This is a genomic window from Bacillus sp. CGMCC 1.60114, from assembly GCF_042676365.1.
Taxonomy (GTDB): domain Bacteria; phylum Bacillota; class Bacilli; order Bacillales; family Bacillaceae_G; genus Bacillus_A; species Bacillus_A rhizoplanae_A.
Window position 1 is genome coordinate 8,445 of sequence record NZ_JBHTHG010000120.1, and the last position, 46,987, is coordinate 55,431.

General features: G+C 37.9%; 40 protein-coding genes, 3 pseudogenes and 4 other annotated features. Of the genes and pseudogenes, 27 read left to right on the top strand and 16 right to left on the bottom strand.

Annotated elements, in window-relative coordinates; genetic code table 11:
* The coding region (locus ACFQZ1_RS26460) for a beta strand repeat-containing protein (RefSeq protein ID WP_377885177.1) at positions 1–2,413 on the top strand (2,413 nt) is incomplete at its 5' end.
* 562 nt (positions 2,414–2,975) lie between these two features.
* Here the strand turns inward: ACFQZ1_RS26460 and ACFQZ1_RS26740 are convergent.
* Positions 2,976–3,238, bottom strand: a pseudogene (locus ACFQZ1_RS26740) (hypothetical protein); the annotation flags it as partial.
* A 234-nt stretch (positions 3,239–3,472) separates the two neighbouring features.
* On the opposite strand from ACFQZ1_RS26740, the gene ACFQZ1_RS26465 reads away from it, so the two are divergent.
* On the top strand, positions 3,473–4,204 hold the full coding sequence (locus ACFQZ1_RS26465; RefSeq protein ID WP_377885178.1) for a CotO family spore coat protein: 732 nt from the start codon (positions 3,473–3,475) through the stop codon (positions 4,202–4,204).
* A gap of 53 nt (positions 4,205–4,257) precedes the next feature.
* On the opposite strand, the gene ACFQZ1_RS26470 is transcribed toward ACFQZ1_RS26465, so the two are convergent.
* Positions 4,258–4,704, bottom strand: a complete 447-nt coding sequence (locus ACFQZ1_RS26470; RefSeq protein WP_377885180.1) for a CotY/CotZ family spore coat protein — start codon at positions 4,702–4,704, stop codon at positions 4,258–4,260.
* A 136-nt stretch (positions 4,705–4,840) separates the two neighbouring features.
* Between ACFQZ1_RS26470 and ACFQZ1_RS26475 the strand changes: the two genes are divergently transcribed.
* A complete protein-coding gene (locus ACFQZ1_RS26475; protein WP_377885182.1) occupies positions 4,841–5,200 on the top strand; it encodes a DUF1360 domain-containing protein in 360 nt (119 codons plus the stop codon).
* 64 nt (positions 5,201–5,264) lie between these two features.
* Positions 5,265–5,456: a cytochrome C oxidase subunit III gene (locus tag ACFQZ1_RS26480; RefSeq protein ID WP_377885183.1), complete on the top strand. Its 192-nt coding sequence runs from the start codon at positions 5,265–5,267 to the stop codon at positions 5,454–5,456.
* A gap of 151 nt (positions 5,457–5,607) precedes the next feature.
* Here the strand turns inward: ACFQZ1_RS26480 and ACFQZ1_RS26485 are convergent, their stop codons facing one another.
* The 4 genes from ACFQZ1_RS26485 to ACFQZ1_RS26500 all read right to left on the bottom strand — a co-directional run bounded on the left by ACFQZ1_RS26485 (position 5,608) and on the right by ACFQZ1_RS26500 (position 9,717).
* On the bottom strand, positions 5,608–7,665 hold the full coding sequence (locus ACFQZ1_RS26485; protein WP_377885184.1) for an ATP-dependent helicase: 2,058 nt from the start codon (positions 7,663–7,665) through the stop codon (positions 5,608–5,610).
* A 285-nt stretch (positions 7,666–7,950) separates the two neighbouring features.
* Entirely contained in the window at positions 7,951–8,373 is a 423-nt protein-coding gene (locus ACFQZ1_RS26490; protein WP_377885185.1) for a GNAT family N-acetyltransferase, read from the bottom strand.
* A gap of 1 nt (position 8,374) precedes the next feature.
* On the bottom strand, positions 8,375–8,893 hold the full coding sequence (locus ACFQZ1_RS26495) for a YjcG family protein (protein WP_377885186.1): 519 nt from the start codon (positions 8,891–8,893) through the stop codon (positions 8,375–8,377).
* A gap of 92 nt (positions 8,894–8,985) precedes the next feature.
* Positions 8,986–9,717, bottom strand: a complete 732-nt coding sequence (locus tag ACFQZ1_RS26500; protein WP_377885187.1) for an alpha/beta hydrolase — start codon at positions 9,715–9,717, stop codon at positions 8,986–8,988.
* Between the two features lie 140 nt (positions 9,718–9,857).
* Between ACFQZ1_RS26500 and ACFQZ1_RS26505 the strand changes: the two genes are divergently transcribed.
* Positions 9,858–10,769: a DMT family transporter gene (locus ACFQZ1_RS26505; protein ID WP_377885188.1), complete on the top strand. Its 912-nt coding sequence runs from the start codon at positions 9,858–9,860 to the stop codon at positions 10,767–10,769.
* A 147-nt stretch (positions 10,770–10,916) separates the two neighbouring features.
* Here the strand turns inward: ACFQZ1_RS26505 and ACFQZ1_RS26510 are convergent, their stop codons facing one another.
* Positions 10,917–11,294, bottom strand: coding sequence for an Ig-like domain-containing protein (locus tag ACFQZ1_RS26510; protein WP_377885189.1), 378 nt, complete (start codon positions 11,292–11,294; stop codon positions 10,917–10,919).
* Between the two features lie 173 nt (positions 11,295–11,467).
* Positions 11,468–12,931: a sodium/proline symporter PutP gene (gene putP / locus ACFQZ1_RS26515; RefSeq protein WP_377885190.1), complete on the bottom strand. Its 1,464-nt coding sequence runs from the start codon at positions 12,929–12,931 to the stop codon at positions 11,468–11,470.
* 302 nt (positions 12,932–13,233) lie between these two features.
* Positions 13,234–13,472 (top strand) — a binding site (T-box leader).
* A 42-nt stretch (positions 13,473–13,514) separates the two neighbouring features.
* Positions 13,515–13,749 (top strand) — a binding site (T-box leader).
* 51 nt (positions 13,750–13,800) lie between these two features.
* On the opposite strand from putP, the gene trpE reads away from it, so the two are divergent.
* The 16 genes and pseudogenes from trpE to ACFQZ1_RS26595 all read left to right on the top strand — a co-directional run.
* Positions 13,801–15,219 (top strand): anthranilate synthase component I, encoded by a 1,419-nt coding sequence (gene trpE, locus ACFQZ1_RS26520; RefSeq protein ID WP_377885191.1) that lies wholly within the window; start codon positions 13,801–13,803, stop codon positions 15,217–15,219.
* Complete coding sequence (locus ACFQZ1_RS26525; RefSeq protein ID WP_377885192.1) at positions 15,216–15,803, top strand: anthranilate synthase component II; 588 nt, start codon at positions 15,216–15,218, stop codon at positions 15,801–15,803. Before trpE ends, ACFQZ1_RS26525 begins: the two co-directional genes overlap by 4 nt.
* Positions 15,800–16,825 (top strand): anthranilate phosphoribosyltransferase, encoded by a 1,026-nt coding sequence (trpD, locus tag ACFQZ1_RS26530; RefSeq protein WP_377885193.1) that lies wholly within the window; start codon positions 15,800–15,802, stop codon positions 16,823–16,825. Before ACFQZ1_RS26525 ends, trpD begins: the two co-directional genes overlap by 4 nt.
* Positions 16,826–17,587: an indole-3-glycerol phosphate synthase TrpC gene (gene trpC / locus ACFQZ1_RS26535; RefSeq protein WP_377885194.1), complete on the top strand. Its 762-nt coding sequence runs from the start codon at positions 16,826–16,828 to the stop codon at positions 17,585–17,587.
* Positions 17,584–18,192 (top strand): phosphoribosylanthranilate isomerase, encoded by a 609-nt coding sequence (locus ACFQZ1_RS26540; protein WP_377885195.1) that lies wholly within the window; start codon positions 17,584–17,586, stop codon positions 18,190–18,192. Before trpC ends, ACFQZ1_RS26540 begins: the two co-directional genes overlap by 4 nt.
* Positions 18,189–19,382, top strand: a complete 1,194-nt coding sequence (trpB, locus tag ACFQZ1_RS26545) for a tryptophan synthase subunit beta (protein WP_377885196.1) — start codon at positions 18,189–18,191, stop codon at positions 19,380–19,382. Before ACFQZ1_RS26540 ends, trpB begins: the two co-directional genes overlap by 4 nt.
* Positions 19,383–19,385: 3 nt before the next feature.
* Positions 19,386–20,138, top strand: coding sequence for a tryptophan synthase subunit alpha (gene trpA, locus ACFQZ1_RS26550; protein ID WP_377885197.1), 753 nt, complete (start codon positions 19,386–19,388; stop codon positions 20,136–20,138).
* Between the two features lie 147 nt (positions 20,139–20,285).
* A complete protein-coding gene (locus ACFQZ1_RS26555; RefSeq protein ID WP_377885198.1) occupies positions 20,286–21,782 on the top strand; it encodes an L-lactate permease in 1,497 nt (498 codons plus the stop codon).
* Between the two features lie 84 nt (positions 21,783–21,866).
* A complete protein-coding gene (locus ACFQZ1_RS26560; protein ID WP_377885199.1) occupies positions 21,867–22,004 on the top strand; it encodes a hypothetical protein in 138 nt (45 codons plus the stop codon).
* Between the two features lie 139 nt (positions 22,005–22,143).
* Positions 22,144–22,482: pseudogene (locus ACFQZ1_RS26565) on the top strand (GNAT family N-acetyltransferase); the annotation flags it as partial.
* Between the two features lie 77 nt (positions 22,483–22,559).
* Complete coding sequence (locus ACFQZ1_RS26570) at positions 22,560–23,894, top strand: FAD-dependent oxidoreductase (RefSeq protein ID WP_377885200.1); 1,335 nt, start codon at positions 22,560–22,562, stop codon at positions 23,892–23,894.
* A gap of 591 nt (positions 23,895–24,485) precedes the next feature.
* The gene (locus ACFQZ1_RS26575) at positions 24,486–25,937 is read left to right on the top strand and encodes an RNA-guided endonuclease InsQ/TnpB family protein (RefSeq protein WP_377885217.1); all 1,452 of its coding nucleotides are present in this window, start codon (positions 24,486–24,488) and stop codon (positions 25,935–25,937) included.
* 88 nt (positions 25,938–26,025) lie between these two features.
* Positions 26,026–26,736: a response regulator transcription factor gene (locus ACFQZ1_RS26580; RefSeq protein WP_377885201.1), complete on the top strand. Its 711-nt coding sequence runs from the start codon at positions 26,026–26,028 to the stop codon at positions 26,734–26,736.
* A 4-nt stretch (positions 26,737–26,740) separates the two neighbouring features.
* Entirely contained in the window at positions 26,741–27,811 is a 1,071-nt protein-coding gene (locus tag ACFQZ1_RS26585) for a sensor histidine kinase (protein WP_377885202.1), read from the top strand.
* Between the two features lie 83 nt (positions 27,812–27,894).
* The gene (locus tag ACFQZ1_RS26590; RefSeq protein ID WP_377885203.1) at positions 27,895–28,992 is read left to right on the top strand and encodes a hypothetical protein; all 1,098 of its coding nucleotides are present in this window, start codon (positions 27,895–27,897) and stop codon (positions 28,990–28,992) included.
* Positions 28,993–29,516: 524 nt separating this feature from the next.
* A pseudogene (locus tag ACFQZ1_RS26595) lies at positions 29,517–29,757 on the top strand (IS5/IS1182 family transposase); the annotation flags it as partial.
* Between the two features lie 165 nt (positions 29,758–29,922).
* On the opposite strand, the gene ACFQZ1_RS26600 reads toward ACFQZ1_RS26595, so the two are convergent.
* From ACFQZ1_RS26600 to ACFQZ1_RS26610, 3 genes are all read right to left on the bottom strand, one after another.
* A complete protein-coding gene (locus ACFQZ1_RS26600; RefSeq protein ID WP_377885204.1) occupies positions 29,923–30,741 on the bottom strand; it encodes a hypothetical protein in 819 nt (272 codons plus the stop codon).
* A gap of 145 nt (positions 30,742–30,886) precedes the next feature.
* On the bottom strand, positions 30,887–32,134 hold the full coding sequence (odhB, locus tag ACFQZ1_RS26605) for a 2-oxoglutarate dehydrogenase complex dihydrolipoyllysine-residue succinyltransferase (RefSeq protein ID WP_377885205.1): 1,248 nt from the start codon (positions 32,132–32,134) through the stop codon (positions 30,887–30,889).
* Positions 32,135–32,240: 106 nt separating this feature from the next.
* On the bottom strand, positions 32,241–35,096 hold the full coding sequence (locus tag ACFQZ1_RS26610) for a 2-oxoglutarate dehydrogenase E1 component (RefSeq protein ID WP_377885206.1): 2,856 nt from the start codon (positions 35,094–35,096) through the stop codon (positions 32,241–32,243).
* Between the two features lie 1,034 nt (positions 35,097–36,130).
* On the opposite strand from ACFQZ1_RS26610, the gene ACFQZ1_RS26615 reads away from it, so the two are divergent.
* From ACFQZ1_RS26615 to ACFQZ1_RS26625, 3 genes are all read left to right on the top strand, one after another.
* Entirely contained in the window at positions 36,131–36,763 is a 633-nt protein-coding gene (locus tag ACFQZ1_RS26615) for a VC0807 family protein (RefSeq protein ID WP_377885207.1), read from the top strand.
* A 226-nt stretch (positions 36,764–36,989) separates the two neighbouring features.
* Positions 36,990–37,388, top strand: coding sequence for an IS200/IS605 family transposase (gene tnpA, locus ACFQZ1_RS26620; RefSeq protein ID WP_377885208.1), 399 nt, complete (start codon positions 36,990–36,992; stop codon positions 37,386–37,388).
* Between the two features lie 11 nt (positions 37,389–37,399).
* Positions 37,400–38,512 (top strand): RNA-guided endonuclease TnpB family protein, encoded by a 1,113-nt coding sequence (locus ACFQZ1_RS26625; protein WP_377885209.1) that lies wholly within the window; start codon positions 37,400–37,402, stop codon positions 38,510–38,512.
* A 378-nt stretch (positions 38,513–38,890) separates the two neighbouring features.
* Here ACFQZ1_RS26625 and ACFQZ1_RS26630 read toward each other — a convergent pair whose 3' ends face one another.
* Complete coding sequence (locus tag ACFQZ1_RS26630) at positions 38,891–39,778, bottom strand: DMT family transporter (protein ID WP_377885210.1); 888 nt, start codon at positions 39,776–39,778, stop codon at positions 38,891–38,893.
* Positions 39,779–40,108: 330 nt separating this feature from the next.
* Positions 40,109–40,337, top strand: a binding site (T-box leader).
* Positions 40,338–40,383: 46 nt separating this feature from the next.
* Positions 40,384–40,611, top strand: a binding site (T-box leader).
* Between the two features lie 104 nt (positions 40,612–40,715).
* Between ACFQZ1_RS26630 and ACFQZ1_RS26635 the strand changes: the two genes are divergently transcribed.
* On the top strand, positions 40,716–42,047 hold the full coding sequence (locus ACFQZ1_RS26635) for an amino acid permease (RefSeq protein WP_377885211.1): 1,332 nt from the start codon (positions 40,716–40,718) through the stop codon (positions 42,045–42,047).
* A 321-nt stretch (positions 42,048–42,368) separates the two neighbouring features.
* On the opposite strand, the gene ACFQZ1_RS26640 is transcribed toward ACFQZ1_RS26635, so the two are convergent.
* Positions 42,369–42,914 carry a GNAT family N-acetyltransferase gene (locus ACFQZ1_RS26640; protein ID WP_377885212.1) on the bottom strand — a complete coding sequence of 182 codons (546 nt, stop codon included), beginning with the start codon at positions 42,912–42,914 and terminating at the stop codon, positions 42,369–42,371.
* Positions 42,915–43,517: 603 nt separating this feature from the next.
* Between ACFQZ1_RS26640 and ACFQZ1_RS26645 the strand changes: the two genes are divergently transcribed.
* Positions 43,518–43,787 carry a DUF1292 domain-containing protein gene (locus ACFQZ1_RS26645; protein WP_098309122.1) on the top strand — a complete coding sequence of 90 codons (270 nt, stop codon included), beginning with the start codon at positions 43,518–43,520 and terminating at the stop codon, positions 43,785–43,787.
* A gap of 425 nt (positions 43,788–44,212) precedes the next feature.
* Positions 44,213–44,866 carry a YdeI/OmpD-associated family protein gene (locus ACFQZ1_RS26650; protein WP_377885213.1) on the top strand — a complete coding sequence of 218 codons (654 nt, stop codon included), beginning with the start codon at positions 44,213–44,215 and terminating at the stop codon, positions 44,864–44,866.
* 177 nt (positions 44,867–45,043) lie between these two features.
* Here ACFQZ1_RS26650 and ACFQZ1_RS26655 read toward each other — a convergent pair whose 3' ends face one another.
* From ACFQZ1_RS26655 to ACFQZ1_RS26665, 3 genes are all read right to left on the bottom strand, one after another.
* Positions 45,044–45,481: a DUF1259 domain-containing protein gene (locus ACFQZ1_RS26655; RefSeq protein WP_377885214.1), complete on the bottom strand. Its 438-nt coding sequence runs from the start codon at positions 45,479–45,481 to the stop codon at positions 45,044–45,046.
* 254 nt (positions 45,482–45,735) lie between these two features.
* Complete coding sequence (locus tag ACFQZ1_RS26660) at positions 45,736–46,173, bottom strand: BclA C-terminal domain-containing protein (protein ID WP_377885215.1); 438 nt, start codon at positions 46,171–46,173, stop codon at positions 45,736–45,738.
* A gap of 614 nt (positions 46,174–46,787) precedes the next feature.
* The coding region (locus tag ACFQZ1_RS26665; protein ID WP_377885216.1) for a hypothetical protein at positions 46,788–46,987 on the bottom strand (200 nt) is incomplete at its 5' end.

Genomic DNA, 46,987 nt, shown 5'->3' on the forward strand with positions numbered 1-46,987 from the left:
AGATACAGGAGTAACGGGAATTACAGGAGCAACAGGAATTACAGGAGCAACAGGAGATACTGGTCCAATGGGAGTAACCGGAGCAACAGGATCAACTGGAATTACAGGAGCAACAGGAGATACAGGAGCAACAGGAGATACTGGTCCAATGGGAGTAACAGGAGTAACCGGAGCAACAGGAGCAACTGGAATTACTGGACCAACCGGAGCAACGGGAGCAACCGGAATTACAGGAGTAACGGGAGAGACAGGATCAACCGGAGCAACGGGAGATACTGGAGCGACAGGAGCAACCGGAGTAACAGGGCCAACCGGAATTACAGGAGTAACGGGAGAGACAGGATCAACCGGAGCAACGGGAGCAACAGGAGATACTGGTCCAATGGGAGTAACAGGAGCAACGGGAATTACTGGACCAACCGGAGCAACGGGAGCAACCGGAATTACTGGAGCGACAGGATCAACAGGATCAACAGGAGCAACAGGAGCAACTGGAATTACTGGACCAACCGGATCAACAGGAGAGACGGGAGCAACCGGAATTACTGGTCCAACAGGATCAACGGGAGCAACCGGAATTACTGGTCCAACGGGAGCAACGGGAGCAACGGGAGCAACTGGAATTACTGGACCAACAGGATCAACAGGAGCAACAGGAGCAACAGGAGTAACCGGAGCGACAGGATCAACAGGAGTGACTGGAGTAACAGGAGTAACAGGATCAACCGGAATTACTGGACCAACCGGAGCAACAGGAGCAACGGGAGCAACGGGAGTAACGGGATCAACAGGAGCGACAGGAGTAACAGGAGCAACCGGAATTACTGGACTAACCGGAGCAACAGGAGCAACGGGAGCAACGGGAGTAACAGGATCAACAGGAGCGACAGGATCAACAGGATCAACCGGAATTACTGGACCAACCGGAGCAACAGGAGTAACAGGAGCAACAGGAGAGACGGGAGCAACCGGAGTGACGGGAGCAACGGGATCAACGGGAGCAACTGGAATTACTGGACCAACCGGAGCAACAGGAATTACAGGAGCAACAGGAGTAACCGGAGAGACGGGAGCAACAGGAGAGACGGGAGTAGCCGGAGCAACTGGAATTACTGGACCAACGGGAGCAACGGGAGCAACTGGAATTACTGGACCAACCGGAGCAACAGGAGTAACCGGAGCGACAGGAGCAACCGGAGCAACCGGAGTGACGGGAGCAACTGGAATTACTGGACCAACCGGAGCAACAGGAGCAACGGGAGCAACAGGAGTAACCGGAGCAACCGGAATTACTGGACTAACCGGAGCAACAGGAGCAACGGGAGCAACGGGAGTAACAGGATCAACAGGAGCGACAGGATCAACAGGAGCAACCGGAATTACTGGACCAACCGGAGCAACAGGAGTAACAGGAGCAACAGGAGAGACGGGAGCAACTGGAATTACTGGACCAACCGGAGCAACTGGAATTACAGGAGCAACAGGAATTACAGGAGCAACAGGAGTAACCGGAGCGACAGGAGCAACAGGAGAGACGGGAGTAGCCGGAGCAACTGGAATTACTGGACCAACCGGAGCAACTGGAATTACAGGAGCAACAGGAATTACAGGAGCAACAGGAGCAACTGGAATTACTGGACCAACGGGAGCAACTGGAATTACTGGACCAACCGGAGCAACAGGAGCAACCGGAGCAACAGGAGTAACCGGAGCGACAGGAGCAACCGGAGCAACTGGAATTACTGGACCAACGGGAGCAACTGGAATTACTGGACCAACGGGAGCAACTGGAATTACTGGACCAACGGGAGCAACTGGAATTACTGGACCAACGGGAGCAACCGGAATTACGGGATCAACTGGAGTAACCGGATCAACAGGAGTGACGGGATCAACCGGAATTACGGGATCAACCGGAGTAACCGGATCAACCGGAATTACGGGATCAACTGGAGTAACCGGAGCAACCGGAGCAACTGGTTCTGCTGGATTAGCAGTAACTAACTATCTATATACTTATGATACTACTAATCAATCAGTTGCAGTAGGAAGTGCAATTACCTTCAATGCAAATGGCCCTATAATAGGAACAGCATTGACACACATAGCAGGTACTGCAAATATTGTAATTCATGCAACAGGAACATATGCAGCAGAGTTTAATTTGACATGTATACATGAAAATCAATTTTCTTTTGAACTAAATGGTACACCAATTCCGGGTGGTCGATATGGAACTGCAGTAAGTCACATTCAAAATAGCGGTATTGTTGTCTTTACAGTAACAACTGTTCCATCTACATTAACTTTGGTGAACGATACTTCTACAACTGGAACTGTAACACTTTCGAATGCGGAAGGAGGATCTTTAACAGCCGTATCTGCTAGTGTAAATATCTTTCAGATAGGTTAATCAATCAATTTTTCTTATAAAATCTTAAAATAATATACTAGCTTACAAGTCTATTATATATAAATTCAAGTATTACTTTAGATGTTGTTCAATACTTATTTCTACTTCAATTCATGACAAAGCATAATTAGTATATGCGAAAGAGCCCACACAATGTTGGACTCTTCTTGCGACATTTAAATATTGGAGAACCGGAATATTTTTAATGGATTTATCTTCGGCTTTTTTCTTATAAAAATTTGCTTAGCGTTTTTTTCGAAATGCTGGCGCTGCTTTTTATCCCGCATTAACGGACAGTAAGACCCCCACCTCAAGATGGAGAGAGAAGCAAAGAAGATAGGTGGGGGATAACTGCCCGTAAATGCCCGATTGGTGAGAGCTTTCCATAAGTGGGGGATGAAAAAACCCCCCACTTATGGAAGTTTCACTTTATAAAACAAATGCCTTAATCAATTGGTCCGAAGAATCTAAAAAAGCAACTAGTTTCTTGTATTTTAAGAAGTTGGTTGCTTTTTGACTATATAACTAATCTTAAGATCCATATGGAATTTCCGATAAGGTGTATAGATACTTTAGGATTTGGGGGAATTGTTATATTCAACTGATTTAAAGATTGGTATAAGTCCTTCTGTAGTATTGCGATCATAGACTCTACATCTAAAGATAGTCCTAAATTTTCGTAGCCATATCGTTCTTTAAGGTCTCTTAGTGAGTCTTCATCAGGATTTCTATATCAATTTGCATCTATAACTAACGTAACTTATCACGTAAAGAATGGAGAACAGATATCTCATAGTTTCTCCGATTGACGCGTAATGCTCCTTTTTATATTTACTGGAATTTACTTTACACTTCCTGGCATAGTTACTCCTTCTATCTCTAATTCTACTTAATGAAAAGAATAAGAAGAATGTTATAGACAGACTCCTGATTTTAAAGAAATAGGAAATATACCTTATGTAGATAGATAAATAAAGAATCGATTTTTAACGAAACTTCTCCGCCCTATATGAATATAACTGTAATAACGTACGTTTCAGTAAAAAAGGAGGATTGGGGATGGCGGATAAACAAGTAAAGAAAGAGAAAAATCAACCGTTATTATATATTCAACATTTGGATCTACATAAATTCCAGCACCACGTGCAGCGGACTGTCATTGTGAAACAGACAGAACAAACCGCTGAAACAAAGGAGAACGAAAAAGAGCATGTTGAAAACAGCGAACAGATGGAGCCTATTATAGAAGAGGGAACCGTGGTTGATCAACATAATATGCAAACGGATGTAACAGAAGAGACTGAGCCCGTTATAGAAGAGGGGACCGTGGTTGATCAACATAATATGCAAACGGATGTAACAGAAGAGACTGAGCCCGTTATAGAAGGGGGAACCGTGGTTAATCAATATAATATGCAAACGGATGTAACAGAAGAGACTGAGCCCGTTATAGAAGAGGGAACCGCGGTTGACCAACATAATATGCAAACGGATGTGACGGAAGAGAACCAGCAAAAACAAAATGATGAACAATTTGTAGAATCTTCAAGTAGCACGTGGCAGAATAAATCGTTTAAAGATATGAATAATGAAGAGAAAATTTATTTCTTGTTAAATCGACCACATTATATACCAAAAGTGAAATGTATGGTAAAAACAGAAAAAACTTCTTATGTAGGGGTTATTTCGTCTTATGAAAATGGGATGCTTCAAATGGTGGCACCGAACCAAATTGGGAATTTTAGCTTAGATATGGAAGAGGTCGTATCGATTCGCATAATGGGACTATAATGTCGAAAAGGTGGTAGGAATCCTACCACCTCAATAGTTTTTTGGTTTACACATTATACGCCTGAAACGTGTACGTCACGTAAGCATTGAATTGCACAGTAACAATTTAAATCAACAGTTACAACAGAATTTGTTGCTTGTAGTGTAGCAGTAGGGGTGCTTAAGAAATAAGAAATTGGATTTTGACCATCCGGTACATTTTGTACTTCTAATGCACGTAATACTGCACAGCATTCATCTACGCTTTCTACGCGCAAAATGGAAGAAAAAGTGTCTGCTCCAGTAGTAGCAATATATACCCCGAATGCAGTCCCTTGGCCGTTAAATAAAACAAATGGGCGAGTATTTGCGAGTCTAGAGCCTTGATGTGCACCAAGGAATGGAACATCGCATCCTGTTGGGCATGAGGTTGTTGCGCAGTCTTGTAATTCATTGATGAAGTTTACAACATCACATACGCAATTGATGTTCAAAACCTTTTTGTCATCATTGTTACCCATTCTTTTCACTCCTTATCATAAGTTTTGATTTACACTATTAGAATATTGAATGCGAGGTAAATCGGTTACTGCTCCCAAGTTGTTTTTTTCAAAGGATGAGCCTGTATTTAGATGGTATGAAAAGGGGATGAGGAATTTGCTTTTTGAGAGTTGGCTTGTGTTTTTTATTTTTTCATGTGCAGTATTTCGATTAACGCGCCTTTTGGTCTATGATAAGATTGCCTCTTTTATACGTGCACCTTTTGTTGACGAAATACAGATTACAGAGGAGGATGGTACGGTTTCAACGTATATGAAAATAAAAGAAGCAGGCATACGTAAATTTTTTGGCGAATTGTTAAGCTGCTATTGGTGTACAGGAATATGGGTGAGCGCTATATTACTTTTATGTTATGCATGGATTCCTAAAGTAGCGGAGCCTATTATTTTATTGTCAGCAGTTGCTGGGGTTGCAGCAATTATTGAAACGATTGTGAGTCGATGGCTGAATGATTGAGAAATGAAGGAACGAAATAAAATGGTTGTTCATATAGTAAAAAGAGCGTTAAAAAATAGAGGAGATGTTTGCCATGTCGAAGTATCAGCAACCTAATCCATATAATAATCTTCAATATTGGTATCAAATGCAGCAACAGCAACAAGGACAGCAGCAACAACAAGGACAGCAAGGACAACAGCAACTGGAACAGCAAGGATATGTGAAGAAAAAAGGTTGTAACTGCGGTGGAAATAAAAATAGATATTCTAGATAATGAAACGTGTAAATAATGAGTTCGCTTTTAAACAAAAAGTACCCTGTTTATCCTGTGGGTAAGAAAAAACAGGGTATTTTTTATTTTGAAGGATGACTGTATTTCAGAAAGTTTCATGAAGTGGCTTTTCAAGCAGAAGCCGCTTCATTTGTTATTTTGCTTTTTGTAGGTCAGCTCTCGTCAAAAATAAAAATCTCGAAACATCAAGTTTTTTTCCTCTAAAAAACTGCGGAGAAGAAATGTACAATTCTTCTTTTGCGCGGGTAATAGCAACGTATGCTAAGCGCCGTTCTTCTTCTAATGCTTCTGAGGTATCAGTGACACGATCATTTGCATCTTTTAAGGAAGATGAATGGGGCAGGATACCATCGCTTGCACCGAGTAAGAAAACACATGGAAATTCAAGGCCTTTGGCGTTATGAATAGACATAAGCGAGACAGCATCTTGCTGCGTCCTTGTTTTTAATGTTTCCATTTCTTTTTGATTTTGAATAGCTGTGTTTATAAATTCTAAGTATGCCGGAATATCCGAAAAGCGATTTGCAGATTCAATGAGTTCCTCAAGCATTTCTTCTTGTATTTCTTTTTGCATTGTAAAAGAAGAGCGGTCATTACTTTGCAGATAGTCCAAATATTGCCCTTTTCCTTTAATAATTTCTTTTAATGCTTTTTTCGGTTCGAGCTCTTTAATGAATTTTAGAAAATCAATACGATCATTAATTTTCTTTACTTGGAACGGCTTTAAATTTGGATTAAGTAAAAGAAAATGTAAAAGGGAAGGGAAGCGACCTTCACCGTATTTCCATTGTTCTCGTTCAATAAATGATATACATTCATCGCGCCCAATATACATTGTTGGCAAAATGCTTGCGAGTGACTCTAAGCGAAAAGGTTCAAAGGCTAGCCTCAATTGATCTAATACAGGCTTTATGAGTGAGTGCTCATAAAATGATTGGCTCGCTCCATATTTGATGAACGGAATTTTATGAATTGTAAGCTGATCGAGCAAGGAGCGGCTTACAGAATGTGTCCGATATAGTAAGCAAAAGTCTGAATAATTTCGTTCACCAAGTTCTACTTTCTCTTGAATGAGTTGTAAAATTTGATTTGCTTCATCCAATGTTGTTGCTGGTCTTGAATAAAATGGCTGCACGCCTTCTTCGTGAACGGTATATAATTCTTTGCTAAATCGTTCTTGATTCAGCTTAATGACTTCATTGCCAAGTCCTACAATGTATGGATTGGAGCGATAGTTTGTATTTAAAGTAATAATGGTTGTATCATCAAATTCCTTTGGGAAAGAAAGGATAATTTGATGACTAGCTCCGCGCCAGCCGTAGATCGCTTGGTCATCGTCGCCCGCAATAAACAAGTTGTTTTGCGGTGCTGCTAATAGTTTTATAATTTCATACTGGGCGTATGATGTATCTTGAAATTCATCCACTTCAATATAATGAAAGCGCCCTTGCAGCTGTGTTAATAATGCGGCATTGTTTTCTAGTAAATAGAATGTTTCAAGTAAAATATCATCAAAATCTAAATAACCGTGACTTTGCTTTACGTCTTCATAGCGGCTGTACACTTCTTGAAATTCACGTTCAACAGGTGTTTTTGCTTGTACATCTTTTGGTCTATTTAATTTATTTTTTTCAAGTGAAATCATCGCTAGCATACTTTCCGCATCATAGTCATCTTTTAAACGAAGTTCTTTTAAAATTTTCTTTATGATAATTTGTTTATGTTTTTCGTTTGCTAAAATTTGTTGATTATATCCTTGGCTGCGAAGTAATTTTAAGAAAACAGAGTGAAACGTACCGGCAACAAGATATTGGCTTGCTGCGCGTGTCATACCAGGTAATGTTGCTACGCGGCTTCGGATTTCTTCCGCTGCTTTTTGAGTAAACGTAAGCAATAAAATGTTCCGCGGGTGAACACCTTTTACGTTGACTAAATAGCCAACGCGCGTTGTTAAGACAGATGTTTTCCCACTGCCTGCTCCAGCTAATGTTAGAACGGGTCCCTCTGTTTGACGAACAGCTTCTAATTGCTTTTCATTTAAATATATTCCTTGTTCTTCAAGAGCACGAAAATAGATAGCATCAGCATCATTTTGATTAATTAAATCGGTAGATGTTTTCGGAATATGATAAGTTGCGCGAGGTATATTCGAATGTGTTAATGATTTTTGCGAAAAATTTTCCTTAGTCATAATTTCACCTTCAATAAGTAGCATCAACTTATAACTTTATCGGAAGATAGAGGAAATAGCAATGTAAAAAAGTAGGGCAGTAATGTGGTTCAATTTGAAGTATATAAATACAAATTGAAAAATCTACTTAAAAACCCTTTTCTTTTTAGGAGGGGGAGAGGATCTGGCCAGGCGTAGAAGCTGTCAGGGCCTTTTCTATATAATATCGACTTAGTGATGAGGGCGCGTGCGTAAAGCGCAAGATGTTTGTAGAAATTATAAAAGAAGCGCTAATTAGCGCTTCTTTTATAATTTTTTTATCATTACAACATGTGGAATGTCGGCTTCCATAAATACATCAGAAATCGTTTCGTATCCAAGCTTGTTATAAAAAGGCTCAGCATGTGTTTGAGCATGAAGCTTTAGTTTTGGAAGAGATTCTTCTTTCGCAAGAGCTTCTAATGCATTCATAATGATTTTACCGGCCCCTTTTTCGCGATGAGAGGATAAGACGCAAATGCGTTCCATTTTCCCTAAACCATCGACGATACGGAAACGCCCAGCACCAACTGGAACACCATCATCGTATAAAACAACATGTTTTGCGACATCTTCATATTCATCGTATTCTTCTTCGGCCGAAACATTTTGCTCGTCCACAAAAACCTGTTTACGAACGGAAAATGCATCTTCTAGCTGCTTTTCATTTTGTACGACAATAATTTGCAAATTATTGTTGCTCCTTTCCTAGATGGAATGTTTCATATACTGTCCATGTATCATTTTCTAATTGATATACTAAATGAAAACGATCAATCGGTTGCTCATAATAGAAATCTTTCATTCTTAAGCGACCTAAAATATCAGCATGTTCTGCATCTGATAACTGTTGTCCAATTGTAAGGTGTGGCACAAAAGCATATTCGCGATCTTGTGTGAATATACCTCTATGCATTTCTTCATTTAGAAATGTTAATTCTGGTGTTTTTTCCACTTTAAAGTAAATAACATTATTTACAGGTGCAAACGAGCTCACTTTTCCAACATGTAGTGTAAACGTGTTTGCTTTGCTTGCAATTGTATGCAGCTCTTCTACAATAGCGCTAAGCTGTTCATCCGCTGCTTCAAAAGGTGCCTTTAATGTAATGTGCGGTGGAACTAATGCATAATGTGGATCATAACGCTTACGCAGACCATTTGCTTTATCTTGAATCATTTTTGATGGAAAAATTACAATACCTAGTTTCATCTCTAAATTCCTCCCCTTGTCTGAACGTAAAATGTCTTTATGAAAAAGAACTTCCTTTTATTATATCAGATGATTCTGAAAAATACTGTGTATTATTTCATTGATAACATATGAGAAAATGCATGCGGCAAGTTTTTTTGCCAATATTTCCACGTGTGATTACCATCGAATTCTTCATAATAGGTTGTAAATCCTTTTTCTGTGAGAAGAGCATGTAATTCTCGGTTTGGTGCGACAAAATCAGAAATATTGCCATCAGTTGTTTTTACATTTGTTTCTTCTGTACCGATAATATGGTATAAATCTAACGTTTGCGGCTCCGTAAATGTTTTGGCACGTTCTAACACAGATTCATTAACGAATGGTGATTGCATAATCACTTTACCGAATGTATGCGGATACATTAGAGCTGTCATAAATGAAACTGTACCACCTAAAGAATCCCCAATTAAAACGCGTCCTTTCCCCATTTGATACGTTGGGTACTTCTCATCTATATACGGAACAAGCTCGTGAGCTAAAAAGCGAATGTACATGTCATTTTGCGATCCGTTTGGATGATATTTTTCTTTTCGATCGTGTACATCCTTATATGGAATACCAACAATAATAGTTCGATCAACTTCTTCTGTTTCACGAAGTGTTTCTAAAACGCGATGTGCTTTGCCGAGTTGAAAATAATCTTTTCCATCTTGTGCAATAACAATGGTGTGCTTATGAAGCGGCGTGAAATTTGCTGGTAAATAAACGAGAAGCGAAATTTCCTCTTGCAATGATTTACTGTAAAATGTAAGTTCTTCAATTTTCCCTATTGTTTGTGCCATTTTGTAATCTCCCCTAATTCAAAAGTTACTACAATTTTATTTTAGCATAAGAATGAGAAGAATCTAAAAAATTAGTATTCAGTAATCGAAGAAAGGAGCTATAATGAAATAGGAATTTTGCATAGATAAGGAGATGACATATGAAGCAGCCCAAATCGATTGCCTTGCCGTTAGCGATTTCGATTATTACGATTTCATTTGCGGCTATTTTTGTAAAAATGTCTACAGCACCATCTTCTATTTTAAGTATGTATCGTTTATGGATTGTTGTGCTTATTATGCTTCCTATAGTTTGGAAGAGAAGAGAGGAATTTACGAGGATTCAGAAGAAGGACTGGGGATTTTTAATTGGATCTGGTTTCTTTTTAGCATTGCATTTTCTTCTATGGTTTGCATCGTTAAAATTTACAACCGTTGCAAGTTCTACGATTATTTTAGCACTGCAGCCGCTCGTATCTCTTGTGGGAGGATTTTTCCTATTTAAAGAAAGAACAACACTCGTTGCACTTGTGACAATGGGAATTGCAATTATTGGTGTAGGGTGTATTGGATGGGGAGACTTAGGACTGAGTAGGGAAGCTATCTTAGGTGATATACTATCATTTTTAAGTGTAATTGCAGTGGTTGGATATTTGTTCATTGGGCAAACAACAGTAAAAAAAGTGTCCCACTGGATATATAGTTTTACTGTCTTTACATTTGCAGCTTTATTTTTAAGTGCTTATAACATGATGCTGCAAATTCCATTTACAGGTTATTCATCAGGGGACTGGACTGTATTTTTCTTACTTGCAACTGTACCAACTGTATCTCAAATGATTCATAACTGGCTATTGAATTATGTGAATGCGACGACAATATCTATGAGTATTTTAGGGGAGCCTGTTGGTGCAACAATACTTGCTTTCTTTTTACTAGGTGAAAAACTAAATGTAATGCAAGTGGCAGGAAGTCTTCTTGTATTATGCGGTGTATCTATATTTTTACTGCAACAGCAAAAGAGCGCATATAAAGAGCGAGTAGAAGGTGCAGTATATACGCAAAAGACGTAGTTATTACCATGCAATAAAGTTGAACAGAAATGAAACTCCCGTTATTGGCAGTTTCACTTTATCCCGCATGAACGGACTCAAGATTCAGAGAAAAGTGAAGAAGGTAGGTGGGGGATGAAAAAAACTCCCACTGATGGGAGTTTCACTTTATTTTGGTTGTGTCATATACGGCTGAACGTGGACGGTACATAGGTCACGGAATTTTCCTTCTGCAGTTGTGACAATAATAACAGCTCGTCCAGCTTGTTTTCCTGTTATGATTGCTTTATGTTGTGCAGTGCTAATTTCTACAATATGAGGACTAGTACTCGTCCAAATAACGTCTTGGTTACTTGCCTCGGAAGGAAAGACAGTTGCTGTAAGTTCTGCACATTGTCCAGTTTTTAGCTTTAATTTAGCTTTGTGCAGTTGTACGCCGATGACCGGCACAACAGAAGGAACAATTTTAATATGAGGTGTAGCTGTTTGTGTTTTAGCATATGAAGAAGTTGTAAAGTGTTTTTGTAGGCGAAATGATGATAACATGTGTGTGGTCTCCCTTCTGTATAATGTTCTTAGTTATACTATACATAAAAAATGTTAGGATTAATTTAAGATAACATAAAGAATTTGTTAATTTCCAGAAAATTCAGTATGTAAGCGAGAAAAAATAATCCCTGCTTCTATATAATAGAGGCGGGGATTATTTTTTTCTGAGATTAAGAAGCTATTTTTTCGAATTCTTCAAAGTCTTTTTGAACGTTTTCTGCTGGTTTTGTTAATAAGCTTACAATGATAATAGCAAGTAAGCTAGCAGCGAAACCAGGAATCATTTCATATAACATATCTTTTAAAAATTGAAATTGTGTCCACGTAATAACGGTTGTTGCCCCGGCAATCATACCAGCAAGAGCGCCCCATTTCGTCATTCGCTTCCAGTATAGGCTTAATAAAACAACTGGTCCAAATGAAGAACCAAAACCTGCCCAAGCATAACCAACAAGTGCTAAAATTGTGCCATTTTGTTTAAAGGCAAGTCCACTTGCAATTAAAGCAATTGCTAGAACAGCCATACGTCCTACAAAAACAAGTTCGCGGTCCTTTGCTGAACGGCGGAAAAATGTACGGTATAAATCTTCTGTTACAGCACTTGATGTAACAAGAAGCTGTGAAGAAATTGTACTCATAATGGCTGCTAAAATAGCAGCTAGTAAGAAACCAGTAATAAGTGGATGGAATAAAATATTTCCAAGTTCAATGAAAATCGTTTCTGGATCTGCTAATTTTTTGCCCATGTCAGCATAATATGCAATCCCGATTAGTCCAGTAAGCATAGCGCCGACGATAGAGAAAATCATCCAGCTCATTCCGATGCGGCGAGCACTTTTTAATTCGTTTACAGATGAAATAGCCATAAAGCGAACGATAATATGAGGTTGTCCAACATAACCAAGACCCCAAGCGAATAAGGAAATAATGCCGAGTACAGAAGTACCTTTAAAAATATTTAATAAGTTTGGATCAATAGATTGAATTGTATGAAATGCTGGTCCAAGCCCATTTACATGCATAATTGTTACAATTGGAACTAAGACGAGTGCGACAACCATAATAATCCCTTGCACGAAGTCTGTCCAACTTACAGCTAAGAAACCGCCAAATAACGTATAAGCTACAACAACAGCGGCAACGATGAAAAGTCCTGTGTGATAGTCCATTCCAAATGTATTACGAAATAGAACAGCACCTGAAACTAATCCCGAAGCTACATAAAATGTAAAGAAAATCATAATAACAAGTCCGGAAACAAGGCGTAGCATATGAGATTTATCATGAAAGCGATGTTCTAAAAACTCTGGAATTGTAATTGAGTTGTTTGCAAGTTCAGAGTAGGTACGTAAGCGAGGAGCGACGTATAACCAGTTGGCGTAAGCACCGAGTGTTAAACCAATCGCAATCCAGCTGCTGCTTACACCTGTTGCAAACATAGCACCGGGTAACCCCATTAATAGCCAGCCGCTCATATCAGCAGCGCCTGCACTTAGTGCTGTTACTGCAGGGCCTAATGTACGCCCGCCAAGCATATAGTCTGTTAAGTTTGATGTTCGTTTGTAGGCAATGTAGCCGATTACTAACATCCCGATCATATAGATCGAAATTGAAATTAAAATTTGTGTATTCATGTAAGTCCCCTTTCCTAAGTAGTATCTTTTGATGTAGTGCATAATTATAATTTAACATGATTATATGTAAAATTCCATATACAAATAAGAATTTTCAGAAATGTAAGTGTTTTCTGAGGGTATTTTATTTTTTTGATATAAAATTTTCTGATGATAAACAGCTATTTTTATAGAGTATTTATTATTTTCACATAAAGATAACACGTTTTATCAATATAATATTTAACGTATAGATAAAAAATTTTTTCGGAAAGTATTGACTTCTAAAAAAAGAAAAGCATATAATGAGTTCAAATTTAAAAACGTAAGCGTTGATGAAGAAGAGTACATATTATGGACATGGCAGAGAGCTGATGGTTGGTGCGAATCAGTATGAAAGTAATATGGAATGGGCTTCGGAGCTTCCAAACCGAAACGAAAGAAGTAGGCTTTGGCGAAAAGATCTCATCGTTACAAGAGACACGTATTGTATTTCGATACGGAAAAGTGCGTTACTTTTGTAACGAATTAAGGTGGCACCACGGGAGTACCCGTCCTTTTTATAGGATGAGTACTCCCTTTTTGTATAGAAAAAAAAGAATATGATAAATCGATGAGTAAGAAGAGTACGTACATTGGAGACGTTCCAGAGAGCCGGGGGTAGTTGAGAGCCCGGTGCGGTGCCAAGTACGGAATGGGCTTACGAGAGGTATGCTGAACGATAAGTAGGCAACCCGGGTTCCGCCGTTACAAGGATTGGGTATAATATTGTACCTGAAAAAGCGGGATGCTTTGCATCCAACAAGAGGTGGTACCGCGGTAATTTTATCGTCCTCTGCATATATCCATATGCAGGGGACTTTTTTATTTTAGGCAGAGAGGTGACAGTCATGATAACGAAAGAACAATTTATGATGCGAAAACAACAAGGGAAACCTTTTCTTGTTATTCAGGAGGAAGAAGGCGATAGTTTGACACCGATTGCTTTATATCGCCGTATGAAAGGGGAGAAAAATTTTTTACTCGAAAGCTCGCAGCTTCATCAAGATAAAGGGCGTTATTCCTATTTAGGGTCCAATCCTTACGGTGAAATCAAAAGTATTGGCAAGGAAGTACAGATTACGATAAATGATGTGACGGAAAAGGTAAACGGAAACATATTAAAGGAACTGGAAAGAGTACTTGCACCTAATCAAGTTGAGAGCCCATTTCCGTTTTGCGGAGGAGCAGTTGGCTATATTGGCTATGATGTCATTCGGCAATACGAAGATATTGGAGAAATGTTGTCTGACCCATTAAACATTCCAGAAGTACATGTGCTGCTTTATCGTATGTTTGTTGTATATGATCATCTGCGACAAAAACTATCGTTTGTATATGTGTACCAAGCCGATGATACGGACTCGTATGAAGGAGTTTATGAGCGGCTGCAAGTGTATAAACAGGCATTGTTACATGAATCAGAAGAACATGTGAAAGAGCTGTGTACTTCCTTATCATTTACATCTTCTGTAACAGAAGAAAAGTTTTACGAAATGGTTAAAAAGGCAAAGGAATACATTCATGCTGGTGACATTTTTCAAGTTGTGTTATCACAGCGTTTGCAAAGTGATTTTGCAGGGAATCCATTTGCGTTATATCGCAGGCTTCGCACCGCGAATCCATCTCCTTATATGTTTTATATTGATTTTCAAGATTACGTCGTACTGGGCTCTTCACCGGAAAGCTTGCTTTCTGTACGAGATGAAAAGGTCATGACGAATCCAATCGCAGGAACAAGGCCGCGCGGAAAAACGAAAGAAGAGGATGAAAAGATAGCGAAGGAACTGCTTGCAAACGAGAAGGAGCAAGCGGAACATATGATGCTTGTAGATTTAGGACGTAATGATATTGGACGGGTGAGTGAGATCGGTTCAGTTCAATTAGATAAATATATGAAAATTGAAAAGTATTCGCATGTAATGCATATTGTATCTGAAGTTTCCGGAACATTGCGAAAAAATATGAACTGCTTTGATGCGTTAGCGCATTGCTTACCGGCAGGAACTGTGTCAGGAGCTCCAAAAATTAGGGCAATGGAAATTATAAATGAATTAGAAACAGAAAAACGAAATGTATATGCCGGAGCAGTTGGCTATATTTCCTTCTCGGGGAATATGGACATGGCACTTGCGATACGAACAATGGTTGTAAAAGATGAAAAAGCATATGTACAGGCTGGGGCTGGTATTGTATATGATTCAAATCCTGCATCTGAATATGAAGAAACATTAAATAAAGCAAAAGCGCTCTTGGAGGTAATGAAATGATTGTCCTTATTGATAATTATGATTCATTCACATATAACTTGTATCAATTGTTAGGTGCTTACGCAGAGAACATCGTTGTAATACGTAATGATAAAGTGACGATCAAGGAATTGGAGGGAATGAAGCCGCAAGCAATAATTCTTTCTCCAGGACCAGGAAGACCAGAAGATGCGGGGATTTGTATTGAAGTAATTCAACACTTTTATAAAAGTATTCCGATTCTGGGGATTTGCCTTGGTCATCAAGCTATCGTTACTGCTTTTGGCGGAGAAATTGTGCAAGCAGAACAGATTAAACATGGGAAAACATCACTTGTGAAACATAGCGGTAAATCGATCTTTTCATACGTAAAACAGCCGCTGACAGTGATGCGTTACCATTCACTCGTAGCAAAGTCGCATACGCTTCCTAATTGTTTTGATGTATTAGCTACGGCGATGGATGACGGAGAAATCATGGCAGTTCGTCATAATTATTATCCGCTTTTCGGATTACAGTTTCATCCGGAATCAATTGCAACTGAAGAAGGCGGGAAATTAATACAGGCATTTTTATCTAATGTGAAAGAGGTGGAGAGAGTATGAATCGCTATCTTCGAAAATTAGTAGAGAGGCAAAATTTAACGGAACATGAAATGTATGAAGCGGGTATTGCACTATTAAGCGAGGATATTTTAGAGAGTGAAATTGCTGCTTTTTTAGCAGTGTTAAAAGCAAAGGGAGAAACGGCAGATGAAATATACGGCCTTGTTCGCGCTCTTCGTGAAAAAGCATTGCCATTTTCTAATCATATTGTAGGTGCGATGGACAATTGCGGAACGGGCGGTGATGGGGCGCAAACATTTAATGTGAGTACAACATCAGCCTTCGTCCTTGCTGGTGCCGGCGTAAAGGTTGCGAAACATGGTAACCGTGCCGTTTCTAGTAAAACGGGAAGTGCAGATTTATTAGAGGAGCTCGGTGTGAACATTGCATGTTCGCCGAAGCAAATTGATTATTTGTTAGAGAAAGTCGGGATTGCTTTTCTATTTGCACCGGCGATGCATCCAGCACTGCGCCGCATTATGAAGGTAAGAAAAGAATTAAATGTTCCAACAATCTTTAATTTGATTGGACCACTTACAAATCCAATTCACTTAGAAACACAGTTCGTCGGTATTTACAAACGAGAGATGTTACTTCCAGTAGCAAAGGTACTGCAAAAGCTTGGCAGAAAACAAGCGATTGTTGTAAATGGGAGTGGATTTTTAGATGAAGCATCTTTGCAAGGAGAAAATCACGCCGCAATTTTAAAAGATAACAAAATTATCGAAGTGAGTATTTCCCCAGAAGAGTATGGATTTTCTCGTGTGAAAAATGAAGCGATTAGAGGCGGAAATGCAAAGGAAAATGCCAATATTACATTAAACGTCTTGCGCGGAGAAGAGAGCGTATACCGTGATACAGTGTTATTCAATGCAGGGCTTGCTCTTTTTGCAAACGGAAAAGCAGAAACAATTAAAGATGGTATTCGCTTAGCGGCTCATAGTATCGATTCTGGAAAGGCGTTAGAAAAATTAAATTTATTAGTTGCTGAAAGTAACAAAAAACTAGAGAGGGTGAAGTAAATGGAAACGATTTTAACGAAAATTATCGAGCAAAAAAAGAAAGAAGTAGCCGTGTTATATGAAACGTATATACCAGTAAAGAAAAACTGTAAATCATATTCCCTTGTAGAAGCGCTGCAGCAATTTACTGTGATCGCAGAAATAAAACGTGCTTCACCGTCTAAAGGAGATATCAATTTACATGTTGATGTTGCTAAACAAGCTCAGCTCTATGAAACAAATGGTGCAGGAGCAATTTCCGTTTTAACAGATGGTCAATTTTTTAAAGGCTCTTTTTATGATTTAGAAACGGCAAGAGCACATGTGAATGTACCACTTTTATGTAAAGATTTTATTATTGATAGAATCCAAATTGACCGGGCATATGATGCGGGAGCAAATCTCATTTTACTTATTGTTGCTGCATTAACAAAGGAAAAATTATTCGAACTGTATGAGTATGTAAAGAAGCTCGGCTTAGAGGCGATTGTAGAGATTCACAATGAAGAAGAATTGGAAATAGCACTAGAGCTAAATCCTGACGTCATTGGAGTAAACAACCGAAATTTGAAAACATTTGAAGTTGATTTACGTACAACGGAAAAGCTTGGGAAACGGTTAAATGAACAAAATGTACTTTGGATTAGCGAGAGCGGTATTCATACAAAAGAAGATATTATACGTGTCAAGGAAGCAGGCGCAAAAGGAATTCTTGTCGGAGAAGCATTCATGACAGCACCGTCTGTCGGAGACTTTTTTCAATCGATAAAGGTGACGATATGAAAGTAAAGGTCTGCGGTATTACCGATGTAGAAACAGCAAAAATCGCCTGTGAATACGGTGTTGATGCCATCGGATTTGTATTTGCGAAAAGTAAACGGAAAATCACTCCCGAACAAGCAAAACAAATTATTGGAGAGCTTCCGGAGAATGTAATGAAAGTAGGCGTTTTCGTAAATGAATCAATCGACGTGATCCAGAAAATTGCAACATATTGTGGTTTAACACATGTACAACTGCATGGGGATGAACAAAATCATCATATTGAAAGATTGAATATTCCGTCTATAAAAGCGGTTGGTGTAAGTTCGAGTGAAGATATAAAACGAGCACAAGAATATGAAACTGATTTTATATTATTTGATAGTCCGAAAGACAAGTTTCATGGTGGAAATGGCAAAACTTTTTCATGGGAGTTATTACGGTCAAATACGATTGAAAAAAAATGTATATTAGCTGGTGGATTACACCTTGAAAACATTACAGAAGCGATTGAAATCGTTCAGCCATATATGGTTGACGTGAGCAGCGGTGTAGAAACAGATGGTAAAAAAGATACCGAGAAAATAAAAAAATTTATAACAAAAGCGAAGGAGTGTTACAGATGAAATATGCATATCCAGATGAAAAAGGTCATTACGGGATTTATGGAGGACGTTACGTTCCAGAAACGTTAATGCAGTCTGTTTTAGAGTTAGAAGAAGCATATAAAGAAGCAATGCAAGATGAAGCGTTTAGGAAAGAGTTAGAGCATTATTTACAAACATATGTCGGGAGAGAAACACCTCTTTATTTTGCGGAAAATCTTACGAAGTATTGCGGCGGAGCAAGAATTTATTTAAAGCGAGAAGATTTAAATCATACAGGAGCTCATAAAATTAACAACACAATTGGGCAGGCGCTTCTTGCAGTGCGAATGGGTAAGAAAAAAGTTGTGGCGGAAACTGGGGCTGGTCAGCACGGGGTAGCGACAGCAACTGTATGTGCCTTGCTCGGTTTAGAGTGCGTTATTTTCATGGGAGAAGAGGATGTGAAACGCCAAAAGCTAAATGTTTTTCGGATGGAATTATTAGGTGCGAAAGTTGAAAGCGTCGCAGCAGGAAGCGGGACGTTAAAAGATGCAGTAAATGAGGCACTTCGCTACTGGGTTGCACATGTACATGATACGCACTATGTAATGGGATCTGTCCTTGGGCCGCATCCGTTTCCGCAAATCGTACGTGATTTCCAAAGTGTTATCGGTAAGGAAACGAAGAAGCAATATGCAGCGCTGGAGGGGAAATTACCAGAAGCAGTTGTAGCCTGCATTGGCGGCGGCAGTAATGCGATGGGAATGTTTTATCCATTTGTACAAGATGAAGAAGTTGCTCTTTACGGCGTAGAAGCAGCCGGTAAGGGAATTCATACAGAGAAACATGCTGCAACATTAACGAAAGGAAGCGTTGGCGTTTTGCACGGATCTATGATGTATCTTCTGCAAAACGAAGAAGGACAAATTCAAGAGGCGCATTCGATTTCGGCAGGATTGGATTACCCGGGGGTTGGTCCAGAGCATAGTTTATTAAAAGATATTGGCCGTGTATCTTATCATTCAATAACAGATGAGGAAGCGCTGCATGCTTTTCAGCTATTAACGAAAAAAGAAGGGATTATCCCAGCATTAGAAAGCTCACATGCTGTGGCGTATGCACTTAAATTAGCGCAGGCCATGAAAAGTGATGAGGGACTTGTCATTTGTTTATCAGGACGCGGAGATAAAGATGTTGAAAGTATAAAACGTTATATGGAAGAGGTGTAAATGATGGGAGTAGAAAGAATTACTGCAGCATTTCAAAATGGGAAAAAAGCATTCATTCCGTACGTAATGGGTGGAGATGGCGATTTACAAGAACAAATTCGTTTTTTAGATGAAGCCGGGGCAAGCATTATTGAAATTGGAATTCCTTTTTCTGATCCAGTTGCAGATGGACCAACGATTCAAAGAGCTGGAAAACGAGCGTTAGAAAACGGAACAACGCTTGAAGGCATTTTCCAAGCACTTGCGGAAGTGAGAAGAGAAGTGCAAATTCCATTTGTACTCATGACATATGTAAACCCTATTTTAGCATTTGGAAAAGAACGTTTTGTTGGAAGATGTATTGAGGCAGGTGTCGACGGGATTATTGTTCCGGATCTTCCGTATGAAGAACAAGATATAATTGCACCATTACTACGTGAGGCACATATTGCTCTTATTCCACTTGTAACAGTAACAAGTCCGATTGAGCGCATTCAAAAGATTACAAGCGAATCACAAGGATTTGTATATGCTGTTACAGTAGCTGGTGTAACTGGAGTGCGACGTGATTTCGAGCAAGAATTGCATACTTACTTAGAAAAGGTGAAAGCGAATGTTCAGCTTCCAGTTGTTGCAGGTTTTGGCATATCAACAACGGAGCAAATAGAAGAAATGATTAAAGTATGTGATGGAGTTGTGGTCGGAAGTAAAGTGATTGAGCTGTTAGAAAATGAAAAGCAAGATGAAATTCGTGAGCTTATTGCTGCGGTGGAGTAGAAGGGGGAGGCTGCTTGTTAAGGTGGCCTCTCCTTTCTATTTGAGTCGAGAAATAGATAATTAAAACAACTTCTTAATTGATTGAAAATTCTTTCTTCTATTATATAATAAATACAAATTGTATCTTCAAAGAAATGAGATGATTGTATGGCAGTATTGCTGGCTCTTATTCCAATTATGATGATTTTTATTTGTTTATTTGTATTCAAGCAAACATCACTTAAAGCCTCATTAATTTCTTATGTTGTATGTATTGGAATCGTTTTATTAACACCGGCGTTTCGATTGCAAATTGGTGAGGTTGTCCATGCAACAATTAAAGGCGGTTTAATTTGTTTTATCGTCGGATATGTTTTATTCTTCGGCATTTTTTTATTTCACCTTATGAATAAAATGGGGTATATCGATCAAGTTGCTCGTTTTATGGAACATGTTACACATGATCGTTTATTGCAAATGATGCTTATGTGTTTTGGAATTTGTCCTCTTATTGAATCGGTAAGCGGATTTGGAATTGGCTTTATGGTGGCGGCTCCTATTTTTCTTTCGCTTGGTTATAAGCCGTTTCAAGCAGTTTTACTTTCATTTATTGGTTTATTGGCAAGCTCATGGGGAGCGATGGCAACGGGAACAATTATTGGATCAGGGCTTATTGGTATGCCTTTAGTACAACTTGGATCTGGTACAGCGTTATTAAGTGTCCCGATATTTGCGTATTTTATCATGCTTTCTTTATATATAGTTGGCGGCTGGTCAGCGGTGGTACAAAAATGGAAAGAAGCAACGGGATTTTTTCTGTTATTCTCGTTATCTATTTATTTGTCCAATGCATATGTGAGCGTTGAATTAGCTGGGATTTTAAGTGCAATTGTAACGATAACATTTGGATTTATCATCATTAAAATGACGGCAAGGCAACAGAAGGAAGTGTACTCAGAACATGCAGCTGCCGAGCAGCAAGAAGTTTCTATTGTAAAGATTATTAGCCCGTATTTATTTTTGACAGTCTGTATATTGTTCTCTCGTTTGATTCCATCGTTTCATAGTGCTCTGCAATCACATGTGGTTATGAACCTACCATCTTATTCTTACAAACTTGAATTATTGTATTCACCAGGGTTTTGGCTTGGGATTACGTGTTTATTTACCATTATTTTCTTCCGAGTTCCTTCTATTATAATAAAGCAGTCATTGCAGCAAACAGTGAAACAATGGATCCCATTTGCGATTACAACGACCATGTTTATTGCCATTTCGGAACTAATGGGTGCATCAGGTATGCATATGTTATTAGCAGAAGCAGCCGGTCATACATTTGGAATGATGTTTGTTTTTGTTGCACCATTTATCGGTGGTATTGGCGGTTTTTTAACGGGAAGTAATGCCGGGTCAAACGCGATGTTTATTAAATTACAAATGCAGACAGCGCAAAATGTGGGACTTCCGTGGCAATTTGTCACAACGGTGCAAAATACAAGTTCTTCTTTTGCTACAATTGCTTGTCCATCACGAATTACGCTTGGCGCTTATTTATGTAACATTCCATTTCGTGAAAATGAGTTGTTAAAGAAGACGACGCTTATGATTTTTGGTGCTGTTTTGATTGTGGTAGGGGAGGTTTTGGTGTGGTATTTGATTATGTAAAGAAACGCTTCTCTTATAGGAGAAGTGTTTTTGTTTGTAGAAATATATAATTTTGTAGACTAAAGAAGAGAGAGTGAGCATGGAATGAGTATAAGCTTGCGAGATATTACAAATGAGAATTGGCTAGAGTGTATATTCTTAACTACGAATAAAGAAGATAAACATTTCGTTTGTGAAGAGTTTGTTGCTTCAAATGCACTATCCCGCATTAACGGGCAGTAAGATCCCAAACTCAAGAGGCAGAGGAGAGCGAAGAAGATAGATTGGGGACAACTGCCCGTAAAAGCCCGATTGGTTCAACTAATCCTCAACGAGAGAACCGTTCGTTGAGGAAAGTTTCACTTTATCACTAGCCCAGTCGAAAATTCAAAAAGGGTGGATAACGAAGGCGATATACAACGATGAAACGATGGTTGGATTTACGATGTATGGCTATTGTGAACAACATCATTTTTTTGAAATATGCAGACTCATGATCGATCATAAATATCAAGGAAATGGGTATGGCAAAATGGCGTTATTACAAGTAATCGAAGAGATGAGAACAGGTGCTGATTGTCATAAAATTTTTCTATCTTTTGAATCGAAAAATTTAGTTGCAAAACAACTGTATGAAAGTATTGGATTTGAAGATGCCGGAAGAATGATTGAAGGTGAATGTTTGTATAAACTGCTGTTAAAAAAGGGCTCACAATGTTAATGAAGAATATAAAAAAATGACTGATAAATGAAAAATATGGGAAATGTAAACGATAGATGATGATAAGGAGTGGTATCGTGAAATACGTTATTATAGGTGGAGATGCAGCCGGAATGAGTGCAGCAATGCAAATTGTTCGTAATGACCAAGAAGCAAGTGTAATAACTTTAGAAAAAGGCGACATATATTCGTATGCGCAGTGCGGTCTTCCTTATGCGATTAGCGGAGTGATTGAGTCTACTGAAAAACTAATTGCCAGGGACGTTGATATATTTCGGAACAAGTATCACATTGATGCCAAAGTGTATCATGAAGTTACGCGTATAGATCCAGCAAGTAAAAAAGTGTGCGGCATACATACGCAAACATCACAACCATTCGAATATGAATACGACCGTTTATTAATTGCGACGGGAGTGCATCCGATTATGCCGGACTGGAGGGGGAGTAAGTTACAAGGGGTTCATGTATTAAAAACGATTCCGGATGCAAAGCGAATTATGGAGACACTTCATAATCAGAAAGTTGAACATGTTACGATAATTGGCGGCGGGCCAATCGGTCTCGAAATGGCAGAGACATTTGTTGAACTCGGTAAAAAAGTGCGTATGATTGAACGGAATCAACATGTGGGTACCGTGTTCGATGAGGATATGGCAGCATACATTCATGAAGAAGCGAAAAAGCATAACATTGAGATACTGACAGATGAAAATGTAAAATCGTTTCAAGGAAAAGAACATGTTGAATCTGTGGAAACAGATAAAGGAATGTACAAAACAGATCTTGTTTTAGTATCAGTTGGAGTCAAACCAAATACTGATTTTCTAGAAGGGACAGGAATAATTAAAAATCAAAAAGGTGCTATCCAAGTTAACGCTTATATGCAAACAAATATAGAGGACATTTATGCAGCAGGAGACTGTGCTACGCAGTACCACATTATAAAAGAAAAACATGACCATATCCCGCTTGGAACAACGGCAAACAAACAAGGGCGAATTGCAGGACTGAACATGGTTGATAAACGAAGAGCGTTTAAAGGGATTGTCGGGACAGCGATTATGAAATTTATGGATATAACATTAGGCCGAACAGGTTTGAATGAAAAAGAAGCGAAACAATTACAAATACCATATGAAATTGTAAAAATTGATGCGACAAACATAGCGGGGTATTATCCGAGTAAGAAACCACTGCATGTGAAATTATTGTATCGAACAGACACACAGCAATTGTTAGGCGGACAGTTTATAGGAGAGCAGGGCGTGGATAAAAGAGTAGATGTACTTGCGATGGCACTGTTCCATAAAATGTCGATTCACGATTTAGAAGACGTAGATTTAAGTTACTCTCCTCCTTACAACAGTGTGTGGGATCCGTTGCAGCAAGCAGCAAGAAGGGCAGAATAAAGCATCTCTTGAAAGAAGAGATGCTTTATTTTTGATGATTATAAATAAGATTTTATCCGTTTCATATCTGCAATTAAATACGGATTATCTTTCTTCATATTTTTAACAAAAACCTCTGCTTGTGTGAAGTCCTCTTTCAGTACTTCTAATTTTTGTTGTGAGGAATTATGAATTCTTGACTTGATGAGCATGAGATAATGGGAAATATTTCTATGAAATGAATGAAGAGAATAAAATATAAAGTCTTCGTGGTAGTTCAAAAAGGTAATCTGTACAATTTGATTGACCTACGGCGGGAACTAAGAGACGAACTTTTGGGTAAAGAAGAGTGTTACCAGTGGACTTAACATAAAGATGCGGTGAAATGTATCGACACTATAGTACGAAATTAGGAATGTTATCTTTTCATAGATTCCTAATTTATCGAAAAATTGGCAAGAAAACTCCATCTTCAAAACGTGCAGGGCATAGCCTAGTTTAAGGTGGAGATGAATTGCCATCGCATTTGTAAAAATATTTTCGTGGTATTACGAATGTATGTTCTTTTTGGCTGTTTTGTAGTATCATGAAGAAAAGTAGGAGGTGAACATGATGACAAAAGAAAAAGAATATGCAACCTATCAAATTTGGATTAAGAAAGGTCACAAATTATACTCTTACTTCCTAGAAATGTGTGAAAACGCAAAAAATCTCTACAATATAACAAACTTCTATATTCGCCAAGTATATACTGCCTTACATTCCGGTAAACCATTACAACCACTTCAACAAGAAGTCCTCCATACATTACAAACACATATTGAAACCATGAATGAAAATCAACTTCGTGCGTATCAAAAACGCTTGCAAAAACAAAAAGAAAAACCTGTTAAAGAACAAAAAGAAATGAAATGTAACTTCTTTACATTCCCAACAAAAGAGAAATCGTTTCTATCTTATAACTTTCTAGATTGCTTGTTTAAAACAATGAAACAACAAGATTATATAAACTTGCCAGCGCAAACGAATCAAGCGGTCATGAAAAAACTCTATCAAAACTGGAAATCATTCTTCGCTTCCATCAAGGCATACCAAAAACATCCTTCCACTTTTACTGGTAGACCTCGCATTCCCAAATATATTAGATCATCTATGAGAGAAATTGTATTCACAAATCAAGTATGTAAACTTCAAGATAAATACATTCGTTTTCCAAAAACAAGCATAAAATTAAATGTTGGTAAATTGTTTGGGCGGATTGGCAATCTCAAAGAGGTACGTGTTTCTCCTACTTACGGGAAGTTTAAAGTTGAAATTGTGACAGAACAGTCCGAACCAGCACCTGAGGGTGTTGAAAACAACCGTTATATGAGTATTGACTTAGGAATCAATAACATTGCAACTATCATAACGAATACAGGGGCTACTCCTGTGTTAGTAAAGGGCAATGTAATTAAAAGTATGAATCAATACTACAACAAGAAAAAGGCTTATTTAACGGGTATTCTTCGTCATGGAAAAGAACCAAAAGAAGGACCACACACATCAAAGCGTTTGGAGAGGCTTCATGAGAAACGATTTCTCAAAATAAAAGATTTCTTTCACAAAATCAGTTATCAAATTGTTCATTTCGCAGTTCAACATGAGATTTCTATGATTGTGATTGGGAAAAATATATCATGGAAACAAAATAGTGATATGGGAAACCGACAGAATCAATTCTTTTGCCATATCCCACATAATCTACTCATTGAAATGATCACCTATAAGGCAAAACGGAAAGGTATTCTTGTACAAGTCGTGGAAGAATCGTATACAAGCAAGGCATCTTTTCTAGATAATGATGATATCCCCACTTACGGTGAGAAAGACATTCCTAAATTCAGTGGAAAACGGATCACGCGTGGCTTGTATCGTACGAAAAAGAACAAATTACTAAACGCAGATGTGAATGGTTCCTATAACATCTTAAAAAAAGCAGTTCCAAAGGCGTTTGCCGATGGAATAGAGGGGTTGTGCCATCAGGCAGCTGTGTCAACTCCACTCGTGTTAAGAATCTCTTGAAGGTGATACACGAGAAACCCCCACTTCAAGATCCGAAGGAGATAAGTGGCGGGAGTTTTCATATCTTATTACAAAGGTGGTTGGAATCATGCGGAATGAAGCGATATTAGTGGTTGATGACGAGGAAGGCATTTTAACTATGCTTGAGAATCTTCTTCGAAAAGAAGGGTATATCCATGTTACTAAAGCCAGTTCCGCTGCTGATGCGCTCAAGGCTGTTCGAACAACACGCTTCGATATAATTGTGCTTGATGTCATGCTTCCTGATATGGACGGATTTTCCTTGTGTATGGAGTTACGTAAAACTATAAGAACCCCTATTCTATTTCTTAGCGCCCGTTCTAGTGATTTGGATAAGTTGCAGGGACTGTATTTAGGCGGGGACGATTATGTAACCAAACCGTTCAATCCGATGGAAGTTATTGCACGAATTCAGGCACATTTGAGACGGAGCACTCTCTATGCGTCTGATGTTGTAAGCGCTGAGGATTTGTATCAGTATAATACTTTTTCGGTTAGCCGTACGACCGGTCAACTTATCGTTAACAATGTAGATACTCCTTGTCCGGCTAAAGAACTTGAACTACTTCTCTATTTTTGTAAACATCCCAATCAGGTATTTACCGCCCAACAACTATATGAACAAGTGTGGGGTACGATGGTGCAAGGGGATGAGAAAACAGTCGTTATCCACATCTCCAGACTCAGAAAGAAGCTTGAGGTTGATCCGTCTAATCCTAAGTTGATTGTTACGTTGAGAGGAATCGGATATAAATTTGTTCCACCCGCAGGAGGTTAGAACAATGAACGTTATGCTTCGTATCGCATTACAACTGCTAATGGCTTTCTTTTTTCTGTTTGTTTGTATTCAAATAATTGTCATTGGGACGGCTTGGCTTTTTTGGCCACAAACACTCACGGATGGAAACAATTCAGACATCTTTACGCTTTATGTATTGGTGGTGTGCGCCCTACTTTTTCTCCTGACCTTGCTTCTGATTGGATGGTATCTTGGGAAGCCGATTTATTTCATTATTGTTTGGATTAGACGTTTGGCAAATGGTCAATATGATTTTCCTATGCGTTGGGATGAGATTCATTCTCGTAAAAGAGGAACGTTGAAATTTCTATATGCAGTCTATAAGGAAGTGTTCGAGCATTTACGGATGCTTGGGAGCACACTCCAAAAAAACGAAAAAGAGTTGCGGGAGTCGGAACAAACGAAACAAGAATGGATTCGAGGGATATCGCATGATTTAAAAACACCATTAACCTACATATCCGGCTATTCCACCATGTTGATAAATACGGAGTATCAATGGAGTGAAACGGAACAGAGGGAGTTCTTGGCTATCATTCAACAGAAAGCGGCTCATCTGAAAGAAATGGTGCAGGATCTTAATGAAACGATTCAGGGCCAAATCCCTCTAAAGGTCGAGGAATTGGATATAGTTGAACTCGTACGCAGAGCGATGGCGGATGTCAGTAGTGCACCTTGGGCGACCGGTCATCTGTTCATGATGGATTCGGAGTCAGAACAAATTTTGGTAACTTGCGATCCAAAGCTGTTGACACGTGCTATCCGTAATTTACTTGTCAATGCCGTCGTCCATAATCCAGAAGGAACTAAGATTGCGATTTGCATTTCGCGGCTTTATGACCGAATGGTGGAAATTCAGATTAAAGATAACGGGATTGGATTTAGCGAGTCGTTTGTTAAAAGTGATGCAGTAATAATGCCCTCCGAACGCTCGGGATTGGGATTGTCCATTGCAAAGCAACTAATTGAAGCCCATGGTGGAAAATTAATCGTTATCAGTAAGCCGAACGAAGGGACTTCTCTGTCGATTAGATTGTTATTGGCGCAAAGTTAAGGTGAAATTCATCTTCCGTTTACCTCCTGTTTACTAGCGCACCATATACTAAAAGAAATAGCATATAAGGAGTTGTGATCTTCATGAATCCTGTAAATTTGAATACTGCATCTCATCCCAAGATGACTGGAGCGAAACATGCATTGTTTCGCTGGTGGAGGCGTTGGCCAGAATGGATTCGATATGCAGCAATCATTTGGACGCTCATTTATGGTATGTTGGGGGTGTATTGGTCGCTTGGAGGCTTAGGTTTTCCATTAGGTTTGACGAACGATCCGAATGCGTTACATTCAGTTTTTAGACATGTTACAGTTACTGATGCAGGGCCAGTCATTGCTATTCTTTGTTTTTTGGGTGTGGTAGTGCTTTTTATGTTCAAGTTCAAAGTGCGTGGTTTTATCCGAACGATTCTCATTTTTTATGCTTGGAGCGTCGCGATGATTCTTTGCTTTACAATCCCGGATACCCGCGCAATTATGTTAGTAGCTTATGCTCCTATTTGCTTGATTGGGACTTTTTTCGGGCTATCGTTACATTATTTCGATCACATCACATGGCCGGTGGTAAATCAATTTATTTGTCTTGTAGGAGGAGTGCTATGGGCAGCGACGGTCTTGTCCTTTCAACGTCAATCCAGAGATGCTTGCAGATATTGTGGACATAAAAACGGCACGAAGCGTTCGATGGCTTCCAATTCTACGGCGCGCTGGGGAAGATTAGCAACCTATGTTGCGATCCTTGCTCCTGCTTATTACGATATTACCCGCATTGCATGGCTGTTGGGAATACCTCTAGGAATTACAAAGGAATTATTTCAAAGTCTTCAAGATTCAGGGGCTGTATGGGCTGGAGCAGGCCTAGCTTTGGTATCGATTAGTGGAGCCATTCTTACCCGGGGACTTATAAAGCCGTGGGGAGAAATCTTTCCTCGTTGGATTCCGTTTTTGGCTGGGAAGCGCGTACCTCCTGCTCTGGCCATCGTTCCTGCTGGATTTGTCTCCATAATGTTAATCGCTGCTGGTATTCAGATCGCCCTTGATTTCTCTTTTAGCAGCAATTTTCAGAATTGGGGAGCATCAACGCCTCTCTTGTTATTTCCAATTTGGGGAATCGCGTTGGGAGTGGCTACAATTTTCTATTATTACAAAAGGAAGGGGCGCTGCAATTATTGCAGTGTATAGGAGGGAACTTCATTAAAATGAACTATAAATGCTAACATGTCAAGCATTGCACCTTTAACTTTGTAAGTCCGCAAAATCCTCATACTACTCCAATAACTAACTTTATTGTTAGAAAAGATTAGCTAAAGTATAAAAATACCCGTTCGATTGCTTTTTCTCAACATGATAACCATCATTTATATGATAATATAAAAATTATAGTTCCCTTAATCACCCTTCCTATAAGATCAATATGTAGAAGAACAAATCCTCATTTAGAGGGTTTGTTTTATAAAACATATAAAAATTTCACGTACTATAGTTGTTGTATACATTTCATTTTGACAAATATATTTATGAGTGCCATAGTTTGCTCAATTCATAAAAACACTATCCTTACTGGGGCAATTAAAAAACAGTCGGAGTACATTCAGATAGATGCAGAGAAGTTTCTGAACAAAGCTGATGAAACAAAAGTCTATCATACCTTTCGAGAGGACTCTCACCTCTAAACAAGCTTTGCTAAGTGGGGGAGTATTCATAACCAAAATTATCGTGTCATCACACGTCATATTTGAGCGGACTATAAAGATATAGCATAAGATCATAAACGGACAAAGGCAGGAAACCGATTATATAAAGTACGCTGCTTAACAATTGAGTGGAGCCTTGCGGATGTTAAAGAGCTACATGGCTATCAATAATCTCGGTTTCGAGGGGCAGGGGCAGGTATATCTCACTGCTGCTTATCAAAACATGAAAAAAAATGCCCTTCATCTAATCTAAAAGGGTCAGATGAAGGGCAATTCCTTTTATTTTTTAGTGTGTGAATATCTAGATGCATTTACGTTTTATCCCGCTATTCGCGGGCAGTAAGACCCTCACTTCAAGATTCAAAGAGAAACGAGGAAGATAAGTGGGGGATGAAGAAAACCCCCACTGATGGAAGTTTCACTTTATCTTGTAAAGAATATAGCTGATGGCAAGAGTAATGCATGAAAATAAAATAGCGATGCTAGAAAAAGCAAGGAAGTAAGCATTATATTTCGCTATATTTGCGATAATTGCATGACTATCAAAATGAAGAATGCCTCCTATAACGTTGAAGAGAAATAGGAACAAGAAGATTGTAATAAGCCCATCTAATGCACCTTGTATGTCAGGCTTACTTAAGGCAATATGCGTAGAGATGCAAATTGCCAGGATTAGAAAGATCCAAAAATAAAGATTTAATAGATTACTAATAGTAAAAATGCTTTTTAATAATAGGATAGAAGATAAAACAGTGTGTTTTATCATGTCACTCATGACGCCGCTGGGCTGAATATTTGTTTCAATCCCATTCATGAATACCGAGTATGAGTGAGGGATAAGAAAATACATTAAGCCAACTAGTGCTGCAATTCCAGAAAAAATAGGAGCAATACCGATAAAGAAATTACCTATTTTTTGATATATACTTTTAGGATTATATTCGTGCTGCACATATCCTAAATACCCGTTACTCGTATTCGTTGGAAACCACTGAATATCTACGATTTTATGCCCAAATAAGATGCACATAAATGCATGCCCAAATTCATGAATGGGTGTTCCAATCCATGAGGTTAAGAGGAAGCCTTTTCTTCCGAAAGCTCTTGTCCAATATGTTCGTGAACGATTTTCTAAATATCCTAATAAAAATCCAACTAGAATAATGAATCCTACTAAAGAGGCTAATTGTAGAAAAGTTGTAATAAGCATAGTAAAAAAGAAGTTTCCTAATTCCATTTTGTCACCTTATCTATATGTTAGTTTATAGATAGTAGATTACGATAATTTCTTGGCATTAGTCTACAATTATTTTTTATTATGGAAGTAGAAATGAAGAAAACCCCCTTGCATTTGCAAGGGGGCTCTGTGATCTATAAAATGATCAACCTTCTAATAATAATGATTTTGGATCTTCAAGCATATCTTTAACTGCAACAAGGAAGCTAACAGCCTCTTTTCCGTCTACGATGCGGTGATCGTAAGAAAGGGCGATGTACATCATTGGACGGTTTTCCATACGCTCTGCATCGATAGCGATAGGGCGTACTTGGATTTTATGCATACCAAGAATACCTACTTGTGGTCCATTCAGGATTGGCGTTGACATTAGTGAACCGAATACGCCTCCGTTTGTAATTGTGAATGTTCCGCCTTGTAGTTCTTTTAAAGTAAGTTTGTTGTCACGAGCTTTTTTACCAAGTTCACTGATTTCTCTTTCGATTTCAGCAAAATTCATTTTATTTGCATCGCGTACAACAGGAACAACTAAGCCTTCTGGAGCTGAAACAGCGATACCGATGTCATAGAATTTCTTGAGGATAAGCTCATCACCTTGAATTTCAGCATTTAATAATGGGAATTGTTTTAATGCTGCTACAACTGCTTTTGTGAAGAATGACATGAAGCCAAGACGAACATCATGTTTCTTTTCAAATGCATCTTTACGTTCTTTACGTAATTCCATGATAGCTGTCATATCAACTTCGTTAAATGTTGTTAACATTGCAGCCGTTTGCTGAACTTCTACAAGACGATTTGCAATTGTTTGACGGCGGCGGGACATTTTTACGCGCTCAACTGGTTTTTCAAACTCAGTAGTTGCAGCTGGTTTTGGACTTTGTTTTTCTTGTTTTGGTTGTTCTTTTGGCGCAGCAGCATGTGCTTGTACATCATGCGGTCTTACACGGCCAAGTGGATCAGTGCTGCGTACTTCATTTAAGTCGATTCCTAATTCACGAGCCATTTTTCTAGCAGCAGGTGATGCGATAGGGCGGTCCGTATTTGGAAGGCCTTGTAAAGCTGTTTTATTTGGCGCTGCACTTGGAGCCTCAGCTTTCGGTGCTTCAGTAACTTCTTGTTTTGGCTCTGCTGGAGCAGGTGTACTTACTGCAGTGCCGTTTGCATCTAAAACTGCAATAATATCACCAATTTCAACTGTATCTCCAGGTTCTCCTAGTAGTTGTGATACAATACCTGAATCTTCTGCAATGATTTCTACATTGACTTTATCTGTTTCAAGCTCAACAACGCTTGCGCCTTTCTCAACTTTGTCACCTACATTGATAAGCCATTGTGAAATAGTTCCTTCTGTAATAGATTCTGCAAGCTCAGGTACTTTAATTTCGATCATTTTAAATGTCCTCCCCTATTTGCCTAACAATTGATTTGATATGTTTTGTGATAATCTTCTCTAAACATGAATGGGGGATGCTCTCCCCATTCATGAGAATACTTTATTACTTATTGTGAACGAAGTCTTTTTCTTCTTGTAACTTGAAATTAATATTAAGTGTTTGATTAATAATTAATTCTTGCTCTTTTCTATGAACATGTGGATCGCCGCCTGATGGACTTGAACGATCTGGACGTCCAATATAGTTTACTTTCACATTGCCAGAGGCAAGTTCGAATAAAATTGGTGCGATATAATGCCAAGCGCCCATATTTCTTGGCTCTTCTTGTACCCATACGATTTCTTCCAAGTTTTCATAACGCTCAGCGATTGCTTGGATTTTCTCTTTAGGGAATGGGTATAGTTGTTCAACGCGAACGATATGCACTTCATCTAACGTATGCTCTTGTTTGTTAGATTCAACATCTACCGCTAAGTCGATTGCCATTTTGCCTGTAGTTAATACAAGACGCTTCACTTTGCTTGTTTCTGTTCCAAGGTTTGGTTGCTCTACAACCGTTTGGAAGCTGCCTTCACTTAGCTCAGAAGCAGGTGAAGATGTAAGTGGATGACGTAACAAGCTCTTTGGCGTCATAATAACTAATGGTCTTACAAAGTCCGTTCCAAGACTTGCTGCTTGGCGGCGCAGAATATGGAAATATTGCGCTGCACTTGTTAAGTTTGCAACTGTCCAGTTATTCTCTGCAGCAAGCTGTAAGAAACGTTCTGGACGAGCGCTGGAATGCTCAGGACCTTGACCCTCATAACCGTGAGGAAGGAGTAGGACAAGTCCGGATTTTTGTCCCCATTTTGCTCTTCCTGCTGAAACAAATTGGTCGAACAATGCTTGTGCTGTGTTAGAGAAATCTCCGTATTGTGCTTCCCACATTGTAAGTGTTTCAGGAGAAAATACGTTATAGCCATATTCAAATCCTACAACAGCAGCTTCTGAAAGCGGACTATTATGAACCGCGAAGGAAGCACGAGCTTGTGGTAGACGGTGCATTGGTGAATATGTTTCATTCGTTTCTGTATCATGTAGTACAATGTGACGCTGTGCGAATGTACCGCGCTCTGAATCCTGTCCTGTTAGACGAATTGGCGTACCGTCCTGTAAAATCGAAGCAAACGCTAACGCCTCGGCATTTGCCCATTCTAGCTTACCGCCATCTTTAAATGCACTATCACGGCGTTCAAGAATTTTTTTCAATTTTGGATATACGTTAAAACCTTCCGGCCATTGCAGAAGACTAGTATTTAATTCTCGAAGTGTTTCTAATGAAACACCTGTCATCATTTGTGGAATTCCATTTGCAACTACTTCAGGAACTGGAATATTAGCACTTACTTCTTTTTTATCTGAAGAAACTTGAGCATATTCAGCTTTCAAATGCTCTTGTACAAATTGCGTAATTGTTTCTACTTCGTCAGCATTTAGAATGCTTTTCGCCTGTAACTCTTCAGCATATAAAGCTCTTACAGTAGGATGCTTGCTTACCTTTTTATATACTTTCGGTTGTGTAACTGCAGGATCATCCATTTCGTTATGACCAAAGCGGCGATATCCGATTAAGTCAATTAGGAAATCCTTTTTGAACAGCGTACGGTATTGGAAAGCAAGAGTAGCTGCAATAAGACAAGCTTCAGGGTCATCAGCATTTACGTGTACAATCGGAATATCAAAGCCTTTCGCAAGGTCACTAGAATATCTTGTAGAACGAGAATCATAACTATCAGTTGTGAATCCTACTGCGTTATTGGCGATAATGTGAATTGTACCGCCTGTTTGATAACCTTTCAGTCTGCTTAAGTTCAGCGTCTCAGGTACAATACCTTGACCAGGGAACGCAGCATCACCGTGTACTAAAATTGCAAAAGCTTTAGAAATATCTTGTTCTGGATAACCTGCTTGTTGGCGATTTTCTTGAGCAGCACGTGCAAAACCTTCAACAACTGGGTCTACAAATTCTAAGTGACTTGGGTTATTAGCTAATGTAACGCGAGTAAGAGAACCCTCAGAGTCAATTAATTGTTCTTTACCTAAATGATACTTAACATCTCCCGTCCAGCCGACATTGTTTTTGTCCTTGTCTTGCATCGGTGCTGAATGCTTAAATTCAGTAAACATGTGACTGTAAGGTTTTTCTAATGTATGTGCAAGTACGCTCAGACGTCCGCGGTGAGCCATACCAATCATAATATCTTTCACGCCGCCCTTAGCGCCTTCAGAAATAATTTCATCAAGCATAGGGACAAGCATGTCAACGCCTTCTATAGAAAAGCGTTTTTGACCAACAAATGTTTTATGCAAAAATTGCTCGAAACCTTCGACTGCTGTTAAACGTTTTAAGACTGCAATTCGTTTTTCGTTTGATAATGGATGATACAGAGAAGTTGATTCCACCATTTCTTGCAGCCATGCGCGTTCTTCGCTATCGTGCACATGAGCGAACTCATAAGCTAAAGATTTTGAATAAACATCTTTTAATCTATTAACCGCATCAAATGCTGTTTGAACATCCGCAGGTGCGTTTGCCCAAACCATTTTAGCTGAAATCGCTTTCAAATCATTTTCGCCTAGGCCCTCTAAAGAAAACTGCCCATCCATTTTTTCCTCCAGTGGATTAATGTGCGCAGATAGGTGACCGTATGAACGAATATTTTCTAAAACCTTTGCAGCTTTTAGAACTTTTTCTATATCTGTATTGTTTTGAGAAGAAAAATTAGAGACATTGCTGTTTACATTTGTAAAATCTGCATGAAAAGGAGGAGCGCCCCATCTTGCAAAAAGCTCTTCTAACTCCGGATCAACAGAACCTGCCTGAGCTACATAACGATCGTACTGTTCAATGACATAGCCAAGGTTAGGACCATGGAACTTAGCCCACGGGTTGTTTGTATTTGTATTCTTACTCGTCATTTGACAAAACCTCCTACTCGTTAGGCTGTTTCTTTCAAGATGAATGAAATAGTAACGAGTGCAATTCATTTTATATATCTTATGTTATTACGATAATTTACATAATACAAAACGTTATTACTTATCTGTTTTGTAAAAAAACATTCACAATTACTTATCACCCAGAGAATTATTCCTATTATCTAGTAAATGGGTATGAAAAAATCGCTACATAATATAGATATGAATGATTTTTAGGGATAATATGGAAGTGAATCACCTGCTAGTGAATAGTCTGAAATATATGAATGTTCAAATAAAAACGTTTTAAATTATGTATATTAAAATAATAAACGCTTTCAAAAATATTATACAACAATATAACAAAGTATAATAGAAAAAAAGATAAAATTTAGAATTGATTGTTAATTTTTTATTGATTGAGAGATAAAGTGAAACTTCCACTAGTGGGGGCATTCTCGACTGATAGTTAGTTGAACTTTACTTTTGTAACAAAGCACCCAATCTTTTTATAGAAAGAATCGTATGTTTAAGATGTAATATTTTATGATAGTTTGAACAAATAGTTGTGTAAATTAATAGAAGATAGTAAAAGAAGAAATATTATAGAGGACGATGAATAGAAAAATTTTTTAAAGAAAATTATCAATACAATTTTATAGAAAGATTTATGATTATTATTCAATATCGAAATGAGTGTTTCAGTAATATTTTAGTTAATGGACATGTAGGAGTGGTTTTTGGAATATTCATAAAATTATTATTAACAAACCGGCGATTGGTTTTAAGACTTTTATGGTTCTTTCTTAAGGAATACGCGTTCAGCAAATACTTCATCAGCATTTACAAAAAAAGCTTGCATGACTTTTTTATTCGCATATTACGTATGTTATTTTAAGGGGGGGAATGCGAATTGAATACGTTTCAAAAAGGGTTAAGTAGTTTAAATAAAGAAGTGGAAATCGGAAGAGCAGAGGTTCCTCATCATATTCCATTTGGTTTTCATGGGATCTATACAGAGGAGGGGATGTAACATGGAACGAAAACAAATTGTGCGTGGAATTATCCTTTCTTTACTTATTAATGTGGCATTGCCCATTTTAGTTTACGAGCTGTTATTAGGCCATGTGTCGAACATCACAGCGCTCATAATTGCTACAATGATTCCTTTAGTAGAAACTATAATCTATTTTCTGAAGTATAGAAAATGGGATGCATTTGCAGTGTTTATGTTAGTCGGATTTATTCTTGGAATTATCGCTGCTCTCATTGGCGGAGACGAAAGACTTATTTTGGTTCGGGAATCATTTGTCACAGGAGTTATGGGATTAATTTTCCTTGGCTCTCTTATGACTCGAAGACCGCTAATTTATTATTTCGCCTTACGATTTACTGTCGGAAAAACGCAAAAAGAACAGGCAGCTTTTGCTGATAAGTGGAACAATGCCTACTTTCGTAAAGTATTGCGAATCATGACAGCGGGGTGGGGGATTGTTTTATTAGGGGAAGGATTGCTGAAAGTGGTGCTGGTCTATAGCCTTTCAGTATCTACGTTTTTAGCAATCTCTAGTTTAGTCACGTATGGATTCATTGGACTTGCAATCATTTGGACCGTTATGTATCGCAGAAAATCACGTCAAAAAATAGATCCAACAAAAAAAGTGTAGAATGATAAGCGTCTTATGAAGATGATTTAGGGTCTTCCAGTTATGGATGCGTTTATTTTAACGCTTTACCCGAAAGAATTCTCCTTCCTTAAGCGTGTGCAGGGCGATAACTCAACGGTAGGTGGGAGATGAATTTCGGTTTGGTGTTAGCCAAAAAGTACTTGCTATTATTTTTATTTTCACTCTGATATAATCAGTCTTATAAAGTATAAAGGTTGGTATATCAATGAAGTTAGATAGTAACAATCATTCAGTATTCTTGCTTTATTATCATCTTATATTAGTTGTGAAATATAGAAGAAACGTATTTGATGATGATATGTCTAACTATGCAAAAGATATGTTTATAAGGCTTTCAGAAAGCTATAACATAACTTTAGTTGAGTGGAATCATGACAATGACCATGTTCATATTTTATTCAAAGCACATCCAAATACAGAAATAACAAAGTTCATCAATGCGTATAAAAGTGCCAGTTCTCGACTAATCAAGAGAGACTTTCCACAAGTGAAAAAGAAACTTTGGAAAGAGATGTTCTGGTCAAGAAGTTTTTGCTTACTCACTACCAGTGGTTCACCAATAGAAGTAGTAAAAAAGTATATCGAAAATCAAGGTGAAAAGTGAGGTGAAATGATATGACAATACATAATAAAGCGTACAAATTTCGTTTGTATCCAACAGAACAACAAGCACATCTTATACGTAAAACTTTTGGGTGTGTGCGATTTGTATACAATAAGATGTTATCTGAACGAAAAGATGTGTATGAGAAGCATAAAGGGAATAAAGAAGAACTAAAGAAACAAAAATTTTCTACTCCTGCAAAGTACAAGGCGGAGTTTGAATGGTTGAAAGAAGTGGATTCATTAGCATTAGCGAATGCTCAATTAAACTTGCAAACTGCTTATAAAAATTTCTTTAGTGGTCAAAATGGCTTCCCAACATTCAAAAGCAAAAAGGATAGAAAATCTTATACAACGAATATGGTCAACGGAAATATTATGTTGCTGAATGGTCATATCAAATTACCGAAATTGAAGCTTGTAAAGATCAAACAACATAGAGAAATACCTCAGGACCATGTGATTAAGTCATGCACGATTTCCATGACCCCCACTGGGAAATACTATGTGTCTATCTTGACTGAGTATGAAAAAGAAATCGTGCAGAAAGAAGTGGAAACTGTTGTTGGATTAGACTTTTCTATGTCTGAATTATATGTTAGTAGTGAGAATGAGAAAGCCAATTATCCTCGCTTCTACCGTCAAGTATTAAAAAGATTAGCAAAGGCCCAACGAGTATTATCAAGACGTACAAAAGGCTCAGAGCGTTGGAATCGGCAACGTATTCTTGTAGCTAAATTGCATGAAAAAGTAGCAAATCAACGTAAGAACTTCCTTCATCATAAGTCAAAAGAATTAGTTAACAACTTTGATGTTGTAGCAATTGAAGACTTGAACATGAAAGGAATGTCACGAGCACTTAGCTTTGGAAAAAGTGTTACGGATAATGGGTGGGGGATGTTCACGGCTTTTTTAGCCTATAAGTTACAAGAACAAGGCAAACAACTTGTGAAAATTGACAAATGGTTTCCTTCTACAAAGACATGTAGTAGTTGTGGAAGCGTAAAGGATTTAGCACTATCTGAACGAGTGTATGCTTGTGATTGTGGTACGTCAATAGATAGAGATTATAATTCTGCAATCAACATCAAAAATGAAGCGATACGCTTGTTAGCATTATCATAAATCGTATCAAAGAACCTATGGAACATGGGAGATAGCTCGCGGTCTTAGGACTAATTCGTTAGCTCATAAAAGTAACGACTAACCGAGAAGCCCCCACTTCAAACTGCTCGTAAGAGCGTTAAGTGGCGGGTAGTTCACGTTTTTCTATTCAAATGATGTGAGGATAAACAAAAAAACTTCCGTTTATAACGAAAAGAGCGCCCGAAGATGGACGCTCTTTATCATTCATATAATTCGTGTTACCAGAAGAGAATGTAGGTTAGGAGAATTAGAATGATATAAATGAATATTTGTAACATGTATATATTTCTATGTGCCCGATTGGACGGGCTTTCCATCAGGGGGGGATGGAGAACCCCCACTGATGGAAGTTTCACTTTATTCCATATTTTTCTTATAACTTAACTTTAATAAACTTTTAAAATCTAGTTCAGCAATTAATACACTTAATAATATGAGTGTTGCACCTAAGTAACCTTTCAATGTGAGAGTTTCACCCGTGAAAAAGAAAGCGAAACCTGCAGAAAAAACAGGTTCTAATGAGAAAATAAGACCTGTATGTGTAGGGCTGGTGTGTTGCTGTGCAATAACCTGAACAATGAAAGCTATTGCTGTACAAAATATGCTTAAGGCTAAGATTGAAGACCATGATTCAACAGTGTCAGGAAGTTTTGGGGTTTCCATAAACATTGAGAAAATGAGACTAAATAGACCGACAAAACCTAGTTGTACTACCCCAAGAGTAATTGAATTAACGTGCTTAGTCATTGTTCCAGTAACGATGACATGAACTGCATAAAATAAAGCGCATAAGATACATAATATATCACCAGAAGCTATCTTGAATTCGTTATTTAACGTTAATAATCCTATTCCTACTATGGTTAAAATAATTCCCAATACAACTTTTCTTTCAGGTCTTTGCTTTAAAAATATAGATGATAGTATTGGAATAAAGATGACTGTGAGACTCATTAAGAAACCGGCATTAGAAACACTTGTATACTTTGTACCAAAAGTCGCAAAAACATAAACGATAAACAAAATAGAAGCTAATATAAACGCATATTTTACAGTTTTAAAATCAATTTTGATTAAGTGCTTGTAAAATACTATAGCTGATAAAAGAAAAGCAATAATAAAACGTAATGCGATTAAATTATATTCTTCTATGTAATTGAGGCCAACCTTTGTAAGTAAGATAGATGCACCCCAAAAAAATGTAACCATTAGTAGCATTAAATCAGCTTTTAATTGTACTTTCATCTCTATCTCCTCGTTATTTATTATTTGTAATTTCCATAATCCCTCTCCTGTTATTTATTTTAATGTTAATTCTAAATATTTGAAATAAAAAAAATTTCCCTACGCAAAGTTAACATAACCTATTATTGGGGGTATTGTTTCACACATTCATTGATGAGTCACATATGTGGCTCCAGTCGGATTTTCTTTTAAAACTATGAGTATCGCTTCCTTTAGCAAAACATACCTAAATAAATATTGCTTAAAACCATTGACAGAATATTAATGCAGCCTCTATAATACAAAACATACTTACTGAAGAACGTAATTACGTCATATAAATTGAAATATAATTGGGCAATGAAGGGAATATAAGTAGTGCTTATCTCACTGTTTTAGAGAGCTGATGGAAGGTGAAAATCAGTACAAAGATAAGGATGAATTTCGATCCTGGAGCTTTTTTTTTCGAAGTAAAGGTGACCTTTATGGAGGGAAAAACGGTCAAAAATGATCGTTAACAAAGTCGAGAGGCAGACTTAGTCTGCAACTAGGGTGGTACCGCGATATATTCGTCCCTACTGATACAATCAGTAGGGACTTTTTTATTATATAGAAAACTTAATATAGGAAATGCAATGAAAGGAATATAGTAATGCTTATTTCCCTGTTTCAGAGAGCTGATGGAAGGTGCGAATCAGTACATAAATAAGTGTGAATTTCAATCCCGGAGCATCTTTTTCGAAATAAGGGGCGACCTTTATAGAGGGAAAGACGGTCAAAAGATCGTTAACAAAATCAAGAGGCAGACTTAAGTTTGCAATTAGGGTGGTACCGCGGTTTCAATCGTCCCTGTCATTTAGGACAGGGGCGATTTTTTATTGGAAGAAAAACTACACTTGATTCTATAGAATCTTTTGTTAAATAAAAAATCTTTATATTAAAAATTAGGAGGATAATTATGGAATTACAAAAAAGATTATTGCCACGGCATATTCGTTTGATGGCACTCGGAGGAGCAATCGGTACAGGTATATTTAAAGGGACTTCTGAAACAGTATCCATAGCGGGACCAGCAGTTATTTTTTCTTATCTGTTTGCCGGATTATTGCTTCTTGTTGTAATGAGTGCAATTGCGGAGATGGCCATCGCTTATCCTGGGGTGAATATGAAAGGATTTATTCATAAAGCATTTGGAACGAAAGTGTCATTTGTAATTGGATGGCTGTACTGTTTTATGTGGTTAGTTGTATGTGTCATTGAAGTAATAGCTGCGGGAAGCTTTCTGCAATATTGGTTTCCTTCTATGTCTTTATGGTCTTTAAGTCTTATTAGTGCTATTTTCATTGTGGTTATTAATTTTATGAATGTGAAGAATTACGGAGAGTTTGAATTTTGGTTTGCCGGAATTAAAATTACGATGATTGTTCTATTTCTTGTTTTAGGTGCAGGTATTTTATTCGGCATTATCCCGAGCAATGAAACTCACTATATGCAAAACTATGTACAGCACCAGGGATTCTTCCCGCACGGCTGGTCAGGAGTATTTTCTGCATTGTTAGTAGTAATTTTTTCTTACGGTGGTTCTGAACTTATCGGATTGACTTTAACAGAAACGAAGGATGCAGAGAAGGTATTGCCTAAAGTGATTAAAGGAGTAATTTGGAGAATCGTATTATTCTATACGCTCCCAATCCTTGTCATTTGCGGATTAATTCCATGGAATGAAATCGGCAACCAAGCAAGCCCGTTTGTGCAAGTGTTATCTGCAGTCGGATTTAAAGGAGCGGCTCATATTATGAACTTCGTCCTTATTACAGCTGTTTTGTCCGCTGCAAACTCCGGTGTTTATGGCTGTACACGTATGCTGCATTCCTTAGCTACAGAAGGGGAAGCACCGAAGCTGTTTTCACATGTTTCCAAGAATGGTGTTCCATTATATAGCGTTATCTTAAGCTCTATCGTTCTTATTGGGGGGACATTTGTTGCGTACTTTTCCCCTGACCGTGTTTTTGGGTATTTGATGGCAATTCCGGGATTTACGGTATCAGTGGTGTGGATCAGCATATGTTTAGCACAACTGAAGCTTCGCAAAACATATACAAAGTTACCGCATTTTAAAGTATGGGGATTTCCATATGTGACCTCATTCACTGCGATAGCGTTAACGATTAGCTGTGTGGCATTTGCATTCAGCGATCAGAACCGAGCAAGTATTTTTCTTTGTTTAGGCATTTTAATAATCTTAATTCTATGTTCTGTTTTTGTAAGTAAAAAGCAAAAAGCAGACTAATACTACATTTTTAAGATGAATGAAAAGGCAGACTGCTAATTGTTTTTATTAAGTAACAGAAAAAACAGGGTATTCTTGATTAAGACTACATCTCTTATATATTATTATAGTCTTTATAAGAGAGGCAATGAGGAGAATAGATACAAGCAGAGATTATGTGCTTGATCTATTCTTTTTTTGTACAACATATGACCTCATTTACTACAACATAGAAGAACCGCCGTTACAGTAAGACTCTTAATAAGCTGTGTACAAAAAAATGAAGACCGCGCGGTCTTCATTTTAGTTGACATAGTTCCCGTTATTGGAAGTGAAATGAGCTTACACATCCAAGCTGTTGATGATAGCTAATATTTGATGATCTGTCCATTTGCCATTAATCTTTATATTTTCTTTAGCTATACCTTCTTTTTTAAACCCTACTTTTTCTAATACACGAATAGATGCTATATTGTCAGGCATAGCTCCTGCTTCAATTCTATGTAGTTTTAATTCTCTAAAAGCAAAGTCTACAACAAGTTGAAGAGCTTCTGTTGTATAGCCCTTTGCATTATGCTCCTTATCTAAAGTAAATCCCGTATAACAGCTTTGTACGTCTCCCCTAGCAATTTGAGTTAATGAAATGTCTCCGATAAGTTTATCAGTTGCTTTTAAAAAGATTCCAAAAGGATATAATTGTCCTTCATCTGTCTTTTTTAATGCCTGTTTAAGGCGTATTTTTTGATGTTCTTCTGTAAAAAAGGCTTCTGGGAATAATGGGCAAAATCGTTGGGAAAATTCGCGATTTCTAGTAAGTAATTTAGCTAACTCGCTGGCGTCAGAAATCTTGTAAAGTCGAAGATATATTTGTTGTCCTACTAGTTTCATAGAACCCCTCCGATATCCTTTTCATACAATTTTATCATGGTTAATGAAAGAAAAAATTGATAAATATCATATTCATGTGAAGTTAACATAACGTATCATTATCAGCGGTAATCAAATCCCAGAAACCCATTCATACCAGGAGTTTTCCAGCCTTCTGTTCCCTTCACTGTATGCAGGATTTCATACAGCCATGTCACAATAGCATTGGCAGTTTAAACCGTTTTCGTAGCCTGCATGAAATCCTGCATATCCTTAACATATAAAATCCTCGTTTTACCGTCAGTACCTTATGCTCATCAAGATAAGATTTTGACATATCCCCAAAACGAAAAATTTATATCTCGACAGTTATTTATGAGAGTTCAACTCATTTTTTTCGTTTTAGGGGCAACCCATTTCTAAAGTTGATGGGCATGTGACGAGAGCTCAAAATGTATTCATTCATATTCACAGATGATATCCTTTTAGTTGGATTCTTACGCTGAAGCAGCAAGAAATTGTTGTTCTTTGCGCATTAATTTGATTTTTTATGGAAAGATATACTATAGTAAGTATACGATTTGAACGTTCTATTTTTTAGAGTATAACAGGAGGAGAATGAATATGTCTGAAATTGAAGTAGGCGAAATTTTTACCCTTAGCGATGAGAGTAATGAGGAGCAGGAAGTTGAAGTGCTCGGAACGATGAATGTCGAAGGAGCAGAATACATTGCTGTTGGCTTTGTAGAAGACATTCAAACGGAAACAGAGGAAGACATTGATATCTTCTTTTTAAAAGTAGAAGAAGATAGTGAATTCTCATACATTGAGAGTGACGAGGAATTTGAAAAAGTATCTGCTGCGTTTGAGAAAATTATGGACGAGCAAGAATAATATTGGTTGGACACAAGGGGCGGATGCATATCTGCCCTCTGTTTTTGTATATAAGGGTACCGTCCCATCGCTATCAAGCTAACAAGACAAAATACCCCTTAAAATGAAAAAGACGTTATTCTTTCTGAGGAATCATTGGAAAGGATAATGTCTTTTTATCAATGTGACGGTACCCCTATTACGAAAATTAAACATTGTTCGTCTACATATGTAACATAATTAACAAATAAAAAGACTATCATATTCTCGTTTTTCAGTTACTTAATAAAATAATTGGATGGTCTGCCTTTTTATTTTAAGCAAGTATTTACGAACGGCTATAAACCAGTAATCATCTTTACAGACATTTTTGTCTGAATAAGGTACACTTTATTAGAAAAAAATGAAGCTTAAATTGAAATATAATAAAAACTAAGGAGCCTGTTATGTCAATTATCGATAAATTAAAACTAAATAAATTCACAAATATGGCTGTAATCAATCAACCAAGCGACTATGATGTCTTTACTGAACAAACGACTATCCTTTCGAAAGATCATGATGCTATTTTCATTTTTGTAGAAACAATTGATGAAATGGTTACACATACACAATTTATTATGAATAATGAACAGCTTTTACTTGAGAAGGGCTATGTATTTTTCGCATATCCGAAAAAAGGGAATACTCGTTATAAAACCTTTATTCATAGAGATGAAATGTTTCCAGCAATGAACGTTGGAGAGGATGGTTATGTAGGGAATAGCGATATTAAGTTTGCGCGTATGGTAAGCATGGATGATGTTTTCACTGTTGTTGGTTTAAAACGTGAAAAAAAGAAAGAAAAGAAAACATCGACTGCCAGCCAATGCGTTGCGGATTATGAGGACAATGTGAAGGATGTTGAAGCATTATTAGCGGATCATCCAAATGAACTTAAGTTTTACCAAAGCTTAACACCTGGATATCAAAAAGACTGGGCGCGTCACATATTCTCAGCGAAGCAACAACAAACACGTGATAAGCGTCACCAACAAATGGTTGATATCCTTTCACAAGGGTACAAAACACTTGATTTATTCCGTCGGAAGAAGAAATAAAGTGAGCATTCCATCAGTGGGGATTTTCATTCCCGCTGATGGAATGCTCGCTTTCAAATCTAAAAACCAACTTTTGGTAATGGGGTCATCAAGCCCTTATTATTTAAGATATCTAGGATTGTACATTTGTATTACTTATAGAAGAAAAACAAGATGTTGCTCGTTATTCAAAAATATTTATTCTACTCCAGCTTTCTTAAGAGCTCTAGCAATCTCTTTTGCAAACTCTACCGGATTTTGAATTGATTCAAGATGCATATAAATGAGTCTTGGCTTTTCAAACAACCAGTGGTTGTGTATAGCTGAGACTTTAATTTCATCGCTCTTTTTGATAGCTTCTAAAAAAGGATTTACTTCGTCTTGTAAAAAAACAAGTTCAGCTAGATTTAAAGTTTCATTTCTGTTAGAAGTAGGTTCGAAACCAAAATCTTCATATCTTTTAGAAATAGGTTCGAAACTAAACTCCAAAGAAATTACCATTTCCGAATGTGTAGGATGTCCAAGAATTGTTACGTCTAAATCCTTTCTCTCCCTTGTTACCATGCATACATCGTTTTTTTGTTCAGCTTCACCTTTGAGGATTTTTGCTAGTTCTTTACATAATGTTTTAGCCATAAAATTAACCTCCTGAAAAATTAGATATACTTCAGATTATGGGAGAATGCGTGTTGGTGAACTAACCAAAAGTCTACTATTACAAAATAGATTTAAAATTGGTGCTTATGTTTTGCCATAAAGGCATAAGTAATTCTATCAGTAGTTGAATAAGTAGGTTTGCTAGTTTTTGATATGTATTTATGGATTAAAATAGCGTTCTATCTATTGATAGAACGCTATTTTAATCCCAACTGCTGCACAAATAAACCTTACTAGTTAAGCTTCTCGATAGTTAATGATGCAGCATTAACTTTGTGTCCGTTTAGAATTGGGAGTAACATATCTGTAGTTGATCCTATATTTCTAAGTTGTAGTGTTGAACGTTTAGGAATATGGATAATAGCTTGTCCAGTAAGCATCAGACTCGCTCCATCCACTAGTCTTTGTATACCGTAATTAGTAAGTCGTCCACCGACTAAAGAATTATTTAAAATTAAACCATATACTGAAGTAGAAGCAGGACCATCGATTAATAATATAAATTCGATTTTATAGTCTCCTGGTTCAGGAATTATTAGCGTGTCACTAGGTGGATCAAACACGATATGATTTAATGGACCGTTTCTATTAAATTTTACGTTTTCGCCTGATTCGACTTCTATAGGTTTGCGACCCACAAGTGTAACATAACCATAGGCTGGCTTCGGCATTATTACGCACCTCCTCATTTACTATTCTTATTATTGTATGTGATCAAGTTAAAAATGAGTGTATGCTCGTCCAATAAAAATTAATTATGTATATCCGAAGATAAAATAATATGCCTCCTATTTCGTTAGTGAAAAGAAGACAAGAGACGTATAACTACTAGCCTAAGCCGGCGCATCTGCACAGTAGGCGGGTATGGAGTGCTCTTATTGCTTGCGAATAGCGGGCTAAAGAAGCGTCAATGTGAAGGAACCGGACGAAATACGGCATTATGAAAGGGGGACACGAACAGTATATTTTCTAGTACAAAAACTTCAGAGCGATTGCAAGTAATCTCTAAATCTTTGACATACCGATATTGTTATTCTGAAAATTTGTATATAGGTTACTTAGAATGGCATAAAATACAGCACATAAGATACATAATATAGCATCATAACTTATCTTTAACGGTAGTTAGTCCGCCTAATTTTAAAGGAGAATAAGCTCCTTTATTTTTTTTAAGCATAGCATGGAAAAGACTATGAAATATTTATAAAAAGTAGGTGGAAACATGCTATTAGGCTCTCAACGTATTCTAGGTTTCCCAGGCATAGGCGGCTTACTAGGCAGCTTACTAGGCATGGGGAAGGGCGGTTTCCCAGGCATGGGTAAGAGTGGCTTCCCAGGCATGGGCATGGGCGGTTTCACAGGCATGGGCATGGGCGGTTTCCCAGGCATGGGCATGGGCGGTTTTCCAGGCATGGGCATGGGCGGTTTTCCAGGCATGGGCATGGGCGGTTTTCCAGGCATGGGCATGGGCGGTTTTCCAGGCAT

What these genes read in the sequence shown, in the direction of transcription:
- ACFQZ1_RS26465 (WP_377885178.1), top strand. Translation starts at nt 3,473, where the DNA reads ATGGCGGATAAACAAGTAAAGAAAGAGAAAAATCAACCGTTATTATAT.
- ACFQZ1_RS26470 (WP_377885180.1), bottom strand. Translation starts at nt 4,704, where the DNA reads ATGGGTAACAATGATGACAAAAAGGTTTTGAACATCAATTGCGTATGT.
- ACFQZ1_RS26480 (WP_377885183.1), top strand. Translation starts at nt 5,265, where the DNA reads ATGTTTGCCATGTCGAAGTATCAGCAACCTAATCCATATAATAATCTT.
- ACFQZ1_RS26485 (WP_377885184.1), bottom strand. Translation starts at nt 7,665, where the DNA reads ATGACTAAGGAAAATTTTTCGCAAAAATCATTAACACATTCGAATATA.
- ACFQZ1_RS26495 (WP_377885186.1), bottom strand. Translation starts at nt 8,893, where the DNA reads ATGAAACTAGGTATTGTAATTTTTCCATCAAAAATGATTCAAGATAAA.
- ACFQZ1_RS26500 (WP_377885187.1), bottom strand. Translation starts at nt 9,717, where the DNA reads ATGGCACAAACAATAGGGAAAATTGAAGAACTTACATTTTACAGTAAA.
- ACFQZ1_RS26505 (WP_377885188.1), top strand. Translation starts at nt 9,858, where the DNA reads ATGAAGCAGCCCAAATCGATTGCCTTGCCGTTAGCGATTTCGATTATT.
- ACFQZ1_RS26510 (WP_377885189.1), bottom strand. Translation starts at nt 11,294, where the DNA reads ATGTTATCATCATTTCGCCTACAAAAACACTTTACAACTTCTTCATAT.
- putP (WP_377885190.1), bottom strand. Translation starts at nt 12,931, where the DNA reads ATGAATACACAAATTTTAATTTCAATTTCGATCTATATGATCGGGATG.
- trpE (WP_377885191.1), top strand. Translation starts at nt 13,801, where the DNA reads ATGATAACGAAAGAACAATTTATGATGCGAAAACAACAAGGGAAACCT.
- ACFQZ1_RS26525 (WP_377885192.1), top strand. Translation starts at nt 15,216, where the DNA reads ATGATTGTCCTTATTGATAATTATGATTCATTCACATATAACTTGTAT.
- trpD (WP_377885193.1), top strand. Translation starts at nt 15,800, where the DNA reads ATGAATCGCTATCTTCGAAAATTAGTAGAGAGGCAAAATTTAACGGAA.
- trpC (WP_377885194.1), top strand. Translation starts at nt 16,826, where the DNA reads ATGGAAACGATTTTAACGAAAATTATCGAGCAAAAAAAGAAAGAAGTA.
- ACFQZ1_RS26540 (WP_377885195.1), top strand. Translation starts at nt 17,584, where the DNA reads ATGAAAGTAAAGGTCTGCGGTATTACCGATGTAGAAACAGCAAAAATC.
- trpB (WP_377885196.1), top strand. Translation starts at nt 18,189, where the DNA reads ATGAAATATGCATATCCAGATGAAAAAGGTCATTACGGGATTTATGGA.
- trpA (WP_377885197.1), top strand. Translation starts at nt 19,386, where the DNA reads ATGGGAGTAGAAAGAATTACTGCAGCATTTCAAAATGGGAAAAAAGCA.
- ACFQZ1_RS26555 (WP_377885198.1), top strand. Translation starts at nt 20,286, where the DNA reads ATGGCAGTATTGCTGGCTCTTATTCCAATTATGATGATTTTTATTTGT.
- ACFQZ1_RS26560 (WP_377885199.1), top strand. Translation starts at nt 21,867, where the DNA reads ATGAGTATAAGCTTGCGAGATATTACAAATGAGAATTGGCTAGAGTGT.
- ACFQZ1_RS26575 (WP_377885217.1), top strand. Translation starts at nt 24,486, where the DNA reads ATGACAAAAGAAAAAGAATATGCAACCTATCAAATTTGGATTAAGAAA.
- ACFQZ1_RS26580 (WP_377885201.1), top strand. Translation starts at nt 26,026, where the DNA reads ATGCGGAATGAAGCGATATTAGTGGTTGATGACGAGGAAGGCATTTTA.
- ACFQZ1_RS26585 (WP_377885202.1), top strand. Translation starts at nt 26,741, where the DNA reads ATGAACGTTATGCTTCGTATCGCATTACAACTGCTAATGGCTTTCTTT.
- ACFQZ1_RS26590 (WP_377885203.1), top strand. Translation starts at nt 27,895, where the DNA reads ATGAATCCTGTAAATTTGAATACTGCATCTCATCCCAAGATGACTGGA.
- ACFQZ1_RS26600 (WP_377885204.1), bottom strand. Translation starts at nt 30,741, where the DNA reads ATGGAATTAGGAAACTTCTTTTTTACTATGCTTATTACAACTTTTCTA.
- odhB (WP_377885205.1), bottom strand. Translation starts at nt 32,134, where the DNA reads ATGATCGAAATTAAAGTACCTGAGCTTGCAGAATCTATTACAGAAGGA.
- ACFQZ1_RS26610 (WP_377885206.1), bottom strand. Translation starts at nt 35,096, where the DNA reads ATGACGAGTAAGAATACAAATACAAACAACCCGTGGGCTAAGTTCCAT.
- ACFQZ1_RS26615 (WP_377885207.1), top strand. Translation starts at nt 36,131, where the DNA reads ATGGAACGAAAACAAATTGTGCGTGGAATTATCCTTTCTTTACTTATT.
- tnpA (WP_377885208.1), top strand. Translation starts at nt 36,990, where the DNA reads ATGAAGTTAGATAGTAACAATCATTCAGTATTCTTGCTTTATTATCAT.
- ACFQZ1_RS26625 (WP_377885209.1), top strand. Translation starts at nt 37,400, where the DNA reads ATGACAATACATAATAAAGCGTACAAATTTCGTTTGTATCCAACAGAA.
- ACFQZ1_RS26630 (WP_377885210.1), bottom strand. Translation starts at nt 39,778, where the DNA reads ATGAAAGTACAATTAAAAGCTGATTTAATGCTACTAATGGTTACATTT.
- ACFQZ1_RS26635 (WP_377885211.1), top strand. Translation starts at nt 40,716, where the DNA reads ATGGAATTACAAAAAAGATTATTGCCACGGCATATTCGTTTGATGGCA.
- ACFQZ1_RS26640 (WP_377885212.1), bottom strand. Translation starts at nt 42,914, where the DNA reads ATGAAACTAGTAGGACAACAAATATATCTTCGACTTTACAAGATTTCT.
- ACFQZ1_RS26645 (WP_098309122.1), top strand. Translation starts at nt 43,518, where the DNA reads ATGTCTGAAATTGAAGTAGGCGAAATTTTTACCCTTAGCGATGAGAGT.
- ACFQZ1_RS26650 (WP_377885213.1), top strand. Translation starts at nt 44,213, where the DNA reads ATGTCAATTATCGATAAATTAAAACTAAATAAATTCACAAATATGGCT.
- ACFQZ1_RS26655 (WP_377885214.1), bottom strand. Translation starts at nt 45,481, where the DNA reads ATGGCTAAAACATTATGTAAAGAACTAGCAAAAATCCTCAAAGGTGAA.
- ACFQZ1_RS26660 (WP_377885215.1), bottom strand. Translation starts at nt 46,173, where the DNA reads ATGCCGAAGCCAGCCTATGGTTATGTTACACTTGTGGGTCGCAAACCT.